51 protein-coding genes (2 of these 51 running past the window's edge) are annotated in these 57,283 nt (G+C 73.1%); 8 read left to right on the top strand and 43 right to left on the bottom strand.

Annotated features, from left to right (window positions below; all coding sequences use genetic code 11):
* A protein-coding gene (locus HW837_RS24190) for a GMC family oxidoreductase (RefSeq protein WP_045555444.1) crosses the window boundary here: on the top strand, positions 1–82 show its 3' portion. Its footprint begins 1,481 nt before the window's first position; only the last 82 of its 1,563 coding nucleotides appear in the window; its start codon lies beyond the left edge, outside the window; the stop codon is at positions 80–82.
* Between the two features lie 5 nt (positions 83–87).
* Here the strand turns inward: HW837_RS24190 and HW837_RS24185 are convergent, their stop codons facing one another.
* The 26 genes from HW837_RS24185 to HW837_RS24060 all read right to left on the bottom strand — a co-directional run bounded on the left by HW837_RS24185 (position 88) and on the right by HW837_RS24060 (position 31,864).
* Entirely contained in the window at positions 88–1,677 is a 1,590-nt protein-coding gene (locus HW837_RS24185) for an FAD-dependent oxidoreductase (RefSeq protein WP_193380259.1), read from the bottom strand.
* Positions 1,674–2,909 carry an NAD(P)/FAD-dependent oxidoreductase gene (locus tag HW837_RS24180; RefSeq protein ID WP_313895563.1) on the bottom strand — a complete coding sequence of 412 codons (1,236 nt, stop codon included), beginning with the start codon at positions 2,907–2,909 and terminating at the stop codon, positions 1,674–1,676. The genes HW837_RS24185 and HW837_RS24180 overlap by 4 nt, the downstream gene beginning before the upstream one ends.
* A gap of 26 nt (positions 2,910–2,935) precedes the next feature.
* A complete protein-coding gene (locus tag HW837_RS24175; RefSeq protein ID WP_045555445.1) occupies positions 2,936–5,086 on the bottom strand; it encodes a molybdopterin oxidoreductase family protein in 2,151 nt (716 codons plus the stop codon).
* Complete coding sequence (gene pabB, locus HW837_RS24170; protein WP_193380258.1) at positions 5,083–7,266, bottom strand: aminodeoxychorismate synthase component I; 2,184 nt, start codon at positions 7,264–7,266, stop codon at positions 5,083–5,085. The genes HW837_RS24175 and pabB overlap by 4 nt, the downstream gene beginning before the upstream one ends.
* A gap of 88 nt (positions 7,267–7,354) precedes the next feature.
* The gene (locus HW837_RS24165; protein WP_193380257.1) at positions 7,355–8,776 is read right to left on the bottom strand and encodes a 3-deoxy-7-phosphoheptulonate synthase class II; all 1,422 of its coding nucleotides are present in this window, start codon (positions 8,774–8,776) and stop codon (positions 7,355–7,357) included.
* A 50-nt stretch (positions 8,777–8,826) separates the two neighbouring features.
* Positions 8,827–9,489, bottom strand: coding sequence for an FMN-dependent NADH-azoreductase (locus HW837_RS24160; RefSeq protein WP_078853258.1), 663 nt, complete (start codon positions 9,487–9,489; stop codon positions 8,827–8,829).
* Entirely contained in the window at positions 9,486–10,955 is a 1,470-nt protein-coding gene (locus HW837_RS24155) for an aldehyde dehydrogenase family protein (RefSeq protein WP_193380256.1), read from the bottom strand. The genes HW837_RS24160 and HW837_RS24155 overlap by 4 nt, the downstream gene beginning before the upstream one ends.
* Positions 10,955–12,049, bottom strand: a complete 1,095-nt coding sequence (locus tag HW837_RS24150) for an AMP-binding protein (RefSeq protein ID WP_093789109.1) — start codon at positions 12,047–12,049, stop codon at positions 10,955–10,957. The genes HW837_RS24155 and HW837_RS24150 overlap by 1 nt, the downstream gene beginning before the upstream one ends.
* A gap of 102 nt (positions 12,050–12,151) precedes the next feature.
* A complete protein-coding gene (locus HW837_RS24145; RefSeq protein ID WP_193380255.1) occupies positions 12,152–13,528 on the bottom strand; it encodes a nitrate/nitrite transporter in 1,377 nt (458 codons plus the stop codon).
* A 187-nt stretch (positions 13,529–13,715) separates the two neighbouring features.
* Positions 13,716–14,405 carry a DsbA family oxidoreductase gene (locus tag HW837_RS24140; protein ID WP_045555450.1) on the bottom strand — a complete coding sequence of 230 codons (690 nt, stop codon included), beginning with the start codon at positions 14,403–14,405 and terminating at the stop codon, positions 13,716–13,718.
* 108 nt (positions 14,406–14,513) lie between these two features.
* Positions 14,514–16,313, bottom strand: coding sequence for a class I adenylate-forming enzyme family protein (locus tag HW837_RS24135; protein ID WP_177261746.1), 1,800 nt, complete (start codon positions 16,311–16,313; stop codon positions 14,514–14,516).
* Positions 16,314–16,459: 146 nt separating this feature from the next.
* Positions 16,460–17,254: an aminotransferase class IV gene (locus HW837_RS24130; RefSeq protein WP_045555451.1), complete on the bottom strand. Its 795-nt coding sequence runs from the start codon at positions 17,252–17,254 to the stop codon at positions 16,460–16,462.
* A 228-nt stretch (positions 17,255–17,482) separates the two neighbouring features.
* A complete protein-coding gene (locus HW837_RS24125; protein ID WP_045555827.1) occupies positions 17,483–18,826 on the bottom strand; it encodes an MFS transporter in 1,344 nt (447 codons plus the stop codon).
* A 239-nt stretch (positions 18,827–19,065) separates the two neighbouring features.
* Positions 19,066–20,088, bottom strand: coding sequence for a 4-hydroxy-2-oxovalerate aldolase (gene dmpG, locus HW837_RS24120; RefSeq protein WP_045555452.1), 1,023 nt, complete (start codon positions 20,086–20,088; stop codon positions 19,066–19,068).
* On the bottom strand, positions 20,085–21,035 hold the full coding sequence (locus HW837_RS24115) for an acetaldehyde dehydrogenase (acetylating) (RefSeq protein WP_093789107.1): 951 nt from the start codon (positions 21,033–21,035) through the stop codon (positions 20,085–20,087). Before HW837_RS24115 ends, dmpG begins: the two co-directional genes overlap by 4 nt.
* Positions 21,032–21,871, bottom strand: a complete 840-nt coding sequence (locus HW837_RS24110) for a 2-keto-4-pentenoate hydratase (RefSeq protein ID WP_193380254.1) — start codon at positions 21,869–21,871, stop codon at positions 21,032–21,034. Before HW837_RS24110 ends, HW837_RS24115 begins: the two co-directional genes overlap by 4 nt.
* Before the next feature lie 5 nt (positions 21,872–21,876).
* A complete protein-coding gene (locus tag HW837_RS24105) occupies positions 21,877–22,815 on the bottom strand; it encodes a 3-carboxyethylcatechol 2,3-dioxygenase (protein WP_045555454.1) in 939 nt (312 codons plus the stop codon).
* Between the two features lie 9 nt (positions 22,816–22,824).
* Complete coding sequence (locus HW837_RS24100; RefSeq protein WP_093789104.1) at positions 22,825–23,826, bottom strand: zinc-binding dehydrogenase; 1,002 nt, start codon at positions 23,824–23,826, stop codon at positions 22,825–22,827.
* Between the two features lie 376 nt (positions 23,827–24,202).
* Complete coding sequence (locus HW837_RS24095) at positions 24,203–24,778, bottom strand: hypothetical protein (protein WP_093789103.1); 576 nt, start codon at positions 24,776–24,778, stop codon at positions 24,203–24,205.
* Between the two features lie 24 nt (positions 24,779–24,802).
* Positions 24,803–26,398: an acyl-CoA synthetase gene (locus tag HW837_RS24090; RefSeq protein ID WP_093789102.1), complete on the bottom strand. Its 1,596-nt coding sequence runs from the start codon at positions 26,396–26,398 to the stop codon at positions 24,803–24,805.
* 49 nt (positions 26,399–26,447) lie between these two features.
* A complete protein-coding gene (locus tag HW837_RS24085) occupies positions 26,448–27,305 on the bottom strand; it encodes an SDR family NAD(P)-dependent oxidoreductase (RefSeq protein ID WP_045555457.1) in 858 nt (285 codons plus the stop codon).
* 3 nt (positions 27,306–27,308) lie between these two features.
* Positions 27,309–28,175 carry an alpha/beta fold hydrolase gene (locus HW837_RS24080; RefSeq protein WP_093789101.1) on the bottom strand — a complete coding sequence of 289 codons (867 nt, stop codon included), beginning with the start codon at positions 28,173–28,175 and terminating at the stop codon, positions 27,309–27,311.
* Between the two features lie 110 nt (positions 28,176–28,285).
* Positions 28,286–28,852: a 3-phenylpropionate/cinnamic acid dioxygenase subunit beta gene (locus HW837_RS24075; RefSeq protein WP_045555459.1), complete on the bottom strand. Its 567-nt coding sequence runs from the start codon at positions 28,850–28,852 to the stop codon at positions 28,286–28,288.
* Between the two features lie 104 nt (positions 28,853–28,956).
* On the bottom strand, positions 28,957–30,183 hold the full coding sequence (locus tag HW837_RS24070; RefSeq protein WP_193380253.1) for an NAD(P)/FAD-dependent oxidoreductase: 1,227 nt from the start codon (positions 30,181–30,183) through the stop codon (positions 28,957–28,959).
* Positions 30,180–30,542 carry a bifunctional 3-phenylpropionate/cinnamic acid dioxygenase ferredoxin subunit gene (locus tag HW837_RS24065; protein ID WP_045555461.1) on the bottom strand — a complete coding sequence of 121 codons (363 nt, stop codon included), beginning with the start codon at positions 30,540–30,542 and terminating at the stop codon, positions 30,180–30,182. Before HW837_RS24065 ends, HW837_RS24070 begins: the two co-directional genes overlap by 4 nt.
* The gene (locus HW837_RS24060; protein WP_045555462.1) at positions 30,542–31,864 is read right to left on the bottom strand and encodes an aromatic ring-hydroxylating dioxygenase subunit alpha; all 1,323 of its coding nucleotides are present in this window, start codon (positions 31,862–31,864) and stop codon (positions 30,542–30,544) included. The genes HW837_RS24065 and HW837_RS24060 overlap by 1 nt, the downstream gene beginning before the upstream one ends.
* Positions 31,865–32,260: 396 nt before the next feature.
* Here HW837_RS24060 and HW837_RS24055 point away from each other — a divergent pair, with 396 nt between their 5' ends.
* Positions 32,261–33,151 (top strand): IclR family transcriptional regulator, encoded by an 891-nt coding sequence (locus HW837_RS24055; protein ID WP_234442403.1) that lies wholly within the window; start codon positions 32,261–32,263, stop codon positions 33,149–33,151.
* Positions 33,152–33,211: 60 nt separating this feature from the next.
* Here HW837_RS24055 and HW837_RS50080 read toward each other — a convergent pair whose 3' ends face one another.
* From HW837_RS50080 to HW837_RS24035, 4 genes are all read right to left on the bottom strand, one after another.
* Positions 33,212–33,823: a helix-turn-helix domain-containing protein gene (locus HW837_RS50080; protein WP_045555463.1), complete on the bottom strand. Its 612-nt coding sequence runs from the start codon at positions 33,821–33,823 to the stop codon at positions 33,212–33,214.
* A gap of 83 nt (positions 33,824–33,906) precedes the next feature.
* Entirely contained in the window at positions 33,907–35,502 is a 1,596-nt protein-coding gene (locus tag HW837_RS24045; RefSeq protein WP_193380252.1) for a sodium/solute symporter, read from the bottom strand.
* Positions 35,499–36,065, bottom strand: a complete 567-nt coding sequence (locus HW837_RS24040; protein WP_234442404.1) for a DUF485 domain-containing protein — start codon at positions 36,063–36,065, stop codon at positions 35,499–35,501. Before HW837_RS24040 ends, HW837_RS24045 begins: the two co-directional genes overlap by 4 nt.
* A gap of 241 nt (positions 36,066–36,306) precedes the next feature.
* On the bottom strand, positions 36,307–37,707 hold the full coding sequence (locus HW837_RS24035; RefSeq protein WP_237270314.1) for a M1 family metallopeptidase: 1,401 nt from the start codon (positions 37,705–37,707) through the stop codon (positions 36,307–36,309).
* A 113-nt stretch (positions 37,708–37,820) separates the two neighbouring features.
* On the opposite strand from HW837_RS24035, the gene HW837_RS24030 reads away from it, so the two are divergent.
* Positions 37,821–39,401, top strand: a complete 1,581-nt coding sequence (locus HW837_RS24030) for a TIGR03086 family metal-binding protein (RefSeq protein ID WP_045555467.1) — start codon at positions 37,821–37,823, stop codon at positions 39,399–39,401.
* Positions 39,402–39,425: 24 nt separating this feature from the next.
* Here HW837_RS24030 and HW837_RS24025 read toward each other — a convergent pair whose 3' ends face one another.
* Positions 39,426–40,325, bottom strand: a complete 900-nt coding sequence (locus tag HW837_RS24025; protein WP_093789096.1) for an aminoglycoside phosphotransferase family protein — start codon at positions 40,323–40,325, stop codon at positions 39,426–39,428.
* 123 nt (positions 40,326–40,448) lie between these two features.
* On the opposite strand from HW837_RS24025, the gene HW837_RS24020 reads away from it, so the two are divergent.
* The 3 genes from HW837_RS24020 to HW837_RS24010 all read left to right on the top strand — a co-directional run bounded on the left by HW837_RS24020 (position 40,449) and on the right by HW837_RS24010 (position 43,918).
* The gene (locus tag HW837_RS24020; RefSeq protein WP_193380251.1) at positions 40,449–41,162 is read left to right on the top strand and encodes a GntR family transcriptional regulator; all 714 of its coding nucleotides are present in this window, start codon (positions 40,449–40,451) and stop codon (positions 41,160–41,162) included.
* A 35-nt stretch (positions 41,163–41,197) separates the two neighbouring features.
* The gene (locus HW837_RS24015; RefSeq protein ID WP_193380250.1) at positions 41,198–42,364 is read left to right on the top strand and encodes an NAD(P)/FAD-dependent oxidoreductase; all 1,167 of its coding nucleotides are present in this window, start codon (positions 41,198–41,200) and stop codon (positions 42,362–42,364) included.
* 111 nt (positions 42,365–42,475) lie between these two features.
* Positions 42,476–43,918 (top strand): FG-GAP and VCBS repeat-containing protein, encoded by a 1,443-nt coding sequence (locus tag HW837_RS24010; RefSeq protein WP_196789154.1) that lies wholly within the window; start codon positions 42,476–42,478, stop codon positions 43,916–43,918.
* Between the two features lie 40 nt (positions 43,919–43,958).
* Here the strand turns inward: HW837_RS24010 and HW837_RS24005 are convergent, their stop codons facing one another.
* The 3 genes from HW837_RS24005 to HW837_RS48820 all read right to left on the bottom strand — a co-directional run bounded on the left by HW837_RS24005 (position 43,959) and on the right by HW837_RS48820 (position 47,377).
* A complete protein-coding gene (locus tag HW837_RS24005; RefSeq protein WP_045555831.1) occupies positions 43,959–44,588 on the bottom strand; it encodes a class I SAM-dependent methyltransferase in 630 nt (209 codons plus the stop codon).
* Between the two features lie 96 nt (positions 44,589–44,684).
* On the bottom strand, positions 44,685–46,124 hold the full coding sequence (locus tag HW837_RS48130) for a tryptophanase (protein ID WP_093789092.1): 1,440 nt from the start codon (positions 46,122–46,124) through the stop codon (positions 44,685–44,687).
* Between the two features lie 50 nt (positions 46,125–46,174).
* Positions 46,175–47,377 (bottom strand): tryptophan dimethylallyltransferase family protein, encoded by a 1,203-nt coding sequence (locus HW837_RS48820; protein ID WP_193380249.1) that lies wholly within the window; start codon positions 47,375–47,377, stop codon positions 46,175–46,177.
* Between the two features lie 380 nt (positions 47,378–47,757).
* Here HW837_RS48820 and HW837_RS23990 point away from each other — a divergent pair, with 380 nt between their 5' ends.
* Entirely contained in the window at positions 47,758–48,201 is a 444-nt protein-coding gene (locus HW837_RS23990; RefSeq protein WP_045555472.1) for a hypothetical protein, read from the top strand.
* A 55-nt stretch (positions 48,202–48,256) separates the two neighbouring features.
* Here the strand turns inward: HW837_RS23990 and HW837_RS23985 are convergent, their stop codons facing one another.
* The 5 genes from HW837_RS23985 to HW837_RS23965 form a co-directional block, all read right to left on the bottom strand.
* Positions 48,257–49,456 (bottom strand): cysteine desulfurase-like protein, encoded by a 1,200-nt coding sequence (locus tag HW837_RS23985; protein WP_045555473.1) that lies wholly within the window; start codon positions 49,454–49,456, stop codon positions 48,257–48,259.
* Positions 49,457–49,561: 105 nt separating this feature from the next.
* Entirely contained in the window at positions 49,562–51,193 is a 1,632-nt protein-coding gene (locus tag HW837_RS23980; RefSeq protein ID WP_193380247.1) for a transposase, read from the bottom strand.
* Between the two features lie 171 nt (positions 51,194–51,364).
* Positions 51,365–52,534 (bottom strand): hypothetical protein, encoded by a 1,170-nt coding sequence (locus HW837_RS23975; RefSeq protein WP_045555475.1) that lies wholly within the window; start codon positions 52,532–52,534, stop codon positions 51,365–51,367.
* Positions 52,531–53,046: a hypothetical protein gene (locus HW837_RS23970; protein WP_045555476.1), complete on the bottom strand. Its 516-nt coding sequence runs from the start codon at positions 53,044–53,046 to the stop codon at positions 52,531–52,533. The genes HW837_RS23975 and HW837_RS23970 overlap by 4 nt, the downstream gene beginning before the upstream one ends.
* Before the next feature lie 68 nt (positions 53,047–53,114).
* On the bottom strand, positions 53,115–53,531 hold the full coding sequence (locus tag HW837_RS23965; protein WP_234442405.1) for a hypothetical protein: 417 nt from the start codon (positions 53,529–53,531) through the stop codon (positions 53,115–53,117).
* Between the two features lie 274 nt (positions 53,532–53,805).
* Here HW837_RS23965 and HW837_RS23960 point away from each other — a divergent pair, with 274 nt between their 5' ends.
* Entirely contained in the window at positions 53,806–54,558 is a 753-nt protein-coding gene (locus tag HW837_RS23960) for a DUF4232 domain-containing protein (RefSeq protein WP_045555477.1), read from the top strand.
* A 31-nt stretch (positions 54,559–54,589) separates the two neighbouring features.
* On the opposite strand, the gene HW837_RS23955 is transcribed toward HW837_RS23960, so the two are convergent.
* The 4 genes from HW837_RS23955 to HW837_RS23940 form a co-directional block, all read right to left on the bottom strand.
* Positions 54,590–55,525 (bottom strand): anti-sigma factor RsbA family regulatory protein, encoded by a 936-nt coding sequence (locus tag HW837_RS23955; RefSeq protein WP_045555478.1) that lies wholly within the window; start codon positions 55,523–55,525, stop codon positions 54,590–54,592.
* Positions 55,522–55,881 carry a metal ABC transporter ATPase gene (locus tag HW837_RS23950; RefSeq protein ID WP_045555479.1) on the bottom strand — a complete coding sequence of 120 codons (360 nt, stop codon included), beginning with the start codon at positions 55,879–55,881 and terminating at the stop codon, positions 55,522–55,524. The genes HW837_RS23955 and HW837_RS23950 overlap by 4 nt, the downstream gene beginning before the upstream one ends.
* A gap of 119 nt (positions 55,882–56,000) precedes the next feature.
* Entirely contained in the window at positions 56,001–56,441 is a 441-nt protein-coding gene (locus HW837_RS48815) for an ATP-binding protein (protein WP_045555835.1), read from the bottom strand.
* Between the two features lie 140 nt (positions 56,442–56,581).
* Positions 56,582–57,283, bottom strand: partial view of a SpoIIE family protein phosphatase gene (locus HW837_RS23940; protein WP_093789088.1) — the 3' portion only. Its footprint extends 1,950 nt past the window's final position; the window shows 702 of its 2,652 coding nt (coding positions 1,951–2,652); its start codon lies beyond the right edge, outside the window; its stop codon occupies positions 56,582–56,584.

The following is a 57,283-nucleotide window of genomic DNA, read 5'->3' as shown; positions in this document are numbered from 1 at the left end:
CCGGGGAAACACCAACGCGGCGACGATCATGATCGCGGAGAAGGCCTCGGACCTGATCCGGGGCCGGGAAGCCGCCGTGTGACTCCCTCATTCCGGTAGTCCCCCCGCGCACTGCGGGGAGGGCGAGCGTGCGGGCCGCGCCGCTGCCCGCTCCCGTACGGGGCTCCCGGTCACCGCCGTCGCGGCCGTGCCGATGCCGGGAGCGCGGAGCCCTTCGACCAGCAGTGCGGCCACGGTCTCCGTGCAACCGCCGCACCCGCTGCCCGCGCGGGTGCGGTGCCGTAGCGCCGCCGGATCGGCGCAGCCGGCCCGGACGGCGGAGCGGATCGTACCCGCCGGGACGTTGTGGCAGTGGCAGACGACCGACTCGTCCGGCAGCGCTCCGACGGGCGTGGGGAGCCCCGGCAACGGGCCGGGGAGGACTAGTTCCTCCACAGGCGCGGGCAGTGGCCGACCGCTGCCCGCGAGCGGCCTCAGCGCCGCGTAGCCGGAGATGTCGCCCACGAACGTCCCGCCGAGCAGCTTCCCCTCGCCGGTCACTCGCAGGCTTCGGTACACCCCGCCGCGGGTGTCGAGATGGGTGGCCTCGAACCCCGCGTGCGCCGCCTGCTCGTCGCCGAAGCAGGCAACGTCCACGCCGAGCAGCTTCAGCCGGGTCGCCGTGTCCCAGCCGGTGAGGGTCCGGCTGCCGCCGGTGAGGCGGTCGGCGACCACCCGGGCCATGGCGTTGCCCGGGGCCAGCATGCCGGGCGCGCTTCCGTCGGGCGTGAGCGCGCAGTCGCCGACGGCGTAGACGCGCTCGTCCTCGGTGCGGCAGGTCTCGTCGACGACGATGCCGCCCCGCTCCCCCACGGCGAGCCCGCAGGCGCGGGCCAGTTCGTCGCGGGGCCGTACCCCCGCCGCGAACACGACCACACCGGCGGGGAGGTGGACGGGTGGCGTTCCGTCGCGCGGCTGGAGCCGGACGCCGGTGGCCCGGTCGCGCGCGTCGGTCTCGACGGCGGTGAGGAGGGTGTCGGTGTGGACGGCGATGTCCAGGTCCTCGATGTGGCGGCGCAGTGTCCGGCCGCCGTACTCGTCCAGTTGACGGGGCATCAGCCAGGGGGCGGACTCGACGACCTGGACCGTCAGTCCGAGGGACCGTAACGCGTCGGCGGCCTCCAGGCCGAGCAGTCCGCCGCCGATCACCGTGCCGTCCCGCGTGTCAGCCGTCTCGCAGTGCGTCCGGAGGGCCCGTACGTCCGCGGCCGTGCGGTAGGTGAAGCAGCCGGTGGCGTCGGCTCCGGGTACGGGCGGGACGAGGGGGCGGGAGCCGGTGGCGAGGACCAGGTGGTCGTAGTCGACGACATGGCCGGCGGCCGTGGTCACCCGGCGGTGCATGCGGTCGACCGCGACGGCCGGGTCGCCGAGGCGGACCCTGATGCCGGCGCGGTCGCCGAGGCCGGGCTCGCCGAGGAGCAGGCCCGTGGGGCCGGCCCGCAGGAACAGGCAGTCCTCCGGGTCGGTCTCCCGGAAGTACCGGGAGAGTCGGATGCGGTCGTAGGCCGGTACGTCCTCCTCGGCGACCACCGTCACCCGGAGGTCCTGTAAGGTGCCGCGGGCGTCCAGCGCGGTCAGCAGGGTGTGGCCGACCATGCCGTGGCCGACCAGGACCAGGCGACGACGGCGGGCGGTCATCCGTCTCCTCCGAGGGTCGAGACCAGGTGGAGGCGTTCCGGTGGCAGGGGTTCGGTCCTCTCGTAGGCCCGGCGCACGGTGTCGACGGTGGACAGATCGCCGAGCAGGATGCCGCCGACGACACGGTCGTCCCGTGTGACGATCTTCTTGTAGACGCGCCGCCGATCGTCCGAGACGGAGAGCACGTCGGTCCTGGGCCCGCCCCGGACGCGGCCCCCGAACGCGGTGGTGGCCTCGCCGAACACCGCCAGGTCGACCTCCTTCGTGATGAGCCGGGTGAGGGTGCGGGCACCCGTGAACCGCGCGTGCGGGTCGTGCCCGGAGAGCCTGGCCGCGAGCACCTCCGCCTGCTGCCAGGCGGGCACGGCCGTGTCGTGCACGATGCCGCGGTGTTCCGCGCAGGCCCCGAGGGCGTACACGTCCGGGTCGCCGGCGCTGGCCAGCGAGTCGTCGACCACCACCCCGGTCCGCACCGGGAGCCCCGCCGCGCGGGCGAGTTCCACGTGCGGGCGCGTACCGCTGGTGACCACGACGAGTTCGGCGCTCACCATGTCCCCGTTCCCGAGGAGCACCCCGGGGCCGCCGGGCCCGTGGGCGGGGCCCGCCGCGGCCGTTCCCGTCCGGACGGTGACGCCCGTCTCCTCCAGGATGCGGCGGAGCAGTGCTCCGGCTCGGGTGTCGAGACGGCGGTGGAGCAGGTGGGGGCCCCGGTGGACGACGGTCACCGGGAGGGCGCGGGCGGCGAGGGCGAGGGCGGTCTCCACGCCGAGCAGGCCGCCGCCGACGACCGCGGCGGTACGGGCGGCGGTGCGGTCGGCGGTCAGGTGCCGACAGTCGGCGAGGGTGTGGAGGTGGTGTCCGCCCGGGGCCGGGCGGGTGTCCGGCCAGGGGTGGTGGGGGCGGCTGCCGGTCGCCAGGACCAGCGCGTCGTAGGGGTGTTCGGCGCCGGTGGAGTCGACGACCGTGCGGGCGGCCCGGTGCACGGCCGTGACGCGGACGCCGGCCCGCAGGTCGATGCCGCGCGGCAGCGGCAGGGCGATGTCCTCGGGACGGTGGTGACCGGCGAGGACTCCGGTCAGGAGCGTGCGGTTGTAGGCGGGGCGGTGTTCGCCGTCGAGGACGGTGATCCGGATGTCGGGGTTCAGGGCCGCCAGCCTGCCGGCGAACCGGGCCCCCGCCATGCCGCAGCCGACCACGAGCACGCGGCGCGCGGCGCCGTCTTCCCTTCCCACGGGTACCTCCGAGAATGGATCGCCGATCACAGGGGTGGTACGGCGGTCGCCGCGGACGGCCGTACCGCGCGGCGGGGACGGAGCGCGGCCACCGGGGCCACGTGGACGGCGCACACCTTGAACTCGGGCATCCGCGAGACCGGGTCGAGCGCGGGGTTGGTGACCGTGTTGGCGCGTCCCGGCCCGGACCAGTGGAAGGGCATGAACACCACGTCGGGCCGGATGTCCGTGCTCAGCCTGGCCGGGGCGACGGCGGTGCCCCGCCTGCTGGTCACCGTCACCGGTTCGCCGTCCGCCACGCCGAGCCGGGCCGCCGTGGCGGGGTGGATCTCGACGTACGGTTCCGGCGCGGCGGCCTGTGAGGCGGCCACGCGTCGGGTCTGCGCCCCGCTCTGGTAGTGGGCCAGCAGCCGCCCGGTGATCAGGTGCAGGGGATACCGCTCGTCGGTGGTCTCGGCCGCCGGCCGGTGGTGGACCGGCACCATGCGGGCCCGGCCGTCGGGCGTCGCGAAGGACTCCAGGAACAGCCGGGGCGTCCCGGGGTGTTCCTCCGTCGGGCACGGCCAGAACACCCCGTTCTCCGCGCTGATCCGTTCGTAGCTGATCCCCGCGTAGTCGGCCCGTCCGCCGGCCGACGCGGCCCGCAGTTCGTCGAAGACGAGACGGGGGTCGGCCGGGAAGCCCTCGGTACGGCCCAGCCGTGCCGCGAGGGCGGAGAGGATCTCCAGATCGGTGCGGACCCGGGCGGGCGGCTCGGCGGCCTTGCGGCGCAGGATCACCCTGCCCTCCAGGTTGGTCAGGGTGCCGGTCTCCTCCGCCCACTGGGCCGACGGCAGCACGACATCGGCGAGTTCGGCCGTCTCGGAGCGTACGACGTCCACCACCACGAGCAGGTCCAGCTCCCGCAGCCGCCGCTCCACGTGGCCGGCGTGCGGCGCGGACACGGCCGGGTTGGAGCCGATGACCAGCAGTGCCCGGACCCCGTCGGGTGTGCCCGCGGTGTCGAGCATCTCGTAGGCCGAGGTGCCGGGGCCGGGCAGTTCGGCGGGGGTGACGCCCCAGACACGGGCGATGTGTTCGCGCGCCGCCGGGTCGTCCAGACCGCGGTAGCCGGGCAGTTGGTCGGCCTTCTGGCCGTGCTCGCGCCCGCCCTGCCCGTTGCCCTGGCCGGTGAGGCAGCCGTATCCGCTGTGGGGGCGGCCCGCCTTGCCGAGGGCGAGACAGAGGTTGATCCAGCCGTGGACGGTGTCGGTGCCCTTGCTGTGCTGCTCGCTGCCCCGGGCCGTGAGCACCATGCCGGTGGGTGCCTGGGCGAACATCGTCACGGCTTCGCGTATGTGGTGGGCGGGCACGCCGGTCAGGGCTTCGACGCGGGCCGGCCAGTACTCCGTCGCCGTGGCGCGTACGGCCTCGAAGCCCGTCGTGCGGGCGGCGACGAAGTCCTCGTCGACATGACCCTCGGCGAGGGCGATGTGCAGCATGCCGAGGGCCAGGGCGAGGTCGGTGCCGGGCAGGGGGCGCAGGTGCAGGTCGGCCCGCGCGGCGGTGCGGGTACGGCGGGGGTCCACCACGATCAACCGGCCGCCTCGGTCGGCGAGTCGGGTGAGGTGGCGCAGGGCGGGCGGCATGGTGTCGGCCGGGTTGGCGCCGACCAGCAGGAGGCAGTCGGTGCCGGCGACGTCGGCGAGCGGGAACGGCAGACCGCGGTCCAGGCCGAAGGCCCGGTTGGCGGCGGCCGCCGCCGACGACATGCAGAAGCGGCCGTTGTAGTCGATCGCCGACGTGCCGAGCGCGACGCGGGCGAACTTGCCCAGCAGATACGCCTTCTCGTTGGTCAGCCCGCCGCCGCCGAACACCCCGACGGCGTCCCGGCCGTACGCGCGCTGCGCCGACCGGATGCCCGAGGTCACCCGCCCGAGCGCCTCGTCCCAGGTGGCGGGCCGTAACGGCGTGCCCCGCCCGTCGCGCACCAGGGGGGTGGTGAGCCGGCCCGCCGGGTCCAGCAGGTCGACGGCGCTCTGCCCCTTCCCGCACAGCGCTCCCTGGCTGACCGGGAACTCCGGCCACCCGGCGACGGCGAGGGGCGCCGCGCCGCCCGGGTCGGGCCGCAGCACCGTCCCGCACTGCAGGGAGCAGTACGGGCAGTGCGTACGGACGCCGTCGGCCCGCTCGCTCATCGGAACCCGCCCTCCGCGGCCCGTGCCGGTACCGCGCGCTCGGTCGCGGGCGCGGTGTCCTGCCCGGACGTGGCCGTGAGCAGCACCCGCAGCGATGTGGCCGCTTTCAGCAGCATCTCCTCGTACTCCTCGACGAGATCGGAGTCGAGCACGATGGCACCGCCGGCGCCGGCGTGCAGACCCTCGTCCGTCAGTACGGCTGTGCGGATCACTATGTTCAGGTCGGCGGTGCCGTTGCAGGACAGGAAGCCGATGGCGCCCGAGTAGACGCCGCGCGCCTCGGTCTCCAGGGAGTCGATGATGTCCAGCGTCCGCAGTTTCGGCGCCCCCGTCATCGAGCCGCCGGGGAAGCAGGCGCGGACGCAGTCCAGGGCGTCCGCGTCGGAGCGCAGCCGGCCGCGGACGGTGGACACCAGCTGGTGCACGGTGGCGTAGGTCTCCGTGCGCATCAGCCGGGGGACGGTGACGCTTCCGACCTCGCACACCCGGCCGAGGTCGTTGCGGAGCAAGTCGACGATCATGAGGTTCTCGGCCCGGACCTTGGCGCTGGTCGTCAGCTCCCGGCGCAGCCTGGAGTCCTCCGCCTCGTCCGCGCCGCGCCGGGCGGTGCCCTTGATGGGCTTGGTCTCCACCATGCCGTCGCGGGTGATGCGCAGGAACCGTTCCGGGGAGGAACAGGCGATCTCCATGCCGTCGAGGCGCAGATAGGCGGCGTACGGGGCCGGGTTGGAGCGTCTGAGCGACCGGTAGAAACGCAGTCCGTCGGCGGGGCGGGGCGCCCGGACGGCGTTGGTCAGGCAGATCTCGTAGCTCTCCCCGGCGAGCAGCTGCTGCCGGCAGGCGGCTATGTCGTCGAGGTACTGGGCGCGGTCGCGGACGAGCGCCGGTTCCAGCAGCGCGTTGTCGACGGCCTGCTGGTCGGGGACGGGGGTGGGCCGGGGGCGGGGCAGCCCGGCGAGCGCGGCGGCGGTGCCCTCCAGCCAGACCGTCGCGTCCCGGTCGGAGCGCGGGCTGCCGTCGCTGAGGGCCAGCAGATAGGTGGCGCCCTGCTGGTGGTCGACCGCGATCAGCCGGTCGGCGAAGATCCAGTACGCGTCCGGGGTGGGCGAGGTGTGCTTCGCGCCGCCGCCGCAGTCGGCCTTGAGTTCGTAGCCGAAGTAGCCGACGTAGCCGCAGGCGAAGTCGACGGGCAGGGCGGGGCTCTCGACACGGCGGGCGCGCAGAGCCGTCTGGAGGTAGTCGAAGACGGTGCCGTCGACGCGTCGGGGCGGCCCGCCCGCCGCCGTGACCTCGACGGCGCCGTCGCCGACGCGGTAGCGGACGATCTCGGAGAGCGGACCGGAGGCGTCGCCGAGGAACGAGAAGCGGGACAGCCGGGGGTCGATCAGGGAACTGTCGAGCCAGAAGGCGTGCGAGGAGTCGGCGAAGAGCCGGGTGAAGGCGGCCTCGGTGTCCACCGCCGACTCCATGATCCGGGAGTGCAGGCGGTAGGGACGGGCCTCGACGGGCCGGGGTGCGGGCCGTGCGCCGGTCCCGACCGGGGCGAGACGGGTCCCGGAACGGGACGGCCCGCTCCGGCGGGCGGAACCGCGGGCGTGGTGCCAACGCTCGGTGAGATCGCGGAAGTTGCCGAGCAGCTCGTACCCGAACTCGGTGGCGACCGACTCCGGGTGGAACTGGACCCCCCACAGCGGGCGGGTACGGTGCCGCAGGCCCATCAGCACCCCGTCCTCGGCCCACGCGGTCGCCTCCAGCTCCGGCGGCAGCGGCTCGCGCACGCACAGCGAGTGGTAGCGCACGGCGGTGAAGTCCTGCGGGAGGCCGTGGAAGAGCTCGCGTCCGTCGTGCCGTACGGCGGTGAGGTGCCCGTGCCTGGCCGCGGGCGCCCGCACGATCTCCGCGCCCGAGCCGGCGGCGATGCCCTGGTGGCCCAGACACACCCCGAGGACGGGCAGCCGGGCGGATTCGATGATCGGCGCGCAGGCGCCGAAGTCCTTGGGCCGGGTGGGATCGCCGGGACCGGGAGAGATCACCACGTTGTCGAAGTCGTTCAGGTCGAGGTCGGCGCAGTCCGGTGAGTCGTTGTGCAGGACCACGGGCTCGGCCCCGTTCACCTGCGCGATCAGCTGGAAGAGGTTGTAGGTGTACGAGTCGTAGTTGTCGACGAGCAGGGTTCGCATGGCGACCTCCCTGGAGTGGCACGGCACGGCCCTCGGCGAGGGCCCGGACGCCGGCGCTGTCGCCGCCGGCGTTGTTGCGAGGTGCGGGTCACACGGCGAGCTTGGCGACCATGTCCGCCATGGTCATGAGCTGTTCGTTGTTGAGCCGGGGGTCGCACAACGACTCGTAGGCGGCGCCCAGATCGGACTCGTGGGCCACCCGGCTACCGCCCACGCACTCGGTCACGTCGGCGGCGGCCGCCTCCAGATGCACCCCGCCGGGCCACTCGCCCATGCCGCGCAGGACGTCGAAGAAGTCCGTGACCTCGTCCAACATGTCCTTGAGGTGGCGGGTCTTGACGCCCGTGGCGGTCGCCGTGGTGTTGCCGTGCATGGGGTCCGTCATCCAGACGACGGGGTGACCGGCCCGGCGCACGGCGGTGACGAGGGCCGGGAGCCGTTCGCGCAGCTCGCGGGCGCCCAGCCGGCAGATCAGGGTGAGCCGGCCGGGCCTGCGATACGGGTCGAGCCGCCGGCACAGCCGCACGATCTCGGCGGGATCGGCGCCGGGGCCGACCTTGACGGCGACCGGATTGGCGATGCCCGCCAGGAACTCCACGTGGGCGTCGCCGACGTGCCGGGTGCGGTCGCCGATCCATGGCAGGTGCGTGGACAGCAGAAACCATTCGCCGGTGACGGGGTCCCGGCGGGTCAGCGGGCTCTCGTAGTCCAGGAGCAGCGCCTCGTGGCTGGTCCACAGCCCGGTGTGGCGCCAGCCGCCGTCCTCGGTCCAGCGGGTCTGTCCGTAGCCCTGGACGAGCGAGCGCAGGGAGCCGTCGGGTACGGCTTCCTCGCGCCGGTTCCACGGCACCTCACGGGCGGCCGCGGGGTCCCAGGCCCGCGGGGCGAACGTACTCGCCGTCCCGTGGGCGAGGGCGGCGAGTTCGCGCAGGACGTCCCGGGCCGTGTAGTAGCCGGACAGCATCCGGTACGGGTCGGGTGTGCGCTCGTCCTCGTGCGGCCCCGGCCCGTTGACCGTGAGCCCCCGGAACACGGGCAACCGCCGGCCGGCCACCTCCTCGACGGCCGCCGAACGGGGCTTGGCGAACTGCCCGGCCAGTCGGCCGACGGTGACCACGGGCAGGTCCAGACCGGTGCTGACGCGTTCCGCCACGGCGCCCAGCACCCGGTGCTTGTCCCGTGCGCCGGTGACGGCCGCCGGGCCGAGCGGCTCGGCGCAGTCGCCGCCCTGGAGGACGAACGCCTCCCGGTTCTGCACCCCGGCCATTGCCGCGAGGACGCTGCGGACGTCGCTGGGCGTGGTCAGGGCCGGGAGCAGGGCGAGTCGGTCGGTGACGGCGGCCACCTCGTCGGGATCGGGCCACTGCGGCTGCTGGCGTATCGGGAGCCCCCGCCAGGCGGGCGGGTGCCAGGACGGCGGGGTGGGACCGGCCTCGGAGTCCGCGCTTCCCCGGGTGTCGGGGGCGCGGTCGGCCGGGCCGACCGGGTCGAGCAGGGGCGGAACGGTCATGCGGCTGCTCCTGTGGTGAAGGCGGTACGGGGAGAGAAGGGCCCTGCGGCTCAGAAGGCCGCGCCGAGTTCCTGTGCCTCGGCATGCGCGTCGCGGCGCCGGCGATCCGCGTCCTCGGCGATCTGATGCGCTCTCAACTGGATCGTGGAGATGTCGGTGACCCCGGCCCACCGCAACCAGCCGTCGAAGGCCGGTGTCTGGTGGTCGTCGCCGAAAGCGGGGGGCATTCCCGGCCCGTAGACCGAGCTGGTGTAGACGACGACCGCCTTCTTTCCCTTGAGCAGACCGGTGTAGCCCGATCTCCGGTCGAAGGAGAAAAGCATGTGCGCCTGGCTGACCACGTCGATGAAATGCTTGAGGACATAGGGAATTCCGAAATTCCACATGGGCACGCTGAACACATATCTGTCGTAGCTGTCGAAATGCTCGAAGGTGCGCCGGACCTCCTTCCAGGCCACGGCGCCCTCGCCGTCGGCCTGTCCCCCGGACGCCTCCGCCCGCTTGGCCTCGACCGCCGCCGCCCCGAACTCGGGGAGCGGTTCCCGCCAGAGGTCGAGGACGTCGGTCGTCGCGCCGGGACGGGCCCGGCGATAGGCGGTGAGGAGGGTCTCGGCGACGGCCCTGGACTGCGAGCGCTCGCCCATGGGCGAGGCGGCGATGTGCAACAGCCGCCGGCCGTCGGCGGAGCCGGACGGCTTCGTGGTCGCGGTCACCTGAAAACCGCCTTGGAACGCATGAGGAACTCCGCCAGATGGCCGTCGTGCGGGACGCCCGGTGCCATCCGGTGCGTGGGGTGGTCTCCGACATGCACATTGCGGATGCCGGGTTCGTCGACCAGTCGCTCGACGAGCTGTTCGTCACCGCCGATCACGGTGAGCACCAGGGTGTTCCGCAGTGGTGCGACGCCGTCCCGCGGCGACCAGGGGGCCACCCAGACGCAGGGGAAGGGCAGTTCGGTGCCGAGCTGGGGCGCGTCCGGCCGGTCCAGCTGGAGCACGGCGGGGCGCAGTACGGCACTGCCGTCGCCCAACTCCTCGACGATCCCTGCGCCGCCCAGCCACGGGGTCGCGCCGTCCGCATGTCCGAGCAGGTACTTCTCCAGCCCGCGCGCCTCCTCGGTGGGCCGCACCGGCAGGACCGCCCTGTCGTCCTCCGGGGGGAGGGCCGGCAGGTCGGCCAGCCGCTCGGCGAGGGCCTCGGCGACCGGTGCCGGGTCGCCGGCCACCAGGACCGCGGTGGCGTTGACGCAGGCGACTCCGGCCTCGTCCCTGATCGAGGAGACCACGGTGTCCAGCGCGGCCGACAGACCGGCCGCCCCGCCCGTGTCCGCGTCGGCCAGCAGGATCTTGGACCGTCCGGGGCCCTGTGTCAGGACGTCGGGACGCGCCCGGTACTTCTCCACCACCGCGTCGCCGCCGTACACCAGGGACAGGTCGGCGCCCCGGACGATGTCGTCGGCCACCTGGTGGTCGGTGGGCAGCAGCAGGAGGCGGTCGTCGCCGATGCCCGCCTCACGCAGCGCCGTCACCAGCCGGTGCGGGGTGAAGGGCTCCCGGGCGGAGGGCCGTACCACGACCCGGTAGCCGAGCATCAGCGCTTCGAGCCAGAGGCTGTGCACACCCGGGTGGTTGCCCGCGGCGTGCACGGCGAAGACGTCACCCCGCCGGGCCCAGACCGCCCCGCCGCCCCGGGTCAGCGGATCCCGCCAGTGGCCGGCCGTGGCCGTGGGGCGGGCGCCTCGTACGGTGCGGTCCACCTCGGCCGCCGCGCGCTCGATGCGGGCGGTGGCGGACCTCACCACGGCGATCGGCACGCCGGAGACCCGGCTCACCAGTCGCCGGTACTCCGAGGCCGACAGGCCGCCCACCGTGCCGTGCGCGAACGCGTGCCCCGCGCGGGCGATGACCTCGGCCGGTTCGCCGGTCCCGGCGGGGCGGGCGACGCGCAGCGCGGCCAGCCCGCGCTGGACGAACAGCCTCGGCACCTGGCTGAGTTCGGCGACCGGCCGCCCGGTGACATCGGCCAGGGTCAGCCGGTTCCGCGCCCGGAAGGCACCGCGTGGCCCCAAGGCGTCCAGCTGGACGGGACGGCCCACGGACGCGGGCGTCCGCGCTGGTGTCGGCGCCGCGATCGGCGCCTCGGTCGGTGGCCGGGTCGTCGCGTGCGGCGGGCCGCCCATCAGTAGACCCCCTCGATGACGACCTCGTCGTCGAAGGTCCGGACGGGGCTGACATCGGCCACGGAGTCGCCGATCTGGCCGGCCACGGGGCGGATCCGGGTGGCGATGTCGCGTTCCAGGTTGTTGGGGAGCAGGGCGCTGCGGCTGAGGTGGTTCATGACGACCTGGCCGCGCGCGCCGTAGGGAACCGGCCGCCCCGTGTCGGGATCGACGACGGAGAAGGAGATGTGGGGCGCGAAGGGGTCGAAGACGCATTCCTCGTCGCTGCCGGCGCGTTCGACGGCTCCGCAGAGAATCATGGTGCTGCCGTAGTTGCCGAACAGTTGGACGTCGGGGAAGACCTCGGTCCGGAACAGGTGCCGGCTGTCGGCGTCCATGTGGGCGCCGCTCCAGATGATCACTCGCACCTTCTCGTTCACGAGCTTGACGAGGTGCTCGTCCTGCGCGAGCCGCTCCAGCAGCGGCGGCGTGATCACCAGGACGCCGATCTCCTGGGTCTCCAGCAGGAACCGGCCCTGCGTCAGGAGGTGTTCGACATAGCGGCCGGCCTCGTCGGCCCGTCCCTCCGCGATGCACTTCTTCACCCAGCGCGGATCGAGGTCGATGGTGGAGGTGAAGCCGCCCCGGCGGCGCGCCTGCCGGGCCACGACCTCTCCCCACAGGTGGGGGCCGCTGGGGATCATGGCCAGCCAGTGGGCGCCGTGCGGGTGACCGCGTTCGTCCATCCGTGCCGTGGACCAGGTCACGTACCGGTCCATCCAGTCGGCGAGGTAGGCGACCCGCTTGGGGGTGCCGGTCGTGCCCCCGCTCTCGTAGACGCCGATCACCTCGGGCGAGGAGCCGTAGCCCCGGGGGACGAGGTCCCGGGCGGGCACGTCCCGCAGTTCGCTGACGATGTTGGGGAACAGCCGGAGGTCGTCGAAGGCGCGTACGTCGCGGCGCGGGTCGAAGTCCAGGGTCCGGGCCCTGCGGAGCCAGTACGGCGAACCCGTCTCGGGGCTGAAGTGCCACCGCATCACGGCCTGGACGAACTCGTCCGGATCGGGGACCTGGTCCGGGGGGAAGGTGAGAACGGGGTCGGAGGCGACTGCCATGGGTGCTCCTTCGAGCCGGGTGCGGATCTGGGCTGCTGACGGAGTTCGGGGACGGAAGCCGGACGGAGTTCGCAGGGTGTTCGACGGGCGTGCGGACCCGGGTCAGACCGAGAGAACGACATCGGGGCGGGACTCGTGGGTGGTCCGTGGGCGGGGACGGTGGCGGAGGTAGACCGCCCAGGTGACCGTGGCGCAGGCGGCGTAGAAGACCAGGAAGCCGGTGAACGCCGGGATCCCGTCGCCCCGGCCGGCGAAGGACGCGCGGAACGCCAGGTTGACGAGGACGCCGCCGAGCGCGCCGAGGGCGCCGGTGACCCCGATGAGCGCACCCGACAGCCGCCGGGCCCGCGCCAGCCTGGCCCGGACGTCGGTGTCGGCCCCGTCGCCCGCGCCGTCCCGGAGCGCCTTCGCCCGGAAGATGGCCGGGATCATCTTGTACGTCGACCCGTTGCCCGCTCCCGCGAGGGCGAGGAGCACGACGAAGTCGGCGACGAACAGACCGAGCGAGCCGGTGCGCGACGCCACCACCGCGCCCCCGGCGCCGAGCATCAGCCCCACGAAGACGGCGAAGGTGACCCGGGCGCCGCCGATCCGGTCGGCCAGCCAGCCGCCGCACGGCCGGGTCAGCGAGCCGAGTAGCGGCCCGAGGAAGGTGAGCGACGCGGCCTGGAGCGGCGTACGGTCGAACTGCGTCTGGAGCACCAGGCCGAACGCGAAGCAGTAGCCGATGAACGAGCCGAACGTGCCCAGGTAGAGCAGCGACATCACCCAGCAGTGGGCGTCCTTCAGGACGTCCCGGAGGGCGTCGGTGTCGTTGCGGTTGCCGGGCAGGTCGTCCATGAGGAGCGCGGCGCACACGGTGGCGACGACGATCGCCGGGACGAAGATCCCGAGCAGCAGCCGGGGTTCGGCCGCGCCCACGGTGCCCAGGACGGCGAGCGCGGCCAGTTGGGTCACGGCGACGCCCAGGTTGCCGCCACCCGCGTTCAGGCCGAGAGCCCAGCCCTTGTGGCGCTGCGGGAAGAAGGCGTTGATGTTCGCCATGGACGAGGCGAAGTTGCCGCCGCCGAGTCCGGCCGCGGCGGACACCAGCAGCAGCGTGCCCAGCGAGGTGCCGGGGCGCAGGTGGATCGCCGCCAACAGGGTGGGCACCAGCAGCACGGCCGCGCTGAGGACGGTCCAGGTGCGTCCGCCGAACCAGCCCACCGCCAACGTGTACGGGATCCGCAGAGCGGCTCCGACCAGCGTCGGCGTGGAGACGAGCAGGAACTTGTCGGCGGGGGACAGTCCGTACTCCGGCCCCAGGAACAGCACCAGCACCGACCACAGGCTCCAGACCGAGAACCCGACGTGCTCGGCGAGGATCGAGAACGCCAGGTTCCGCATCGCGATCCGCCGCCCGGCACGCCGCCAGAACTCGTCGTCCTCCGGATCCCAGTACCGGATGCGGCGCGAACCGCGCTTGGCCACGGCGCTCATCGACAACCTCCTGAAACGGACGGGCGTGCCACGCCGCGCACGGGAGCTGGGCGGGTGGGCGAGTGCGGGACTTCGGCGGGGCGGGGAACGCCGGCGGGCCGGGAGTTCGGGCGGTCGGCGGCGTCCGGGCGTGACGCCCGCGAGGTGACCGCGGGAAGCCGTGGTCGTCGCGGTGCCGCGAGCGGGCTCATCCCGTGAGGGTCTTCGCCGCCCGTGTCAGGATCCGGTGGTAGACCGTGGGGTCGTCGGACTTCAGGACGACGGCGCTGTCGCCCGGTCGGCCCGCCCAGTGGTAGTCGACCCCGGGGTTGGGCCAGGATCCGCCGTCGGCGGTGAACAGGTGCGGGCTCGTCACCACGCCGCCGGGGGCGAAGTCCGCGACGTGGGCGAGCGTGCCGGCCCGCGCGCGCCCGGCGTCCAGGGCCTCGCCCAGGGCTCCGGCGTCCACCTCGGGCACCGACGCCGCGACGTCGAGCACGACATGACGCATCGTGATGCAGGCGCTGTCGGCGAAGAACGCCCTGCGCAGCGCCCGGTCGAGAGCCTCGCTCGCCGCCGGGCCCTGCTCCTTGGCCGCCTGCACCGCCTCCGCCGCGAGCAGTCTGCTGACCGGCCAGCGCCAGTCGGGTTCCGCCCAGGGCCGCCATCCCGCGTCGGGCTCCATCTCCGCCGCGACCGGGATCTCGGCGTCGATGACCGGCTTCGGCAGGGTGCCCCGGTTGACCACCTCCAGCAGGACGGCGCGGTGGTCGAACCGTACGGTCCCGGTCAGCCCCAGTTCGGCGCGGGTCCGCCACAGTCGTCGGACGGCGACGTGCGCCCAGGGGCAGGCGAGGTCCGCGTAGACCGCCACCGTGCCCGGCAGAACGCTGATCATGTGTCAGAAGTCCCTTCTCAGGTGCGGGTGCCCGTCCGCCGGGGCGCCGCCCCGCGGGATGTCCCGGCCGAGGAGTGCCGGGACGCCCGCGGAGGCGGCCGGCGCGGGTCAGGCGGCCTTGGCGGGCCTGCGTCCGGCGGCCGCGGCCGGGCTGCTCGGGGCGGTGCGCGCCGAACGGGTGCGGGCGATGTCGAGGCCGTGGTCGTCGTCGGAGAGGAGCACCTTCTCGTAGGTGGCGCGCACCTCGCGCTTGAGTACCTTGCCGGTGACGCCGAGCGGGATGTCGTTCTCGCCCCGGACCAGGACCACGGCGGAGACCTCGTGCGTCCCGGCCTTGCGCAGGGCCCCGTTGAGCCGCGTCAGCAGCTCCCGGGAGGTCAGGCGGCTCCGCTCGGTCAGCCGCACCACGGCGACCGGTTCGGACAGTTCCTCGTCGTCGGGGCTGATCGCGGCGGCCACGACACAGTCGACGGCCTCGCGGCACGCCTTCAGGACGATCTCCTCCGTGGGCAGACTGTAGACGGGCCCGCGGGCGGTGTGGATGACGTCGGTGGCACGGTCGTACTGGTAGAAGCGCCCCTGCTCGTCGTAGTACCCGATGTCACCGGTCAGCCAGAAGCCGTCGTGCTTCGAACGGTGTGTCAGGTCCGGGTCGTTCCAGTAGCCCAGCGTCTCGGTCGGGGTCTTGACCGCGATGAACCCGATCTCGTTCGGGCCGAGCCGCTTGCCGTGCTCGTCGTAGACGGTGGCCTCCTCGACGATGGGCTCCGGGTGGCCGACGCACCGCTTGTAGGCGTCGGTGTCCGGGCCGTGGATGTTCTGGAACACGGCCATGCCGACCTCGGTGGAGGCCAGTCCGTCGATGTAGCGCGAGCCTTGCCGCCACTTGCCGCCGACGCGGTGCCTGCCGAGCCGTACGAGTTCACGGACATGGGCCTCGTGCGAGGCGTCGGCCGTGCTGAGCCAGGTGGTCACGCGCGCCGCCGCCGACGGTTCCACGCCCTGGGCCGCCAACTCGCCGAACGTGATGGGGAAGGCGATGACCACCGTCGGCCTCCACCAGCGCATGACCTCGGCCACCGCCGGGCCGCGCTGCTCCTCCATCACCAGGGTGGGCACCCCCGTCAGGGTGGCCATCATCATGTAGCTGAGGCCGGAGCCGTGGGACGGCGGGAAGACCAGCAGGTTCTTGTCGTCGAGACCGGAGGGCATGGTGAGGATGCGGGGGCGTTTGCCCGCGAAGAACTGCCGGTGGCCGAGGATCGGCGCCTTGGGCATGCCCGTGGTGCCCGAGGAGTGCGCGATCAGCACCGGGTCGTGGTCGCCGTGCATGTACGGATAGCCGACGGGCAGCGGACCGACGCGGCCGGCCCCCTCCACCTCCTCCTGCGACACCGTGAAACCGAGCCCCTCCGGGCCGTCCGCGGCCGCGAGCAGGGTCTCCAGGCGGTCGGCGTCGGCGACGACGCCGCGCGGTTCCAGCCTCTTCAGATAGCGAGCGGCGGTCTGGGGCGCCATGTTCGGGTTCACCGGGGCGGGAATGGCACCGATGCTGTTCAGAGCCATGAAGTGGACGAAGTTGGCGATGCCGTCGCCGCTGTAGACGCCGACCCGGTCGCCGCGTGCCACACCGGCGGCGTGGAACCAGCGCGCGTACCGCTCGGTCGCGTCCCGCAGATCCGCCAGGGAGTAGGTACGGACGTCCTGTTCACCGCCACCGCGCGGCAGGTGGTGGAGCAGAGGGGCGTCGAGGTCGGCGGCCCGGTCGAGGGTGTGCCAGAGGAAGGTCCCCACACCGAGGGAGCGCTCGGACACCAGTTCAAGCCGCGCGCGCAGCCCGCGGTGCGAGGGGCCCAGCTTCATACGGCGGACGGACGCCAGATGCCGCTGGAGTGATCGGATCTTCATCTCGGGCTCTCCTTGACTCGGATTCGGTGCCGAACTGGCGGAACGCGTGATACGTCGGTGAACGGGGATTCGTCGGTGGACCGGGATGCGTCGGTGGGGCGGGGCCGGGCCTCGGGCCGCCCCCTCCAACGGCGCGGCGGCGGTGCTCATCCGGCGGGCAACGGCTCCAGGAGCGAGTCCAGGTGGGCCTGCCAGAGGCCGCCGGCGGAGAGGTCGTGCGGTGCCGCCGCACCGCCCGGCTCCCAGCCGGTGACGACACGGATGCCGTGGAGAGCGCTGGTGATCCACACCTCGCACGTCGCGAGACGGGCGGGGCTCACCCGTGTGTGCCGCACCGTCACCCCGAGGCGGGCGGCACGGTCGAGCAGCAGTCGCCGGGTGATGCCGGGCAGGATCCGGCCGTCGTCCGGCGCGGTGCACAGGTGGCCGCCGTCCCACCACAGCAGGCTGCTGAAGGCCCCTTCGACGGCGTGGCCGTCCTCGTCGAGCAGGATCGCCTCGTCGGCGCCGTGGAGCCTGGCCCGCTTGCGCAGCCGGCCCTGGACGGCGAAGTCGGGGCCCTTGACCGAGGGACGGGCGCGCGGGTCGACGCGGTCGGCCACCCAGACCCGGGCGGTGTCCCGCAGCCGGGGGGCGGGGCGCAGCCGGAGCGCGAGCCGGGGCTCGCGGCCCGCGAGGAGTTCGACGCGGGGGAACCACGCGCCGGTCCGCGGCAGTCGCGCGGTGACGGCGGCGCGGAACTCCGCGATCTCGGCCCGGCCGACGCCCTGGCGACCGACGGCGTTCGAGAACCGGTCCCAGTGCATTTCGTGCGCCCGGACCCGCCCGTCCCGGACCAGCCAGGAATCGGCTATCACCATTTTCCGGCCGTTCTCCCCGGGGGTGAGGCCGTCATGGGAATTCCATACGAGAAAGGACTCGACACCGATTTCGGTACGCATGACGGTGGGCCTCCTGATTCCGGTGGAGAAATCCGGACGGGAACTCCGGCTGCGAACTCCCGCTGCCATGAAGGTAATGAAGGCGGGAAAGGAGCGACAGAGCCATGTGCGGGCCGAAACGGGGGAGCCAATTCCGCTGTGTACGAAGCGCCGGGGACTACGGCGTGCGCGACCGAGCGCGGTGGCCCCTGTCCGGGGCCACCGCGCTCGGTCGTACGTCTCGGTGCGTCAGGCCGCGAAGTCGCGGTCCCGGGTCTCCGGCAGGGCCAGTACGCACAACAGGCTGATCAGACACAGCCCGCCCGCGTAGACGCCGAGGACGAGCGGCGACTTCCACTGGGAGTTCAGCCAGGTGGCGACCAGTGGGGCGAACCCGCCGCCGAGGGTGTTGGCGAGGATGAAGGTCGCCGAGGCCCCCGTGTAGCGCAGCCGGGCCGGGAACAGCTCCGGCAGGAAGGCCGCGATCGGCGCGAACATCAGGATGAACAGCACCAGGCCCACGGTGAACGCGCCGGTGATGACCAGTCCGTTGCCGGTGCTCAGGGAACCGAACATGGGCAGCGCCCACACCGCGCACCCGATGGCCCCCGCCATGATCACCGGCCGTCGCCCGACCTTGTCGGCCAGCCGGGCCACCGGTATCACCGCGGCGGCCGTGACACCGGCGGCCACGCTCGCGGCGGCCAGCATCGTGTTCTGCGCGATGCCGAGAGCCTTCGGCCCGTAGGACAGGCTGTAGACGATCGTCAGGTAGTAGACGGCCGAGCCGCCGGCCGCCGCGCCGATGCCGAGCAGCAGCTGTCCCGGGTACTCCTTGACCAGGGCGCCCAGCGGGAAACGCGGGGCGGCGGGGCGGTCCGCCTCGGACCGGCCGCTGAACACCGGTGACTCGCTGACCCGGGTGCGCACCCAGAATCCGACGACGATGAGCAGGGTGCTCAGCAGGAACGGCACCCGCCACGCCCCGTCGGCGAAACCGTCCCGGCCCGCGACGGCGATCGTCGGCAGGATCACGGCGCTCGACAGCAGGAAGCCCAGCAGCGCGCCGATCTGCGGAATGGACGCGTACACCGCGCGCCGACCCGGCGGAGCGTGCTCGGCGGCCAGCAGCACGGCACCGCCCCACTCGCCGCCCATGCTCACGCCCTGCAGCAGCCGCAGGGCCACCAGGAGCACGGGGGCGAGGATGCCGACGGTCTCGTACGTGGGGAGGAGGCCGACCCCGACCGTGGCGATGCCCATCAGCACCAGCGAGGTCACCAGGGCCCGCTTGCGGCCGAGGCGGTCGCCGATCGTCCCGAACAGCACGACGCCGACGGGCCGGGCGAGGAACGCGGCGGCGAAGGTGAGGAAGGCCGCGAGGGTGGAGACCGTGGAGCTGCCCGACGGGAAGAAGGCCGGGCCCAGGACGAGCGCGGCGGCCGTGCCGTACACGGCGAAGTCGTAGTACTCGATCGTGGTGCCGACGAGGCTGGCGACGGCGACGCGCGAGACGTTCTCGTCGGCCGCGGGCGGCGGGGCGGGCGGTGTGGCGGTACCGACTGCCGCCGCGTCGCTGCTGGTCTCGGACATGGAGCGGTTCACCTCCGACAGGCCCGGGTCGCGGAGTGACACGGGCCACAGTGGGGACTGGGTGCCGTGGACTGTAGGAGGCCGGTGACCGGTCGGCGCACGACTGTGCCGCCCTGCGGAACAGCCTCCGGCCGCCATGCGGAAGCACGCCGGAGCGCCTGTAATATGCATGTTTTTCCTGGCACTTCGCCCACCTCACCGGAGGGGCGGGTGAGGTGGGCGAGACTCGTCGGCAGGGGTCAGCGGGCGCGGTTCCCGGACGACGCCAGGTCGAGCGCGATGTCGACGATCATGTCCTCCTGACCGCCGACGAGCCCCCGGCGGCCCACCTCCAGGAGCAGTGCGCGGGCGTCGACCCCGTAGCGACCGGCGGCCGCCTCGGCGTGGCGCAGGAACGAGGAGTACGCGCCCGCGTAGCCGAGGGTCAGGGTCTCCCGGTCGACCTGCACCGGACGGTCCCGCAGGGGCCGTACCAGGTCGTCGGCGGCGTCCTGGAGCGCGAACAGATCGCAGCCGTGCTTCCAGTCCTGGAGGTTCGCGACCGCGACGAACGCCTCGATCGGGCAGTTGCCGGCGCCGGCGCCCTGGCCCGCGAGGGACGCGTCGACCCGGGTGACGCCCTCCTCCACGGCGACCACGCTGTTGGCGACGGAGAGGGAGAGGTTCTCGTGAGCGTGGATGCCGATCTCGGTGGCCGGGTCCAGCGTGTCGCGGTAGGCGCGGACGCGTTCGCGCACACCGTTCATGGTGAGCCGCCCGCCGGAGTCGGTGACGTACACGCAGTGCGCCCCGTAGGACTCCATCAGCCGTGCCTGCGCGGCGAGTTCGGCGGCCGGGGCCATATGACTCATCATCAGGAACCCGGCGACGTCCATGCCGAGGTCACGGGCCTTGGCGATGTGCTGTGCGGCGATGTCGGCCTCGGTGCAGTGGGTGGCGACGCGCACCGAGCGGACACCGAGGGCGTGGGCGCGTTCCAGTTCGGCGATGGTGCCGATGCCGGGGAGGAGGAGCGTGGTGAGGACGGCGTCGGTGAGGTGCTCGGCCGCCGCCTCGATCCACTCCCAGTCGGTGTGGCTGCCCGGCCCGTAGTTGACCGAGCCGCCGGCCAGTCCGTCGCCGTGGGCGACCTCGATGGCGTCGACCCCGGCTGCGTCGAGCGCGGCGACGATGCGTCCCACGTCGACGGGGTCGACGCGGTGCCGGACGGCGTGCATCCCGTCCCGCAGGGTGACGTCCTGGATGTACAGCTTCCGCGTCATGGGCGGTCCTCCGGGAGAGCGGCGTCGCGGCGGGCCATCGACTCGGCGACCCGCAGGGCGGCGGACGTCATGATGTCGAGGTTGCCGGCGTAGGCGGGCAGGTAGTGGGCGGCGCCCTCGACCTCGAGGAACACCGACACCCGGGTGCGCACCGGCCCCGCGCCCGGCGGCACCAGGGTGTGCACCGGTTCGGTGCTGTCCACGGGGGTGAACTGCACCTCCTGCTTGAGGCGGTAGCCGGGGACGTACCGGGCGACCCGGTCGATCATGGCCTCGACCGACGCGCGTACGGCGTCGTGGTCGGCGTCCCCGATGAGGCAGAACACCGTGTCCCGCATGATGAGCGGGGGTTCCGCCGGGTTGAGGACGATGATCGCCTTGCCCCGGGCGGCGCCGCCGACGGACTCGATCGCGTGGGACGTGGTCTCGGTGAACTCGTCGATGTTGGCGCGGGTTCCCGGTCCCGCCGACCTGGAGGCGATGGAGGCGACGATCTCCGCGTAGGGGACCGGTGTCACGGCCGAGACCGCCGCGACCACGGGGATGGTGGCCTGGCCGCCGCACGTCACCATGTTCACGTTCATGGCGTCCAGCCGGGCGTCCCCGTTGACCGGCGGCACGACGAACGGGCCGATCGCGGCGGGGGTGAGGTCGATGAGCCGCTTGCCGTACGGTGCCAGCCGAGCGGCGTTGGCGACGTGGGCCTTGGCCGAGGTCGCGTCGAAGACGATGTCGATGTCGTCGAAGCCGGGCAGCGCGATCAGCCCGTCGACTCCCTCGTGGGTGGTGGGTACGTTCAGCCGGGCGGCGCGGGCGAGCCCGTCGGAGGCCGGGTCGATGCCGACCATGGCGCTCATCTCCAGCGTGTCCGACAGCCGCAGGACCTTGATCATCAGGTCGGTGCCGATGTTGCCGGACCCGATGACGGCGACCTTGGTTCGTTTCACGCGTCCTCCTCCTGGGACTCCTCGGGCCGGTGCGGCCCCTCCGGCCGCGCGGAGAACACGGCGGTGACCGTGCCCAGCGAGCTGATCTCGGCGCGCATCCGGGTGCCGGGCGTCACCGGCACCATCGGCCCCAGCGCGCCCGACAGGACGACCTGCCCGGCCCGCAGCGGAAGGCCGTACTCCCTGGCCGTGCGCGCCAGCCAGGCCAGCGCGTTCAACGGGTCGCCGAGACAGGCGGCGCCGGCGCCCTCGGAGACCGGCTCGTCCCCGGCGTACATGCGCATGGTGGTCTCGCGCGGCTCGAACTCCGCCAGCGTGACCCGGCGTTCCCCGAGGACGAACAGGCCGCTGGAGGCGTTGTCCGCGATGGTGTCGGTGAGCCGGATGTCCCAGTCGGCGATGCGGCTGTCGACGATCTCGATCGCCGCGACGGCGTACTCCACAGCGCCTCGGACGCGGGCGTCGTCGAGGTCCCCGTCCGCCAGGTCCTCCCCCAGCACGAAGGCGATCTCGGCCTCGGCCTTCGGCTGCGACAGCCGCTCCGAGGGGACCTCCGACAGGGCCGAGACGTCCATGTCGGCGAAGAGCATCCCGAAGTCGGGCTGGTCGACTCCGAGTTGTCTCTGCACGGCCGGAGAGGTGAGCCCGATCTTGCGGCCGACGACGACCGCGCCCGCGGCCAGTCTGCGCCGCGTCAGCTCCTGCTGCACGGCGTAGGCGACAGCGATGTCACGCTCGCCCAGCAGATCGCGCACCGGGGCGACGGGCCGTCCTTCCGTCACCGCGGCGGTCAGCCGCGCGACGGCGCGCTCCACGGCGTACGTGTCGACGGACATGGCCGTCACCGTCCCTTCGCGGTGGCCACGGCGAAGCCGGCGATCCAGGCGGGGACCGCTTCGTAGAAGCGGGACGTCAGGTCGTAGGGCCCGGTGGCGGCGAGGGAGGCGAAGGCGGCGATCCAGGTGCGGACCTCGTGGGCGGAGTTGCCGCCCTCCGCGGCCATGCCCTCGACGGTCCAGGTGTCGAACTCGGCCAGCTCGCCCTTCTCCACGTGGTCGAGGAAACGGTTGTCCCAGGCGGGGTTGATCGGGATCATCGCGGTCGAGCCGGCGGCGTAGTCGCGACCCGCCCGGACGACCCGCTGCTCGCCCTTGGCGCGCTGCTCGGGCGTGGGCGGACGGCCCTCGATGAGGGCGTCGGCGACCCTGGGCGGCGCACCGTCCAGGACGGGCACCGGCGGGTCGTGGGAGAGACCGCCGGAGGCCAGGAACAGGACCCTGCGGTCGAGTTCGGCGGCGGCACGCCCGATCGCGGTGCCGAGCGCCCGGACCCGGGCGACCGGCCCGAGGGGAGTGGCCACACCGTTGACGAACACCGGCACCACCGGAACCTTGTCGATTCCGCCGAAGAGGACCTCCAGGGGCTGCGCGAAGCCGTGGTCGACGGTCATCCGGGCGGAGACGGTCAGATCGACACCCCGGTCGAGCACGCCCCGGGCCAGCGCCTTCGCCGCGTCGGTGTCGACCGACAGCGGGCCCGCCTGCGTGCCGAAGTCGCCCACCGCGTGCGCCTCGGTGGCCAGGCAGAAGGGCGGCATCTCCTTGTAGAAGAAGCCGTTGTAGTGGTCGGGCGCGTAGAGGACGACCAGGTCCGGATCGTGGGCGCGGATGAACTGCCGGGCGCCCTCGACGGCCCGGTCGACCCGGGCGACGACCTCGGGGTCGGGGTCGTTCTTGCCGATGAGGGGCGAGTGGGACAGCCCGACGGCTGCTGCGGTCATGGTGCTTCCTTACTTCTGCGGGGTGCGGGGGCGGGCCGAGCCCGGCGGGTGGACGACGAGCTTTCCGGTGAGACCACCGTCGATCATGAGCTGGAAGCCCTTGTGGATCTCGGCGAGCGGCAGGGTCCGGTCGATGACCGGCCGGACCCCGGTGGCCTCCATCAGCCGCAGCAGCGCGAGCAGTTCGGCGCGGGTGCCGCCGGTGGAACCGAGGACGCGCTGCTGGAGATAGAAGATCCGCCCGAGGTCGGCGGGCGGGTTCATCCCGCTGGTCGCGCCGGCGATGACGACCGTGCCGCCGGGGCGGAGCGACTTCAGCGAGTGCGACCAGGTCGCCTCGCCGACCGTCTCGATCACCACGTCCACCCGTTCGGGCAGTCGTTCGCCCGGGGCCACGGCGGCGCGGGCGCCCCAGGAGACGGCCTCGGCGCGTTTGTCCGCGCTCCGGCTGGTGGCGTAGACGACGGCACCGGCGGCCAGCGCGAGCCTGATGGCCGCGGAGGCGACACCACCGCCCGCGCCCTGCACGAGCACCCGGTCGCCGGCGGTGATCCGGGCCTGGGTGAACAGCATGCGGTAGGCCGTGGTCCAGGCGACCGGCAGACAGGCGGCCTCGTCGAAGGAGAGCCAGGACGGCTTCGGGACGAGGTTGCGGGCGGGAACGGTCAGATACTCCGCGAACGCCCCGTCGTGCCGCTCGGACAGCAGGGCGCGACCGGGGTCCAGCGTCTCGTCGCCCCGGCCCGCGTCCGGGTCGCCGAGCACGGGGTGGACGATGACCTCGTTGCCGTCGTCGTCGTAGCCGGCCGCGTCGCAGCCGAGGACGATCGGCAGCCGGTCGGGGGGATGCCCCACGCCTCTCAGCGTCCACACGTCGTGCATGTTCAGCGAGGAGGCCACCACGCGGACGCGTGACCATCCGGGGCGCGGGGTCGGCTCGGGGACATCGCGCAGCACCAGCCCCGACAGCGGGTCGGCGGCGCTCTGGGAGATTGCGGTTGCGGCAAGCACGCGGCCACGGTCGCGCCGACCTGCCGTCCTCCCCTAGCCCGTGTGCCGCTGGGCAGCACGGGGTGCGTGTACGCACCAGCGATGTGCGGGCGCACACCACCGCCGCGCCGTGAGCCGGGTGTGTCCCGGCCCGCGACACGGCGGTGGTGTGGAAGCCCGCTCGGTCGGCCCCCGCCTAGGGGGTGTTTCGAAAGTCCCGCACAGCACCCGCGGCGCCCGGCACGCTCCCCCACTCTCGGCTTCGCTCGAGCGGGAGGGGCCCCCACCGCCGCACCGGCCAAAAGCCCAAGTACGTCCAGTACGAGGGCTTTCGTCCGGCACGCCGAGAGCACGCACCGGACGCCGCGGGCACCGCACAGGACTTTCGAAACACCCCCTAGTGCGGCATGTCGTCGAGGGCCGTGGACAGTTCGGTGAGGGCGGGCGGTTCGGCGGCGAACAGGACGACGGAACCGCCGGGCAGATCCGCCTCGGTGACCCTGCGGAAGCCCCCGGCCGACAGGACGCGCTGGGCGTGGACGTCGTGCTCGCCCGGCGCGGCGATGACACGACGGCAGCGCGCGTCGGCGGCGAAGAGCGCGGGGACGAGGGCGCGCAGCAGGTCGGCGCCGGCCGCCTCGGGCACGCGGCCCGCGCGCCCGGCACGGCCGCCGTGCTCGGTTCCGCCGCCGTCCCCGTCGTCGCCGTCGCCGTCGTCGCCGAGGCGTACGACGAAGTCGTGCGCGCCGAAGGGGTAACAGGCCCGGACCGGGTGGTGCCGGACCCGCTGGAGGTGCACGAGGAACTCCTGGGGATCGCCCCGGTCGCCGTGCGCGGCCGCGTAGCGGCGCGCGGCCGACCGGCGGGAGCCGAGGGGCCCTCCGATCGGTTCTCCGGCCGGTTCGTCGAGCGGTCGCAGGGACCAGCCGTCGCCGACGGCGATCCGCGGCGCGGTGTCGGGAAGTGTGACCACGACTCGTGCTCCCTGGACGGTGGGTCAGGACGTCTGTGTGTTCGACGTGTCCGCTGCGCTCCGCCGCGCCGTCACCCACCGGCGCAGCTCGATCTTGTCCAGCTTGCCGCTGGCGTTGCGGGGCAGCCGGTCGATGTGCATGACGTCGGTGGGCAGCTTGTAGCGGGCCAGATACCGGTCCGCGAACGCCCGTACCTCCTCCACCGTGGGCCGCGTACCGGACTCACAGCTCAGGACGGCCAGGACGGTCTCGCCCCACCTCTCGTCCGGTACCCCGACGACGGCGGCCTCCAGGATGCCCGGGTACTCGGCGAGGACACGTTCCACCTCGGCGGGGTACACGTTCTCGCCGCCGCTGATGATCATGTCCTTGAGGCGGTCCACGATGTAGTAGAAGCCGTCCTTGTCCCGGTGGGCGATGTCCCCGGTGTGGAACCAGCCCATGTCGTCGAAGGCGGCCCGGGTGGCGTCGGGGTTGTCCCAGTACCCGGGGGTCACGTTGGGGCCGCGTACGCAGATCTCGCCCTGGGTGTCGGCCTCGTCGATCGCGGCCCCGGTGGCGGGGTGCGTCAACCGGATCTCGGTGTACGGCATCGCGACGCCGGCCGATCCGGTCTTCTCCAGGGTCAGCCGGGCCGGCAGATAGGTGGCGAAGGGGGCCGTCTCGGTCAGCCCCCAGGCCTGCTGGAGCAGCAGGCCCGCCTCGCCGTAGTCCCGGATCAGCTGCGGCGGGACGGGAGCACCCGCGACGATCGCGGACCGCAGGGAGCCGAGGTCGGCGTCCGCGAAGCCGGGCACACGGGCGAGGGCCGCGTACATGGCCGGGACCGCGAAGAAGGTGTTCACGCGGTGCTCGACGAGGTCCCGCAGGCACTGGGCCGGTTCGAAGGCGCGGCGCAGCACGACGGTGCCGCCGCGCACCAGGGTGCGCAGGGTGAGGGCGTTGAGTCCGCCGATGTGGAAGAGCGGGGCGAGGGCCAGGTTCACGTCGTCGCTGCGGGTGTCCACGACGGCGTCGACGTTGACCGCGTTCCACCACAGGTTGCCGTGGGTGAGCATGACCCCCTTGGGGCGGCCGGTGGTGCCGGAGGTGTACATCAGGGCCGCGAGGTCGTCGTCGTACAGCGCCACGGGTTCCCGTACGGGGCGGTGCGGGCCGCGCAGCGTGGACAGCGGGGTCCAGACGGGCGCGGGCGCCTCCGTCGCCGGGCACTCGGGGTCGGTGTCGACCAGCAGACGGCTGCGGGCGGGTATGTCGTGCAGGATCGACTCCGCCAGTTCGCGGTGGCCCTCCTCGACGACGACGGTGTGGGCGCCGCAGTCGTTGAGGATGTGGCGGACCTCGTCGGCGGCGAGGCGGAAGTTGAGGGGGACGAAGACCGCGCCGAGACGGGCCGCGGCGAAGAGCGTCTCCAGGAAGGTGGCGCTGTTGAGACCGAGGTAGGCGACGCGGTCGCCCCGGCGCAGCCCGTGCTCGGTCAGTCCGGCGGCGAACTCCCCGACCGTGTCGTCGAGTTGTGCCGCGGAGATCTCACGGCCCTCGTACACGACGGCGGTCGGCGTGGGGTGCGGTGCCCGGCGGTGCAGCGCGGCGGCGGGACTGATGTCGACGGCGGCCATGACGGCGGCTCCTTCGATGGCTGTCGGGCGAGACGTTCCTCGCTGCGGGTCACAGGCCCGCGCCGCCGGCGGGGGCGCGGAATCCGCGTACGGCGATGCCGCCGTCGGCGGGGATCACGGCACCGGTGACGGTGCCGCTGTCGGTGCGGGAGGCCAGCAGGACATACGGACCGGTGAAGTCCTCCGGTTCAACGCTGGAGTCGTACAGCGGGATCAGTGGTGGCGGCGTCTCGCCGGAGAGGGCCTGGGCCTCCTCGTTCCTGGCGAAGGACGCGGCGAGTGTGCGGTGGTGCAGGCCGAGGCTCTCGGGGCCGCGCAGTTGGGTGCGCATACCGCCGACGGCGACTCCGTTGACGCGGACGCTCGGTGCCAGTTCGAAGGCGAACTGGCGCAGCAGGCCGAGGCAGGCGTGCTTGCTGGCGGTGTAGAGGGAGCCGCCGCCGTCGGTGTGCAGGGAGGCGTTCGACAGGGTCATCACGATGCTGCCGCGCGTGGCGACCAGCTCGCGCCAGGCGGCCTCCACGGCGAGCGCGTATCCCTTGACGTTGATCGCGAAGATCTCGTCGAAGGCCGCGGCGAGTTCCTTGCCCGACAGGCGGGTCACACTGCGGTGGTAGTCCCAGATACCGGCGTTGGGGACGAGGATGTCGAGTTTGCCGAGCCGTTCGACGGTCGTCTCCACCGCCCGGTGCAGGTCGTCCGGGCTGCGTACGTCGCCGGTGAGGGGCAGTACTCGGTCCCCCAGGTCGCCGGCGGCGCGCACCACCTCCTCCAGTTGCGCGGCCGTGCGGCCGAAGACCGCGACGCGGGCGCCCTCGGCGAGGTAGCGCAGGGCGACGGCGCGGCCGATGCCGGAGCCTCCGCCGGTGATCAGGGCGACGTCGTTCTCCAGCCATCCCCTGCCCATGGCTCAGGCCTCCTCGAGGAAGTCGGTGACCAGGCGTTCGAACGCGGCCCGGCGCTCCAGTTGCACCCAGTGGCCGCAGCCGCCGAACACATGCAGCCGGACGTCACGGATCTGCTTGAGCATCAGCTGTGCGCCGTCGAGGGTGATGGTGCGGTCGTCCCGGCCCCAGAGCAGGAGGGTGGGAGCTTCGATGCGGTGGACGCGCTGCCAGAGCGGGTCCATGCCGTGACGTTTGGCGAAGGCCGCGTTGTAGGCGTGGTAGAAGGCGATGTGGGACTCGTCGAGCGAGGCCTCGTAGCGGGCCTGGGCGGTGTCCGCCCAGCGTTTGGGCTCGGCGGTCATCACGCCGATGAAGTCCCGCATCTTCTTCGGTGTCGGGCCCTCACCGTTGTAGTAGCGGAACATCGCCTTCTGCCCCTCGGTCGGGGTCGGGCCGGAGGGCAGCCAGCCGCCGCCGGGTGCCATCAGCACCAACTTCTCGACCCGCTCGGGGACTTCGAGGGCGGTGGCGATGGCCGCGGCGCCGCCGAGGCTGTTGCCGAGCAGGTGGAAGCGGTCGATGCCGAGGGTGTCGAGGGTCTGCAGCAGCGCGTCGACGGTGATCTCGGTGATGCTGCGGGCGTCGAGGTCCGCCTCGGTGGGCCGGTAACTGCCGCCGAAGCCGGGCTGGTCGGGGAGGACCACGCGGAAGCGGGGGGCGAGGGCGGGCAGGTTCTGGTGGTAGTTGGCGACCGCGCTCGCACCGGGACCGCCGCCGTGCAGCATCACCAGCGTCGGCCCCTCGCCGGTCTCGCTGACCGCGACGGGCCCGAGCGTGGTCCGCACGGTGTGCTCGACGAGCTTCGGCTCTTCGGTCTGGTCTGTGGTCACGACAGGTCTCCCGGTTGTTCGTTCATCCGGTTGTTCGTTCGTCCGGCTGTGCGGCTTTCGGCGAGGCGGCTTCGGCTTCGGCTTCGGCTTCGGGCCAGTCAGTCAGTCAGTCAGAGGAACGTGCTGATGTTCTTGGCGAGCAGGACGTTCTGGTCGAGCAGGATCGTGCGGCGGGCGATCAGCAGCCGTCCGTGGTGCGGGTCGCGGCGCAGCAGGTCGGTGCGTCCGCCGGCGTAGAGGTCGACCTCGCGCTCCAGGCGGTTGCGGTAGCAGAGGAAGGCCGATTCGGCGACGTACTCCCCCGGCTCCTCGGCGGCACGGACCATGACGTTGGTGATCAGGTGCCGGGACCTGGACGGCGGGTCCTCGGCCCAGGCCATGCCCGAGTCGAAGCGGCGGATCCGCCAGGCGAGGCTCGCCCTGGTCTCGTCGAAGATCGCCACCTCGCCGGGCGTCCCGTCGGCCAGCGCCTGCTGGCGCCGCAGCCGGTTGGTGCGCACCGGCGCCCAGTAGTGCAGATCCTCCGTGAAGAGTTCCAGCCAGTCCGCGTAGCGGTGCTGGTCGAGCAGTCGCGCCTCGTGGGCGTACAGCCGCTGCACCTCGAAGTGCAGCCGGACGTCGGCGTCGACGGCCGCTTCCGTCCCGGCGACGGCGGGCTCCGGTGCGTGCGTGGTCATCGGTGGTTCCTCCTGCGGACCTCACTGCGTGTGGGCATTCCAGCGCGGGGCGCGGGGCTCGGGGAGCGTGTGTGCCGGGGGACGGCACAGCTCTGCGGGCGGGGTCATCGCCTGAGCAGGGCTCGTAGGTCGGTGTGCTCGTCGGCCAGCTCCGCGGCGGACAGCGGGACCCCGCGGTCGATGAGGCGCCGGGCGGCCTTGATGTCCCGGGCGCGGTCGACGGCGGCGGCCGCGACCAGGCGGTCTCCGCGCAGGCCGAAGGCGGTGAAGGCACCGCTGTCGGGGTCGCCGCGCAGGACGTGCCGCCCGGCGTCAGCCATGGTGCCGACCGCCTCCAGGCGCGAGCCGTGCCGGTCGGACCAGAACCAGGGCGCGCCCGGGTCCGGCGCCGGGCGGCCGAGGATGCCCAGGGCGGCGGCTTCGCCGTCCCGTTGGGCGGCCTCCCAGTGCTCGTGGCGTACGCGGTGGCCGTCGGGGCGGGCCACGTCGCCGACGGCGAAGACGTTCGGGTGGGACGTGCGCTGCCCGGGGTGGACGACGACGCCGTTGTCGACGCGCAGCCCGGCCGCCTCGGCCGCCTCCGTGGCCGGGCGGATGCCGATGCCGGCCACCAGCAGGTCGGCGGTCAGGGGGCCCTCGTGGCCGGTGAGCTGTACCCGGAGCCCTCGGGGGCCACGATCGACGCTCGTGACCCCGGCGGTGACCACCTCGATGCCCTCGGTGGCGTGCCTGCGGTGCAGCGCGCCCGCGATGTCGCCGCCGACGACCGCGGCCAGCGGCACCGGCACGGGGTCGACGAGGGTGACCCGGCAGCCCAGGGCCACGGCGACGGCGGCGGTCTCGGCGCCGATCAGGCCCGCCCCGACGACGGTCACCCTGGCGCCGGGCAGCAGCCGTTCCCGGAGACGTTCGGCGTCCTCCCAGGTGCGCAGCGTGTGGACGGCCGGGTCGTCGCCGCCGGGCACCGGCAGCGGGCGTGGCGTGCCTCCCGTGGCCAGCACGATCCGGTCGGCCCCGGCGACCGTGCCGTCGGCCAGTTCGACCCCGCCCGAGTGGGGGCGGATCGCGCGGACCCGGGCGCCCTCACGCACCTGGACGCGCTGCTCCTCGTACCACCGTTCGGGCCGCAGCAGGACGTCCGCGCGCCGGGCCTTGCCGAGCAGGACGTCCTTGCTGAGCGGGGGCCTGTCGTACGGCAGGCCTGGCTCGGCGGAGTGCAGGAGCAACTCTCCGTCGTACCCCTGGGCACGCAGCGCGTCGCAGGTGGAGACGGCGGCGGGGCCCGCGCCGACGACGGCGATCCGCCGGAGCCGGGCGGGCGGCGGGCTCATTCGCCGGTCCGCTCGTGGGGCCGGCCGGGGTGGAGCCAGATGCCGTCGTCGCGGACCTCGACGTGGTGGGTGCGCACGGCGACGGTGGCGGGCATGCACTGCGGTTCGCCCGATGTCAGACAGAAGCGGGCGCTGTGCAGCGGGCACTCGACCTCGCCGTCCTCGATCCAGCCCTCGGACAGGGACGCCTGGCCGTGCGAGCAGGTGTCGTCGAGGGCGTAGTAGGCGCCGCCGTCGTGGAAGACGGCGATCGCCTCGCCGTGCCCGCTGGTGTCGGCGGGCACCCTCAGGGCTTCGCCGTCCTCGATGTCGCCGACGGTGGCGACGCGTACGGCGGTGCCGCTCGTGTGGGTGCTCATCAGGTGTCCTTCTCGTGCCAGGCGGGTGTGTTCATCAGGTCGCGCCAGCGCGCGTACAGGCCGCGGGCGGCGCCGTCGGTGTAGAGGCGGCCGGTGGTGCCCGGATGGACGCCGTCCTCGGTCTCCAGGCCCAGGCCCATCTGGTAGTTGAGGGTCATCGAGCCGGAGACGAACCCGTGGGCGGTGGCCTGGCACTCGCTCCAGTTCTCGCCGTCGTCCTGTTCGAAGATGCCGGTGGGCCCGAACGTGCGCAGGTTGTAGAGCCGTTGGGCGTCCTTCACCTCGTCCGGCATCGACCTGTCGACCAGCGTCCAGGCCCAGACCTCCATCCGGTCCGGGCCCTTGGGGTGCCAGACCCGTACGGAGCCGTTGACCGGAAGGTAGGAGAAGTTGGGGAAGACGGTGGCGTGGCCGGTGGTCATCGGCCCTTCCACCCGGGCGTCGCCGAGCCGTTCGCGCAGTGCCTCGTAGTCGTAGTGGGCGTGCACGATCCGGTCGTCGAAGCGGCTCTTGGGGTGGGTCGGGAAGCCGTGTCCGTGCCCGAGCGGGTCGGTGTACTGCCGTCCGGGGGTCTGCACGATCTCCGCCTTGGGCCCCTTGCCGGTCGGCGACATGACCATCAGCGCGGAGGCGTGCGAGATGTTGACGTGGTACCAGTCGGAGGCGAACTGCTCGGCCGCCAGCTTCCAGTTGCCCTCCAGCACCCACTTGTGCACGCCGCCGACGGCCTCGGTGCCCTCCGGGTCGCGGTCGAGCATCGCGTCCATGTACCAGGTCATCCCACCCAGCGCCTCGACGAGCGGCGGCGCGTCGGGGTTCCAGGTGGCGAAGACGAGGCCCTTGTACGAGTCGAGTTGGGCGACCTCGACCAGCCCCCACCGGTCCTGTGCGAAGTGGTCCGGGTAGTCGCCCTGGTTGGGTACGTTGACGAGCTTGCCCGAGGTGTCGTACGACCAGCCGTGGTAGCTGCAGGTGAACGCCTTGGTGGCGCCCGCGTCGGCCCGGCAGAGCCGCATCCCGCGGTGCCGGCAGGCATTGAGGAAGGCCCGCAGCCGCCGGTCCCGCCCCATCGCGACGATGACCGGGTCCTCGCCCATGTAGGTGGTGAAGAAGTCACCGGGCTTGCGGAACTGGCTCTCGTGGGCGAGGAACAGCCAACTCGGGGCGAAGACCCGGCGCAGCTCCTGCTGGTACAGCGCCGGGTCGCTGAAGATCGTGCGGTCGATCAGCCCGTGGTCGGGGTCGACGTAGGCGCTGACGTCCACGGACGGGCGCGGCACCCCGGCGAGCCGGTCCCGGGGCCGTACGGGCGGGGAAGTCATCGCCGGGCCTCCTCGGCACGGGTCGGGACCGGGGCGGAGCGGTCGGGCGCTACGGGTACGGGTGGGCGCGGGGGTGCGGGTGCCGGTGCGTGGACCGGTCGCGCGGACCCGCGGCGCGGGACCGCCGGACCACCCGACTCCCCAGGTCGCGCGGCGCCTGCGTGCCGGGGCGCAGGGGCCGCTGAGCGGAGCGTCGGCGCCGCGGTGTCGAGTCGGTGCATGGGCTCAGCAGACTCCAGGCGTGAAGGCTCGGCCCAGCCGCCGTGCCGTGATGCGGCACGCCGACGCGGTGCGGTCGACGGAACGTCCCCGCCCGTTTACAACCCGCAAAGGGCCCTCTACATTGGACGCGCGTCCATTTTGATGGCTGCATCCGCACAGTTCCGGGAGCCCGCCATGTCAGTTCACTCCCCCACGCCCGACCTCGTCGAGAGTGCCCTCACCGACGCCTCGCTCGCAGATCCCTCCCTCGCCCAGGGTCCGCTCGCGGACGGTCCGCGCGCCCAGGCGCCGACGGCCCCGTCCGATCAGCGGACCGCGGTCGACAAGGCGCTCGTCCTGCTGAAGTCGCTGGCCGAGGAGGACCGGGAGATCGGCGTGAGCGAGTTGGCCCGCCGTACCCGTCTCACCAAGTCGACCGCCTTCCGGCTGTTGGGCATCCTCCAGCGCAACGACCTGGTCGAGCGGGTCGGCAGCGACTACCGGCTGGGCGCCCAGCTCTTCGACATCGGCACCCGGGTCTACGGCCCGACCTCCCTGCTGCTGCGCGAACGACTGCTGCCCCATCTCGCGGACCTGTATGTGCTGACTCAGGAGACCGTTCACCTCGCGGTGCTGCACGACACCGACATCGTGTACGTCAACAAGATCCACGGGCACCGCGCCACCCGCTCCCCCTCGCGCATCGGCGCCCGGCTGCCCGCGTACTGCACCGCCGTCGGCAAGGCCCTGCTGGCCTTCGACCACGATGCCATGGAGGCGGCGGTCGCGGCGGGGCTGCCGAAGCTCACCGACTACACGATCACCGACCCCACCGCCTTCCGCGCCGAGTTGCAGCGCATCCGCCGGGACGGCATCGCGTACGACCGCCAGGAGGCCACCCTCGGCCTCACCTGTGTCGCCGTCCCCGTCATGGGGCCCGCGGGTCGGCCGGTCGCGGCGCTCTCCGTCGCCGGCGCGGACCACCGTTTCGACCGGGCCCGCTTCGCCCCCGCCCTGCGTCGCGTGGCCTACGAGGCGGCGCGTGCGATCAACGCCGCCGCCCGGGCCCAGCGGCAGACACCGTAGGGCGCCGGGGGCACGGCCGCCCGGGGGCGACCCCGTCCTCCGGCCCGGCGGACGAGCGGCTCAGTGCCCGGCGTCGCCGTGGGTCCGCCTCGTGTTCGTGCCCCCGGTGCCGGGCTGCACACGCGGCACGCTCACCACGATGTGCACCAGGCTCTCCTCCTCCAGCGACTCGTACACATGCGGCCGGTCGCCCGGGTAGCGCACGAAGTCACCGGTGCACAGCTCCACCGGGCTGTCCGCCGGGCCGACCCGCACCCGGCCGCTGATCACGTACAGGTGCTCCAACGTGCCCACCGGGTGCGGCTCGGCCGGCCTCCGCGTGCCGTCCCGGTCGGGGGCGACGCGGACGACGTAGTTCTCGATGACACCCGAGCCGTACACATGGTCGAGGGCCCGGGTGGCGAACCCCTCGTGCTCCTTCCAGACGACGTCGGCGCCCCGCTGAACGGTCATCACCTGCTCGCGCTCGGCGACCAGCCGGGTGACCGGCACCCCCAACGCGGTGGCGATCGAGAACAATGTGTCCACGGTGGGGTTGCCGGTGCCCTGTTCCAGGTTCGACAGCGTCTGTTTGGCGAGGCCCGCCTCCCGGGCCAACCCGGCCAGGGACAGGCCCCGCTGCTCTCTGAGACGGCGCACATTGCGCGCGACGACGGCGTTTCCTGAGGACACCCCACCACTGTAAGCGGGGTGCGGCCCTGCTCAGCGTCCGGTGGTGGACCGTTGACCACGCCGTGACATGTGTCCGACGCCGCTCACGCGCGAGGGCGGACCTCGCTGCCCGCGGCGGCCCCGCGTTCCTCCGCGTCCGTGGGCGGACGGACGACGGCATCGGGACGCCCCGCCGGTCCGGGGAGTACGGAGCCCAGCCAGCCGAGGAGGAATCCGGCCGGGATCGCGACGAGCCCCGGATTGCGCAACGGGAACACCGCGAAGTCGAGGTGCGGCAGCAGCGCGGTGGCGCTGCCCGAGACCTGGGGCGAGAGCACCACCAGGGTCACGGAGGTCAGCAGCCCGCCGTAGATGCTCCACGTCGCGCCCCGGGTGGTGAACTTCCTCCAGTACATGCCGTACAGCAGGGCGGGGACGATCGCCGAGGCGGCCACCGCGAACGCCAGGCCGATGAGGAACGAGACGTTGAGGCTGCGCGCGAACACGGCCAGCACTGTGGCGACCGTGCCGACCACCACGGCCGCCGCGCGTGCGACGAACAGTTCGCGCTCCCCCGTCGCCGTGCCCCGGGTGAGGAAGGCGCCGTAGATGTCGTGGGCCAGGGAGGTCGCGGCGGCGAGCGTGACGCCCGCCACGACGGCGAGGACGGTGGCGAAGGCCAGACAGGCGACCACGGTGAGCAGGAGAGAACCACCGATGTCCGCCGCGAGGAGGAGCACCGCCGTGTTGCCGGAGGGATTGTCCGCCGCGATCGTCTGGGTGCCGACGAGCGCCGCCGCCCCGAAGCCGAGCACGAGCGCGGCCAGATAGAACACGACGGTCAGCAGGGCGGCGTACTGGACCGACCGGCGTGCGCCGCTCGGCGTGGGGACGGTGCTGATCCGCATCAGCAGGTGCGGCAGGCCGCCGGCTCCGATCAACAGGGCCAACTGCTCGCTCAGGGAGTCCAGTCGGGTCGATCCGCCGCCCCCGAAACGGAGCCCCGGGCTCAGGAAGTCGTCCCCGTGCCCGCTGCCCTGGGCGGCCGAGCTCAGCAGCGCGCCCGGGTCGAAGTCGAACCTGGCGAGGATCAGCACGGCCAGGCCGACACCGCCGCCGACGAGGAGGACCGCCTTGACCGTCTGGACCAGCGTGGCCGCCCGCATCCCGCCGAGGACGACGTAGAGGACCATCATCGCGCCGAGACCGGCGGACACCGCCCCTTCCATGCCCCGTCCGGCCGAGCCGAGGATCCCCACCGTGAGCGCACTGGCTCCGACGAGTTGGGCGATCAGGTACAGGAGGCAGACGACGAGGGTCGCGACACCCGCCGCGAGGTGCACCGGACGGGACCGCAGCCGCCGCGCGAGGCGGTCGCCGACGGTGAACTCGGTGGTGCTGTGGTACCGCTCCGCCACCAGGAGGAGGATGACGATCCACGAGACGGCCGGGCCGAGCACGGAGAGCGTGCCGTCGTATCCGGTGAGCGCGATCAGGCCGGGGCTGCCCAGGAGCGCCGCCGCGGACATGACGTCGCCGAACAGGGCGACCCCGTTGTGCCCGGGCTTGAGGAGGCCGTCGCTGACGTAGAACTCTGTCACCGTTCCCCGCTGCGGTCCGGCCCACATCACGAGGAACAGGGCGCACACGAGGAAGACGAAGAAGACCGGCAGATCGACGGTGACGCCGGTACCTGTCACGGGTGGTGCTCCCGTCGCTCGCCGGAGGTGAGCGGGCTCTCGACGAGCGGATCGACGGAGGTTCCGCAGTACCGGCCGTACCACTGGACCCATGCCGCGACGGCGAGGAGCTGGACCAGTCCGAGCAGGAGGCCCACGTTCAACGGACCCAGCACCGACACGGTCATGACGCTCTCGGCCGCTCCGCCCAGACAACTGATCGCCAGGTACAGGCCGATGACGGGGGCGGCGACGAGGAAGGCGCGCCGGCGGGCGTCGCGGACCGTGCGGTCCACGCCCACCGACCGGAGGGCCTCGGCCAGGGTGACGCCCGAACACCAGGGCAGGGCGCGGTCGTAGGGGTGGCGGTCGGCCAGGTCCGCGGCGATCCGCAGGGCCCATTCCCGCCGCTCCCGGACGACGGCCGCGGCGTGCGCGGCCTGACCGGCGCTCAACGACTGTCCGTACCAGGTGTACAGGTCGACTGCGCTGCCGTACGACCGGTGGCAGTCGTGGATCGCGCGGCTCAACTCGTCCTCGGAATACAGGCGTTCGTGGTCGAGATGGCTCAGGTAGAGGAGCACGGCGACGAACGGGTCCTGTAAGGAGTCCTGGGCCCGCGGGTACTGCGGTGGCCGAGACGTCGGTCGTGGTCGAGAGGCTGGTCGTGGTCCCGCCGGATCCTGGGGACCTGACTTCTTCCGGGGATTCATGAGCGGCTCTTCGTGTGTCGGATACGTGGATGTCGGGCGCCGGACATCCCACAGCACGCACCCCGAACCTCCTAGCCCGCGTGCCGCCCCCCGGCACGGGAACTTGCCGCACTCACCGGATGCGGTGGGCCTCCCAGAACGGGCCGAGATCCTCGTCCGTGGCCGCCTGTGCGGCCTTCTTGAAGGCGGCCGTGGTGGAGACGCCGTACCAGTGGTCCCGGACGTACCCCTTGAGGAACCGGGCCATGGTGTCGGCGCCGAGCGCGCGTTCCAGGTCGGCCAGGGCGCAGGGGCCCGCCGTGTAGACGAGGTGGTACTCGTCGCGGTGCTCCGACCAGTAGGCCATCGAGTTGGTCAGCGCGGCGCTGTCGCTCGGCCACTGGACGTCCGACCAGCAGTCGCGGGTCTCCCACCCGTAGAAGCGGGCGTTGGCGTACTGGGCGAAGCTCTCGTCCAGCCATGGTGAGGCGTACTCGTCGTTGCCGACGATGCCGTACCACCACTGGTGCGCCAGTTCGTGGACGACGGCGCCGCCCTCCTCGGTCGTGCCGACCAGGACCAGGCCCGGGTACTCCATGCCGCCGCCGAACCCGCCGGTCATCACGAGGTCGATCTCGCCGTACGGGTAGCGGCCGAACTCCGCGCCGAAGCGGTCGATCGCGGCGACGGCGTCCGCGCGGTTGAGGCGCACCCCCTCGGCGGGTGTGTCGCTCGCCCAGTACGACTTCACGCGCACCCCTCCGGGCGTGGTCTCCGTCGCCGTACGGAACGGGCCCGCCGCCCACGCGAAGTCCCGCACCCGGTGCGCGACGCTCAGCGTGACCGTACGGCCGCTGCCGCCGGGGAGGGCGCGGGTGCGACCGGTCGCGGGCACCTTCAGGGCCGACGGGTGGTCGAGACGGACCCGGAAGTCGCTCGCGAGCGCGTGGAAACTCTCGCCGAGTGACACGTACGGGTCGAGGTGCCGGCCCTGGGCGTCGTGCACGGCGAGCACCGGGAGGGCGTTGCCGAGGAAGCGGTGGGCGCCCTCGCGGCCGAAGCGGGCGTTGCGGTCGGGCACGGTGAGGGAGACGTCGAAGGAGAGCGAGGTCCGCTGTCCGTACCCGAGCGGCGTGGTCAGGGCGACGCGCAGGGCCGTGCACCCCACGGTGAGCCGGTCCGGTGTGCCGCCCTCGACGTGCGACACGGTGACGGGCGGAGGCGTGCCGGGCGTGCCGCACCCGTCCTCGCCGTTGCCCCACAGACGCAGGTACACCTCGTGCAGCGGCTGCCGCGAGGCGTTGCGGAACGACACCCGCTGCCGTCCGGTCCAGTGATCGCCGTCGCCGTCGGAGCGCAGGGACACGTCGTGGCGGGCGAGATCGGGTGTCGCGACCCCCTCGGTCCCCCGCCCGGCCGCCGCGCCGGCGTCCCACGCCGCCGGACCGACCACGAGGAGGTGCACCAGCAGGACGAGCAGCACGCTCATCGGACGACGACCGGACTCGGGCGACCACGTGATCGACGGCGACATGCCATCGCATCCTGCCACAACTCGGCCTGGACTGCGCCTACTTGAGACGCGGCTCCGGTGGCGTGCCGCGGCTGCTTGACTCTCCCACCGAGGGAGAGTCGAGAGTGGGGCACATGCACAGGGACGACGTGGCGTCGGCCGCGTGGAGCATCGGGGCCGTGGCGCGGCAGGTCGGGCTGCCGGTGAAGGTGGTTCGGCACTGGTCGGACGTGGGGGTCGTGACGCCGGTCGGCCGGACCTCCGGCGGTTACCGCCGCTATGACGCCGCCGGTGTGGCCAGGCTGCGCCTGGCCCGCACACTGCGGGACCTGGGGATGGGGCTCGGGGAGATCCGGGCCGCCCTGGACCGCGAGGACGGGCTCACGGAGGTGGCGGCCGCGCACGTCGAGGCACTGGAGGCGCAGATCCGTCGTCTGCGGACCCACCAGGCCGTCCTGCGCACCGTCACCCGCCGTACCACCCACGAGGGGCTCGCTCTGATGACCCGCACCGCCCACCTGTCTCCCGACGAACGCCGCGAGCTGGTCCACGACTTCCTCACCGACGCCCTGGGCGATCTGGAGGTGCCCCACTTCCGCGAGGGGCTCCTCGCGGCCGGCTCCGACCTGCCGGACGATCCCACCGACGAGCAGGTCGAGGCCTGGCTGGAGCTGGGCGAACTGGTCGCCGACGGGGACCTGCGTCCCGCCGTGCGGCGCCTCGCGGAGTACGGCGCCCGTCAGGGTCCGGGGGCTCAGGACGCCTCCGCCGCACAGGAGATGCGCGCGCTCACCGACGTCTGGACCGCACGCGTCCGCGAGGCGACGCGGGCCGGTGTAGCGGCGGACTCCCCCGCCGCCGACCGGGCCGTCGCCGACGTCGTCGCCGCCTGGCTGCCCAGCCGCGCGAACACCGACCCCGCCGTGCGCGTGGACGGCACCGGGGCACGTGCGCTGCTGCGCGAGCAGCTCACCGCCGCGGCCGAACCCGCCGTCGAGCGCTTCTGGCAGCTGCTGTGCGTCCTCGGTGGCCGGCCCGCGCCCGCCGGGATCGCGGCGGAAGGGCGGTGGCTGGTCACCGCGTTGCACGCCAACCCCGCGCCGGGTGCGCGCGCCGCCGCGCTCGAAGCACTCTACGCGGACGACACCGACGCCTGGCCCGGCGGTGTCCTGGACGCCTTCGCCCGCGTCCAGGACAGCGTGCGCGCCCTCGTGCGCGCGGCCACGCCGGACCGGTTCGGCCTGCCGACCCCCTGCGAGGGGTGGACCGTACGGGACCTGCTCGACCATCTGGTGTGGGAGAACATCATCTGGGGCGGCCTGGCCCAGGGCACGCCTCCCACCGCCGGCCACGCCGACGACCACCTCGGCGACGACCACGTGGCCGCCTTCGAGACCGCCGCCGCCGCGGCCCGCGCCGCCTTCCGGCAGCCTGGCCTGCTGGAGCGCTCCGTCGGTCCGGCTCCCGGCCGTCGCGTGGTCGAGCAGCTCCTGGTCGAACTGCTGGTGCACGGCTGGGACCTCGCGACCGCCCTCGGCCGCGACCGCGATCCGCACCCCGACATCGCGCGCGCCGCCCTCCCGGTGGTCCGGGAGATCTACGGCGAACTGCCCCGCACCGCCGGTGGATCGATCGCCCCGGAGCGTCCCGTGCCGGAGGACGCCCCGGCGCTCGACCGGGTGGCCGCGTTCCTCGGCCGCCGCATCCCGGCGTAGCGGCACGCTCTCAGGGCAATACAGCTAGTGCCGGTCGGCGGTGACCCGTTCGAGTCCTGCCCGGCCCGCGGGCCCCCAGGCCGGCTTGCCGCCGGGCAGGCCCCGGTCGCCGTTCTGGCCCATGAGCATCAGGAACAGGCACTTCATGGCGGCGAGCCCGCGGGCGCGGCGGACGGTGGCCTCGTCCGCGCGCGCGTACGCGTCGAAGAAGCGTGCCGCGGCGCCTGCGGGAAGGAGGACCCAGGCGGCGGCGAGATCCCATGCCGGATCGCCGGCGAACATGTCGCCGAAGTCGACCACGCCCGTCAGCGTCCCGTCCGAGACGACCACGTTCGCGGGGTGCAGGTCACCGTGGACCCACACCCGCGGGCCCTCCCACTCGGGGGCGGCCACGGCGTCGTCCCAGACGGCCCGGACGTCGGCGGCGAGGTCGCCGGGGTCGACGGCGCGGAAGAACCTCTCGAAGCCGTCCCCGCACTCCTTGGGGTGACCGCCGCGGTCCGAACCCGCCGGCGCGTCGGCGGGCGCCTCCACATGGAGTGCCCTGAGGAAGCCCGCCAGCGTGTCGGCCGCGTGATCACCGCGGCTGATCGAGCCGTGGTCCAACGGCTCGCCCGGCACCCAGGTCATCACGGTCCAGTGCTTGGGAAAGCGCGCGGACGGCTCACCGGCGCGCACCGGGGTCGGCACCGGGAGCGGCAGGCGCGGGGCCAGGAGGGGCAGCCATCGGCGCTCCTTGAGCTGGTGTTCCGGGGTGGGGTCCATGCGCTGCATGCGTACGGCCAACTCGTCCCCGAGCCGCCACATCTGGTTGCCCCAGCCGCCCGCCACCTCGCGGACGGCCAGCCCCGCGAGGTCCGGATGCTGCTCCCGCACCAGCTCGCGGACGAGGTCCGCGGTGATCTCGATCTCGCCTTCGGTCATGCGGCGTCACAGTACGAGATCCTTCAACTCTCTCAATTGACCGGTCAATTGACGTCTTGTACGGTCTTAGGGACGAGGAAACGGTAACCGCCGGTCGGCGGACGCACAGAACGGACTGGTCGGTTGGCCGCGCCGCTGTACGTACGGATCAGACGACAGATCGAGGCGAGGATCCGGACCGGGGAACTGCCTCCCGGCACCCGGTTGCCGACGGAGAAGGATCTCTCCGTCGAGCACGGCGTCAGTCGTGCCACGGCGCAGCGCGTCCTCAACGACCTGGCGCAGGCGGGCCTGGCGATCCGCCGGCGGCGTCACGGCACGTTCGTCGCGGATGTGACGCGGCAGATCGATCTGCTCACCTTCGTCACCCCCGCGACGGCCGCCAAGGGCACACCGGGCCGGCACGAGGTCGTCTCCGCGCGGATCGTCAGGGCCGTCGACGCGGTCCTGGCCCTCCCCGGCGCCGGCGCCGACACGGCCGTGGTGGAACTGGTCCGGCGCAAGCTGAACGTGCGCGAGGAGCCGCAGTCGATCGAGCGGCACGTCGTGCTGTTCGCGGCCGCCCCCGACCTGCTGGACCAGAACCTGGAGGACCTCGTCACCCTCCCGTACCTGCGGAGCAGGGGCGTACCCGTCGACACGATCCGGCTCTACCTCGACCCGGTGGTCCTCGGCGAGGAGGACGCCGCCCTGCTGCACAGCGAGGCCGGGACCCCGGCGCTGATGAGGCGCAGGGAGTTGCGTACCGAGGACGCGAGCACCGTCGAGGTCGTCACGACCCTCGTCCGGCCGGGGACCGCCGAGTTCTTCCTGGAGCTGCCGGTCCCGGCCGTGTGAGCACCAGTCGCCTCCGGAAAGGGGATGCGTGAACCATGAAGGTCATCATCATCGGTGCCGGTGTACTGGGCGTGAGCGTGGCGAGGCACCTCGCCGTGGCCGGCCAGGACGTGCTGCTCCTCGACCGGCGGGGAGCGGGCACCGGCACGAGCGCGACCACCTTCGCCTGGACCAACTCCAGCCGGAAGCCCGACCCGGCCTACCACCGGCTGAACCTCGCCGGCATGGACGAGCACGCCAGGCTCGCCGAGCGGTTGCCCGGTGCGCGGTCCTACTTCCCGAGCGGGGCACTGCACTGGGCGGACGCGGCGAACGAGCAGCGGCTCGCCGACAACGTGGCACGCCTGCGGTCCCTCGGCTACCCCGTGCACTGGGTCACGGCCTCCGAGGCCACGCGGACGGCGGGCGAGCTGCGCGTCCCGGCGACCGTCACGTCCATCGCACACTTCCCGAGCGAGGGGTACGTGCTGCCGGAGCTCTTCGTGCGGAACCTGCTCGCCGACGCCCTCCGGCACGGGGCCACGTACCGGATCGGCGAGGTCGAGGCCGTCGACGACGGGCCGGACGGAGTCGCCGTCACCCTCGTCGGGGGCCAGGTCCATACGGGGGATCGTGTGGTCCTGGCGGCCGGCCGCTGGAGTCAGCGGCTCGCCGTGCGGGCCGGGATCGACGTTCCCATGGTGACCGACACCGGTCGTGGAGCGCAGACCGTCGGCCTCCTCGGCTACGCCTCGTCCCCCGCCCTCGACCTGCGCTGCGTGGTCCACAGCCCGGGCCTCAACCTCCGCCCCGGCGCCGACGGGCATACGGTCCTCCAGGCCCTCGACCTGAACGCCGACGTCGATCCGGCGGACCCTCCGGCCGTCGACGGGGACATCGCGCGCACGCTCACCCGGCGGTTCTCCGCACTGCTGCCCGGCCCCCGCGGGGAACCGGAGATCGAGCTGCGGGTCGGGATCCGGTCGCTGCCCGCGGACGGCCACACCGTCGCCGGCTACGCCTCCGCGCGGTCCCGCGTCTACTGCCTCGTCACGCACAGCGGCGTCACCCTGGCACCGATCCTGGGGCGCCTGGTCGCGGCCGAGCTCACCACCGGTCAGGAACAGAGCCTTCTCGGCTCCTTCCGCCCCACCCGGTTCAGGGACCTGCCTCGCTCGGAGTTCGAGGTGGACCAACGGGCCGTGGGGCTGGGCGAGCAGTAGCCGGCCGCGCCGGGCAGCCGATCCCCGTTCACCCCGCCTTCCCTCCGCGTACAACCCTTTGTGCACGCGGAGGGTCGTACGGGCGTCGGATCATCAGACAGGAGCATCGCGTTGCGCGCACGTACCTTGCCGGTGGCCACGGCCGCCGCCCTCGCCCTGGCCGTCACCGGGCTCGGCGCCCCCTCGGCCGGCGCGGCGCCCTCCGGTCTCGCGGACGACTTCAACGGCGACGGCTACCGCGATCTCGCCATCGGCACCCCCAAGGCGAGCGGGGGCACGGTCACCGTCCTCTTCGGCTCCGCCTCCGGCGTCAGCCGGACCCGCTTCGTGAACGTCACCCAGAACACCCCCGGCGTGCCCGGCACCGCGGAGAGCGTGGACAAGTTCGGGGAGAACATCACCAGCGGCGACGTCGACCACGACGGCTACGCCGACCTGATCGTCGGCGCGCCCGGCGAGGAGGTCACCGGTAAGCCGCGCGGGTCGGTGACGATCGTGTGGGGCGGCGCCAAGCCGTTCACCTCCGGCGGGATCGCCCTCACCGCCCCGAGCGCCGAGGCGGCCGGCTTCGGCGAGGGCGCGGCCTTCGCCGACCTCGACGGGGACGGCACCGCGCAGCTCGCCGTCGTCGGCGTCGACACCTTCTGGTGGTACGGCGACGGCGGGCCCACACAGGACGGCGCGATCGCCCCCGAGGTCGACTTCCTGCCGGACGGTGTCCGCCTCGACGGCATCGTGGCCGGCCACTTCTCCTCCAAGGACGGCGGCAACGGCTTCGAGTACGTCCTGCACGGGAGCCGGACCGAGCCCGACGGCACCCCGGCCCCCGGCTACATCGGTGTGCTGCGCGGCGGTCCCGGCGACATCGGCTCCGGGCACACGGTCCTGAGCGACGACGGCACGACCGGCTCGGCGGCATGGTGGTCGTCGGCGGTCGCGACGGGCGACATCGACGGCGACGGCTACGAGGACCTGGTCGTCGCCGACTCCGCGGGCGGCAAGGGCGGTGCGTTCACGGTGCGGTACGGGTCGGCGTCCGGTCTGCCGCTCAAGGGCCGCACGTACCAGCAGGACAGTCCCGGGGTTCCCGGCACCGACGAGGCCTACGACGCGTTCGGTTCCGCGCTCGCCCTGGGCGACGTGACCGGGGACGGCCGCGCCGACCTCGCGATCGGCGCCCCCGGTGAGGGCGTCGACGGCAAGCGCACCGTGGGCGACGTCGTGCTGCTCAAGGGCGGTTCGGGCGGCCTGACCACCACCGGCGCCCAGTCCTTCCACCAGGCCACGGCGGGCGTGCCCGGTGCCGCGGAGGTCGGCGACCACTTCGGCTCCTCCCTGCGCCTGCGCGACATCAACGGCAACGGCAAGGCCGACCTCGCGATCGGCGCGTACGGCGAGGACGTCGTGCCGAACGGCTACGACGACGGCGCGGGATGGGTGCTGCGGGGCTCGGCCTCCGGCCTGACGACCACATCGGCGACGTCCTTCAACGCGACGGACTTCGGATACCCGGTGGTGGCGGGCCGGAAGTTCGCGAGCGTCTTCGCCCGCTGAGGCTGCCCCGCACCCCGTGCCGGCGCCCCGCCCCGGCCGCTCAGGCGGCGGGGCGGGCGTGCACGCTGACGGCGTAGCCACAACCGTCCTCGTAGGGGTCGCCGCTCCAGGTGGAGTAGCGCTGACGCAGCGTCAGTCCGGCCTGGCCGCACCAGTGGTCGAACTCCGTGAGGGTCACCGTCGGTTCCGGCAGCGGCAGATGGGCCGCGTCCAGGCCCATGCCGGTGACCAGGAGCCCGCCGGGGCGCAGTACGGCGGCCAGCTGCCGGACGACCGCCGCCTCGGTGCCGGGGGCGAGCAGCGGGATGACGTTCCCGGCGGCGATCGTCAGGTCGTAGCCCGGTTCGAGGCCGAGGGTGTCCAGCCGGGCCAGGTCGCCGAGGAGCCACTCCTGCGCGGGGGCCTCCCGGCGGGCGACGGCGAGCATCGAGGGGTCGATGTCCACTCCGGTGCAGGAGTGCCCCAGTTCGGCGAGCCGGATCGCGATCCGGCCGGTGCCGCAGCCGGCGTCGAGCACACGGGCGGCGGGCCGCGCGAGCAGCGCCGCGCAGAAGTGGGCCTCGCCGTGGACGTCCTGGCCCGACGCGGCGAGTCGCGCGAACCGCCGGGCGTACTCCTCCCCGGCCTGCCCGCCGGTCAGCTCGGCCCAGCGGTCCCGATCTCCGGTCATGTTCAGCACACCCTCCGGTCAGCCCACCCTGCGGACACGGCCCCGGTGCCGCTCCCGAGCCGACTGGATCTTAACGGTGGAGGCCCCGGTGGAACCTCAACCCCCTTGGCTCCTCGCCGCGTCGACGCCGCGGCGGGGAAGGCCGACGACCTCGCCGTCACCCGGTCCGGCAACACGGACCGGCGCGAGTTTGGAGCGGAACTGGCGCAGGAAGGCGGGCTGTTCGGTGATGCGGAGGCCGGGGACGAGGTGGGCGCCCTGGACCGTGCGGGCCAGCGTCCGGCCGATGTGGTCGAAGTGGCCGCGGGTGTAGGTCCTGCGGGGGACGGCCAGCCGCAGCAGTTCGTACGGGGCGCTGGTGAGGGGGGTGCCGTCCTCGTTCTCGGTGCCCAGGTACAGGGAGCCGAGTTCCACGGACCGGATCCCGCCCTCCAGGTACAGCTGGCAGGCCAGCGCCTGGCCGGGGAACCGGTGCGGCGGGATGTGCGGCAGCAGACGGCCGGCGTTGAGGTAGAGCGCGTGCAGCCCGGGCGGCTCGACGATGTCGACGCCGGCCGACCGCACGGCGTCCGCCAGATAGGCGGTGTCCTCGGCCCGGGCGCGGAGATACCCCGGATCGGTGACCTCGCGCAGCCCCTGGGCGACCATGTCCAGGTCGCGGCCCGCCAGTCCGCCGTAGGTCGGGAATCCCTCGGTGGCGATGAGCAGCAACTCGCAGCGCCGGGCCAGTTCGCTGTCGTGGAGGCCCAGGAAGCCGCCGATGTGGGCGATGCCGTCCTTCTTCGCGCTCATCGTGCAGCCGTCGGCGAGCCGGAAGGCCTCCTCGGCGACCTGGCGGGGGCTGCGGTCGCGGTGGCCGGGCTCGCGCCGCGTGACCAGCCAGGCGTTCTCCGCGAAGCGCGCCGCGTCCAGGATCAGGGGCACGCCGTGCTCACGGCAGAGCGCGGAGGTCAGGCTCAGGTTGGCCATGGACACCGGCTGGCCCCCGCCGCCGTTGTTGGTGAGCGTCATGATCACCGCGGCGACGCGGCCACCGTCGGGTCCTTCCAGGACGGCCTTGAGGCGGGTGGTGTCGATGTTTCCCTTGAACGGCTCGGGGCTGTCCAGGTCCGCGGCCTCGGGGCAGGGCAGGTCCCACGCCTCTCCCCCGGCCAGCGCGACGTTGGCCCTCAGGGTGTCGAAGTGCGTGTTGCTCAGGAAGATTTTGCCGGGCCCGAGGAGCGTGGAGGTCAGGAGACGTTCGGCCGCGCGGCCCTGGTGCACCGGCAGGATGTGCGGGTATCCGGTGAGTTCCCGGACGGTGTCGTGGAAGCGGTGGAAGGAGCGGGAGCCCGCGTAGGACTCGTCGCCGTCCATGGCTGCGGAGAGCTGGGCGGCGGACAGGGCGCCGGTGCCCGAGTCGGTGAGCAGGTCGACGGTCACCTCGTCGGCCCGCAGGTCGAAGAGGTTGTAGTGGACGCGGACGAGGGCGGCCTGACGCTGTGCGCGGGTGGTGACGGGGATCGGCTCGACGACCTTGATTCGGTACGGTTCCACGGTCGGTCTTCCCTTCGGATGTGCGCCGGAACGGATGGGTGGGTCGGTGCTCAGCCGCTCCGCGGTGCGGTGTCCTGCCGTGGGGGGAGGACGCGGTAGGCCTCGGAGGAGAAGTAGGTGGTGATCCGGGGTGCCTGCCGACCGGCCTGGACCAGGCTCAGATAGGAGATGAGGCCGACGCCGGCGGTCAGGGGGCGGGCGGTGAGCGCGGCGAGGGCCCGGTCGAGCGGCTCGGCTCCCACGCCGTACTGCCGCAGGAGCCGTACGGCACGGTCGCGGGCCACCCGGTCGTCGCGGACGTAGGCCCGGACGGGGACGTGCAGGGCGTGGCCGGTCGGGTGGTGGGTGTCCGCGCCGGTGAACGAGTAGCAGGAGACGAGCGGGAGCCGGTCGTAGGGGCCCTCCCCGGCGACGAGGCGGCACAGGTCCGCGACCCGTTCCGGGCAGGCTCCGGGCACCGGACGGACGGCGTCGGCCGCGTCGGCGGCCGTGGCGCCGGGGTGGACGACGTAGACCTTCACGCGCGGCTCGGTCCACGGGCCCACGTCCAGGGCGAAGAACATGAACCCGGCCCGCTCCGGCGAGCGGGCGGCCACGTGGCGCCGGACGGGTTCGAAGGCCCGGGCGTGGCCGAGCCTCGACATGGCCTCGGTGACGGTCTCCATGCCGCGCTCGGCGCCCCGGGCGCCCGGGTTCAGGTACAGCTTGACGCCCGGGGGTGCGGCCGGGCGGAGTTCGAGGGCGCACCACAGGGTCAGCGGCCCGTGGGGCGCCGGTGGGAGGAAGAGGTCGCTCAGGCGGGCCAGTTCGTCCGGCCCGAACCCCTCTTGGGCCGCCAGTCGTCCCACCGCCGCCCATGACGTGCGGGCGTTGTCCCGCAGCGACCGGGCGGCGGAGCCCGGGTCGACCAGCACCCGCAGGACGGGGGCGGCGCCGGCCGGGAAGGTCAGGGAGAACTCCACCGGCGAGTGGTCGTCCGAGACGAAGGAGGGCGACGGCGGCGGGCCGCCCATGGGCAGCGCGGCGGCCGGGCCCAGCAGTTCGGACAGCACCCGCTGGTGCGTGGTCCGCTGCCGCGCGTCGATGCCGACGACCTCGCACAGCCGTCCCAGCTGACCGGCGACGTAGTGCCCCAGGAGGTCCGGGGCGTGGCGGTGCTCGGTCCTCTCGGACGGGTCGGGGGCCGCGAGCGGGGGCGGGGTCGCCGCGCTTCCGCCCGGCCCGGGGGCGCGGTGCCGTGTGTAGGCGTTCATGTGTCCTCCTGGAGCTGGAGCGGTGGTGTGGTGGCGAGCCGCTCCGCGGGCTGGACCGGGCTTCTCGGTACGGGGCCGGTGCGGGAGCCGACGCACCGTTTGTAGCCGTCCCGCGTTGTTCACGGTCGGCGGGCCGGCGCTGAACAAACGCATGGTGAACAATCCCGAACGGCGCAGGGGGAGATGCGTCTCAGGTGCCACTGGGGGAAGGCCTCGCACGCCGGATCCTGGCCGGCTCGCCGCATCCGGCCGGCGAACTCCTCGTCGTCGTCGACCAGTTCGAGACTACGTAGGCGGATTGCCGTAGTTTCACGGACGCGCCCGGTGCGCGCGCCGAACAGACTGGACCCGCCATCGCCTCGACGAACCAGGGAGACCACATGCGTGCGGGTGCCCGTGTCCTCACGATCACCGGCCTGTCCGCCGCGGCGGTGCTGCTCACCGGGTGCGGCTCGACCTCGGAGGATCCCGCGGAGTGGTGGGGCGCCGGCGGCGAGACCCGGATACAGAACCTCGTCGACGACGTGTCCGACGTCAACCGGGCGAGGATGTCGCCGAGCGTGGTCCTGGGGGAGGCCTGCGAGAGCCTGCGGAAGCATGTCGCCGAGGCCGAGGAGTTCGAGTCCATCCCGGACGACGACATCCAGGAGACCTGGGCGGACGCCCTCGCGAGTTTCAAGCGCGGCATCCCGGACTGCGTCGCGGGGGTGGACGCGCAGGACGACGCCCTGGCCTCACAGGGCGTCATGGAGATCACGGGCGACGGTCTGCGGCACCTGAGGAGCACGGCGTCCATGCTCAGGACGAGCGTGGACGCCCAGTGACACGGGCTCGTCCCCTCGCGGGCGGCGCGCCGGGCGGTCGGCCCGGATCGCGCGGTCAGAGGAAGGCGGCGAGCCCGCTCAGGAAGCGGTCCACGTCGTCGGTGGTGTTGTAGGGGGCGAGGCCCGCGCGCAGGGCGGGGGCGTCGAGTCCGAGCGCGGTGAAGGGCTCGTAGGCGTAGAACGATCCGGCCGGTGCCACCACGCCGCGCGCGGCCAGATGCGCCTGGGCCTCGCGGGCGTCGCGTCCTTCGAGGGTCATCAGGAGGGTCGCCGTGCGGTCGGGGGCCTTCGAGTGCAGGGTGACGGCGTCGCCCAGATCCTCCAGCCCTGCCAGCATCCGTGCGCGCAGCGTCAGTTCGTGCGCGTGCAGGGAGTCCAGGGAACGGGTGAGGCGCTCCCGGCGTGAGCTGCCCGTGCCCGGGTCCAGCGCTGCGAGGAAGTCGACGGCGGCGGTGGCGCCCGCCAGGATCTCGTACGGCAGGGTGCCGAACTCGAAGCGCTCCGGCACCGTGTCGGGGGACGGCAGGAGCTTGTCCGGTCGCAGGGTTTCGAGCAGCTCGGGTGCCGCCGCGAGGACCGCGCAGTGCGGCCCGAGGAACTTGTACGGCGAGCATACGAACAGGTCGGCCCCGAGGGCGGGGACGTCCACGAGGTGGTGCGCGGCGTAGTGGACACCGTCCACGTACAGCAGGGCGCCGACGTCGTGCGCGCGGTCGGCGATGTGCCGGACGGGCGGCTTGGTGCCCAGCACGTTCGAGGCCGCCGTGACCGCGACGAGCCGGGTCCGGGGCGTCAGGGCCCGCTCGTAGGAGTCGAGGTCGAGCTCCGTGGTCCTCGGGTCGATCCCGATCCAGCGGACCGTGACCCCGGCCCGTTCGGCGGCCTGGATCCAGGGGCGGACGTTGGCGTCGTGGTCGAGGCGGCTGAGGACGATCTCGTCGCCCGGGTGCCAGCTCTTGGCCAGGTGGCGGGAGAAGTCGTACGTCAACTGCGTGGCGCTGCGCCCGTGGACGACGCCCTCGGCGGGCACGTGCAGGAGGTCGGCGTAGGCGGAGCGGAACTCCGCGACGGCGCGCTCGGCGTTGGCCTCGGAGGGGCTGACGGTCCCCCGGTTCGACAGGGGGCCGGTCAGGGTCGCGGCGACGGCGTCGGCGACCGGGCGGGGTGTCTGGGTCCCGCCCGGACCGTCGAAGAAGGCGAGCCCGGTGTCGAGGGACGGGAAGTGGGCCCGCAGGGCGGTCAGGTCGATGGCCATGGCCTCGGCTTTCTCTCGGTAGAGGGTGCCCGGCTCTCTCGGTGCGGGCGCCTGGCGCCTTCGGTGGGGGCTGGACCGCCCGGTGTCGCGGTGCCTCTACCGTTCCTACAGACTGAGCGGGAGTGAGTCCTGTTGCCAGAACCCATGCTCAGTCGAACGCCCCGGACGGTGTTGGGCGTTCTGGTTGCCCGCGTTCGCTCCACGTCCGGGCGGCACGGATCGTGTCCGTGGTCCGGGAATGCGGGGGCGGGTTTCCTCACGCCCGGCAACGCATGGTCGGGCCTGGACGGTCCGATGCCCCGCACGATCACTCCGGTCGTGTGGGGGCGGTGCCGTCCGTCGCCGGACCGGGTGCTGCTGGGCGCGCCTTCCGATCGCCACGGCGGCAGCCTCGTGGCGAGTCGTCTTACGGGTTGTCGTGGTGAGGGGCTTCTGCCAGTGCTGGGCACCCCAGCGGCTGGTGTAGGCCGGGTCGACCGCGATGACGGCGATCCCCGTGGCGTCGGCCATCGAGGCCAGCCGGGCGCGAAGCCGGCCGGTGGGCATGCCGGAGATCAGCCGGCGGAAGCGTGTGCGGCGGCCGTGTTTCTCCCGGGTCTTCTCGGCGGTGAAGTCCAGGTCCTCGACCGCGATCGCCGTCACGCCACAGGTGCGGGCCCAGTGCAGGAGACGGGTGAGGGCGTGGCGGACCTGCGCGTCACGATGCTGGGCGGTGCCGGTCAGGTCGTAGGAGAAGCGGCGCGGGCTGCCGGTGGGGTTGCCGTGGGTGTCCAGGTGCCAGGCGGCGAGGTGGTCGGCGTTCATGTCGACGCCGATCACCCCGTGCGCGAGCGCCGCCTCGATCGGAACGGTCGGAGTGGGCGGGATCTGCCAGGACGCGGTCACATACCAGCGGCCCCGGCCCGTATCCAGATGGATGCGGTAGGCGATCGCCCGGTCGGCTTCGACGCGGTCCGCCCAGTCACCGCCCCGGTGCGCGAACGCGATCTGGCCGGTGAGGACGTACCGTCCGTGCGGGGCGTTCGCCAGATACACGAGCGGCGTGGGCAGTTTGATGCTCACCTCGCCGTCGGGGCTGACGCGGATGGTCTCGTTGCCGTGGCGCTTGCCGGACTCCCCGTCGGCCTGGCAGAACCAGCGCTCCGCCTCCCACCGCACACGCCACGCGGACTCCGTCAGCCCGGCCGCCTCCAGGTGGTGACGGGCACGGGCCAGCCGCTTACCACCGCGCACCACGTGCACGATCCCGGCCTCGCGGTCGGCCCGCGCGGCGATCAGCCGGTCCTGCAGCACCCGCAGTCGCCGCGCCTTCGCGTGCCACTCCCGCCGCGACCGGTAACCTCCCGGCGCCTTCCGCGTCCCCTTCTGCCCGACCGGCAGGGACAGCCGGGTTTCGATGGTGCGGATGCCGGCTTCCAGGTTCTGGATGTGCGCCGACTGGCAGCGGCGGGCCAGTGCCCACTGGTCGTGCGTGGCCTTGGTGATGCTGCCCGCCCAGCGTGATGACGAGGCGGGTGTCAGCTCCCGCTTGCGGACCGCCCACGCCTTCCCGGAGTGCTCCAGGCCGTCCCGGCAGCGCGCCTTGAGGTCCTTCGAAGCCAGCGACCCCAGATGCCCGCCCACCAGACGCAGCACCTTCTCATCGCCCGGCGTCAACTGCTTGAGGCGGGTCCGCACGGCCACACCGGACGGGCCGGACGTGACGAACGGCGCCGCGATGCTCCGCACCTCACCCACCCCGCCACCCCCGCCCGACTCGACTCGACTCCAATAACCCGTCGCCCTGAGAAACGAGCACCACCCATGAAGGTCACGCATTCGATGAGAGAACGTCAGTTCGTCGCCGAAAACCGGCATCACAAGCCAGGAGCGCGGCCCGACACCCAGGTCATCCACACTCACCCCCGCTCACCAGAACACTCTTGAACGCACTCCAACGCCAGCAGTTCCAAACCCCGCGGCGCGCCGCCATGCACGTCCGCCGTCGTCGGAGATCCACAGCCCCTCGTCCCGCACCAGGTCGTACGTCGCCGTCGTCGCGTCCACGATGCCGTAGAGGGTGGTGCCCCCGACGGTGAACGACGTGAACGTCGCCGGGGTCGTCAGTTCGTGGAAGGCGCTGTTGGCGGGGTCGTCCGCGAGCCAGTAACGGCCGCCCTCCTCGCCGACGAGCAGCCGTCCGTCCGCGAGTACCTCCAGGACGAACAGTCCCGTCAGCTCTTTCCAGGGGATGCCGCCCGCGAGGACGGTGCGCCAGTGCGCGCCGCCGTCCGACGTGACCAGCAGGCCGCGCACGCCCTCGTCCAGGTCCAGGGCGACGGCCGCGGTGTCGCCCCGCGCGGCGAGGTCGGCGGCTCCGTACGCCTTCGGCACGGGCTCGGAGCCGAGGGTGCGGCCGTCACGCTGCCACACGACGCGGTACGGCTCCCCGGACAGCGCCTGTTCCACGCTCCAGACCGTGCCCCGCTCGTCCACGGCGAAGTCGACGGCCTCCTCCGGCAGTCCGGCCGGAGGTGCCGCGGTGCGTGTGGCAGGGCGGTAGACGAGGGCCGGCTCCCGCTCGGAGAGCAGGACGTCGCCGGAGCGGGGCCGCGACGGCGTGTCGGTGACGGTGACGTCGTGCCGCTCGCCCCGGACGTCGAGGAGGAACGCCCCCCGGTCCCCCGGCACCTGTACGAAGCCGCCGCTCACCCCCCGGAACGCGGGTCGCACGTCCTCGGCGTCGGCGTGTTCCGCGTGCTCGGCGACCGTGCGGCCGTCGGGTCCGACGATGCGCCAGGCGGTCGCGGCCGGGCCCTCGTCGTCCTCGACGTTGGTGGCGTCGTACGTCAGCAGCAGCGAGCCGTCGTCCGCGCCCACCACGCCGGAAGGAGCCCCGGCCGCCTCGATCACGTCGGCGGGGCTCGGGTGGGGATCCTCGATGACGCGCCTGTACCGCGCCTCACGGTCGCCGGAGGCACTGTCGTCGCCGCCCTCCGCGCCGCAGCCGCTCAGCATCGCGGCCGCGACGGCCAGGGCGACCGGACCGACCGCCGCCCGCCACGCGCGGCCCTTGCGCCGCGCCGGGACGCCGGTCACCGGAGGCTGCCCGTCAGGGTGTCGTCCTGCCAGGCGTTCAGCCGGTCGGCGAGCGGCGCGGTGCCGTCGAGAACGTGCCGGGAGAAGGCATCCCGTTCGTGGGCGATGACGGCGGCCTCCCAGACGCAGGGGGCGAGACCCGCGCGTCCCGGGCGGAGCCGGTCGGGCCGCCCGGCCGGACCGACGTAGACCGCCAGGTCGGACATGTGGCCCTCGATCCAGGTGTGGACCAGGACGTAGTCGCCGTCGCCGCCCGCGTGCACGATCAGGGCGGCGAGCCCCAGCGACCCGCGGACACGGCCGAGTTCGAGGTGCGCCGCCGCGATCCGCAGGGCCTCGGCGGTGTCCTGTTCCGTGACTCCGCGGCCCGGCGCCTCCAGCACGTACACCTTGACCAGATGACCGCCGGCCTCCCTCGTGCCCAGGGGCCGTACGGTGCGTCCGTGATGGTCCCGGGACAGCGCGAGCAGCGCCGCCGGGTCCACCGCCGCGGGGAGTTCGTGATCGTCCATGTGCCCATCATGCGGTGTCGAAGCCGCAACAGGAGCACGGGGACGGGGAGATGGAGCTCTCCGGCCCGCTATTCCGGCTGGGTCACCGTCAGTGCCCAGCGGATCGTCTCCGACGAGGCGTCGACCCCGACGGTGAAGGAGCCCATCCGCACCACACCGGCGTCCATGGTCACGGAGCCGATCCCGGCGGTGCCCGCCGGACAGTCGACGGAGAACGCGGCGACCTCCGTCTCCTGCGAGCGCATCGTCACCCGCACCTCTCCGCCGCCCTCGCAGGCCACCGTGAGGACGGTGGGCAGCCTGTCCCAGGCACCGCCCGACGCCACACCGCCGTCACCGGTCTGCTCCTCCACCCACACCAGGCCCTCGGGGCCGGGGTGGGGCAGCAGGGGATCGCCGGCCGCGGCGGCGGGCCCCATGCCCGAGCCCGCCAGCACACACGCCGTCAGCGCTGTCACGGCCAGGGCTTCTCTCGTTCGGTTCACGCGTACTCCCCCTGTCGACTGTCCTGAACGGCCACAGTCTGCCGGTGTGATCGTCACCGGACCTGAGTACGCGTACTCAGAAAGGATCAGGCCGGCCAAAACCCGTCACGCCGGGGGCCGGGTCGACACCGCCGTGCACGGGTCGGGACCGACGATGTCCACGTCACAGTGTCACAGTGCTGTCCGTGGACGGTTCCCTCTCGGTGCGAGCGGGTGGTGAAACCGCTCCCATGAGGCACGATCACCGGACATTCACACTTTCGGGGGGTTCCTCATGGCTCACACAGCTCGTTCGCGCCGTATCACCGCCGCACTCGCCGCCTGTTCGCTCGGCATCGTGGCCCTGACCGCGTGCGAGGGGGGCTCGGACAAGGCCGCGGCTGCCCCGAGCACGTCGGCGAGCGCGCCCGGCAAGGGTGCGGACAAGGGGTCGGGGTCGGACAAGGGCGCGGACGCGACGGCCTCCCCGGAGGACGACGGTGGCACGGGCGGTGGCAGTGGCGGCTCCTCCGGCGGTGGCGGCGGCACCCCGCCGTCGAAGGCCGGGTCGGGCGGGTCCGGGTCGGACAAGTCCGGGACCGACAAGTCCGGGTCGAAGGAGTCCGGGGCCGACGACGACCAGGACGGTGGCGTGGGCATGTGCGAGACCACCGACCTGACCTACAACGTCACCGTCGCGTCGAGCCCCGCCAGCCACGCCCTGCTGACCGCGACCAACAACACCGGCGACCCCTGCCTGCTGTCGGCGAACGACCTGGTGATCACGATTCCGGACCTGGACGGCGCCGCGGAGCACCGCGGACCCACCGTCGACGACTGGCTCCTGAACCCCGGCGAGAGAGCGTACGCGGGGATCCTGTTCGCGGGCCCCGGCACCGAGGGCGGCAAGACCGCCGGCCAGGTCGAAATCGCGCTCACGGCCGCCGAGAGCCCGACGACGGTGACGATCACCAACGGCCCAGTCACGGTCAACGACGGCACGGTCACCAGCTTCCTCGGAACGGCCGAGGACGCGCTGTCCTACTGACCTCGCCCGGGGCGCCGTCCCGGCGGCGCGGTCAGAGGTCCAGATAGAAGCGGATGGTGGTGCCGGCCTCGGTGGTGTGTACGCGCACCAGGTCGGCGACGTAGTGGACGAGCATCAGACCGCGCCCGCCCAGCTGGTCGCGCGCCGGGGGCCGGCGGCCGGCCAGGGGGTCGGTCAGCCGGCCCCGGTCGTGGACCTCGCAGACGACCTGCGGGCCCTCGGCCCAGACGCGCAGGGTGCCCGATCCGCCGCCGTGCACCACGCTGTTGGTGGTCAGCTCCGCCACCGCCAGCGTCAGATCCTGCGACCGGGCCCCGGTCAGGCCCAGTTGCCGCGCTTCCTCGACCGCGAAGGAGCGGGCCGACGGGAGCGCGTCCGCGTCGAACGTGAGGGAAGCGGCACCGGGCGGATGGCTGAGCGGCTGGTTGTAGCGGGCGACCACGCGCTCGGGATCGTAGCTGTCGCTGGCCAGTTCGACCCCCGCGTCGATGACGACGGGATGGGTGGCGTAGGCGTCGTCGAGCGTCTCCGGGGCGAGGGCGTCGGCGTCGTACGGGCACAGGATCGTCACGTCCCGGCCCTGGAAGGCCGCGTTGATCAGGGCCTCGTGCTGGACGCACGCCGGGTACTCCACGGCCGAGCGGTCGGCCCAGATCGGTTCGCCGATGATCCTCACCCGGCCACCGGGGTGGGCGTCGGCGAAGGCCCGCAGCACCCCGGGGATGATCCGCCCGGGGTTGCGGCCGACCCTGGTCATGTCGAGGAACTCGACCTCGTCTGCGCTCGCTCCGAGCGCGTCCCTGATCAGCTCCAGGTTGGGGCCGGGGACGGCGACCGCGATCGCCTCGCCGGCGGACAGTCCCGCCCGGAGGAACGGCACGGTGCCCGCGGTGTACTGCTCGCTCCCCCGGTAGAACAGCGCGGGGTGCACGAAGGGTTCGTGTTCACTGCTCGTGGCCGTACTCATCGGCCCGCCACCTCGATCGTCGTCAGGCCGGGCCAGAACATGTCCAGGATCCGCTCCAGCTCCGGCGGAGGACGGTCCACGACGATCCGGCCCGTCCCCAGTCGCTGCGCCGTGACCGCCAGCGCCGTGGCGCCGCCCACGTCGATGGACATCAGATCGGCCAGCTCCACGAAGGAGACGTCCGTGTGGGCGTTCGCCAGATCCTCCAGTGCGTGTTCCCAGAAGGAGCGGGTGATCACGTTGATCTCTCCAGCGGCTCGGATTCCCGGGCGGCCCGGCAGAGAGCGGATCTCCAGCGCGGTGTCCCCGTGCGACCGTGCCGACCTCGGCCCGTGCACGTCGTGGGAGGTGTCCATGTTCGCTCCCCCTGCCCCCATGTGCCGCTGTACGACGCGTCCCCGACCCCCGGCTCCCCGTCCGTACGGGACGGCGGGCAACGGACACGTCATCGTATAACTCGCCGGCGCGGAACGGCTCAACCGTCGTCCGGCCGGGCGCCGCCCGGTGACTGAGAGCCCGGGGACTGAGAGCCCGTCGGACGGAAACAGGCCGAGACCGTCTTGCCGTGCCGCTGGCACCTCATCTCCACGGTGTCGGCGAGCATCCGTACGATCCCCACGCCGCGACCGGAGGTCTCCCCCGCCTGAGGGGTGCGCAGGCGCGGCAGGGTCGGGTCCTCGTCGTGGACGTTCACGTGCAGGCAGTCGCCGTCCCAGGTGAGGATCAGCCGCGCGTCGCTGTGCGCGTGGATGTGCGCGTTGGTGAGCAGTTCGGAGACGGCCAGGATGACGGCGTCCACCGTCTCGGGCTCGTCCGCCGTCCATGGGAGTGACTCCAACTGCCTGCGTGTCCACCGCCGTCCGGCGTGCACGCCTCCCGACACGGGAAACGAGTGCGCCCATCCCTTCGCCCTGATGCCCGTCGCTCCGGTACCCGTCCTCTTGTTCGTCACCGACTTCCCCGTTCTCCCGTCCGACGTGGTCTCGTACACACCGTGTGCCCGCCAACCGCTCCCGCAGACGTTCCCTCCTACGGTGGTCGTGCCGGACGCGGTGATCAGTCCGGTACGGCCTGCGCCACCCGGACGCCCACGAGACAGGTGTCGTCGTCGGTGTCGGACCTGCTGTAGGTGAGGAGACGGTCCAACTGCTGGTCGAGCGTGGGGGGCACGGTGCGGGCGGCGGTGAGCAGCTGCGCCAGGGATTCCTCCACGGAACGGTCACGGCGTTCGATCAGGCCGTCGGTGTACATCAGCAGGGTGTCGTCGACGGCCAGTTGCAGTTCGTGTTCCTCGTACGTCGCCTCGGGCAGGGCGCCGAGCAGCAGGCCCTTGACCAGGGGCAGCGGCGTCGCCTCGGCCGCGCGGACGAGGACGGGCGGGAGATGGCCCGCCCTGGCCCAGCGCAGGGTGTGGCGGTGGGGGTCGTAGAGGCCGCAGACGGCCGTGGCGGTGACGGATCCGGTCAGGTGGTGGGCCACCATGTTGAGCCAGGCCAGCAACTGGCCCGGTCCGGCACCGGTCACGGCGAGACCGCGCAGCGCGTTGCGCAGGACGACCATGCTGGTGGCCGCCTCTATGCCGTGCCCGGCGACGTCCCCCACGCACAGCAGCACCAGCCCAGAGGGCAGCACGACGGCGTCGTACCAGTCGCCGCCCACCAGGTGCTGGGTCTCGGCGGGCCGGTAGCGGACGGCCACGCGCAGTCCGGGGGCCTCCAGCGGGGCCTGGGCCGGGGGCATGATCGCGTGCTGGAGCTG

This window comes from Streptomyces caniscabiei, from assembly GCF_014930365.1.
Classification (GTDB): domain Bacteria; phylum Actinomycetota; class Actinomycetes; order Streptomycetales; family Streptomycetaceae; genus Streptomyces; species Streptomyces caniscabiei.
The sequence above is the reverse complement of the archived record's forward strand: the minus strand, read 5'-3'. Positions and strand labels throughout refer to the sequence as shown.

Bases quoted from the DNA above. Each gene is read 5' to 3' on its own strand.
- HW837_RS24185 (WP_193380259.1), bottom strand. From the start codon at position 1,677: ATGACCGCCCGCCGTCGTCGCCTGGTCCTGGTCGGCCACGGCATGGTC.
- HW837_RS24175 (WP_045555445.1), bottom strand. From the start codon at position 5,086: ATGAGCGAGCGGGCCGACGGCGTCCGTACGCACTGCCCGTACTGCTCC.
- pabB (WP_193380258.1), bottom strand. From the start codon at position 7,266: ATGCGAACCCTGCTCGTCGACAACTACGACTCGTACACCTACAACCTC.
- HW837_RS24165 (WP_193380257.1), bottom strand. From the start codon at position 8,776: ATGACCGTTCCGCCCCTGCTCGACCCGGTCGGCCCGGCCGACCGCGCC.
- HW837_RS24155 (WP_193380256.1), bottom strand. From the start codon at position 10,955: ATGGGCGGCCCGCCGCACGCGACGACCCGGCCACCGACCGAGGCGCCG.
- HW837_RS24150 (WP_093789109.1), bottom strand. From the start codon at position 12,049: ATGGCAGTCGCCTCCGACCCCGTTCTCACCTTCCCCCCGGACCAGGTC.
- HW837_RS24145 (WP_193380255.1), bottom strand. From the start codon at position 13,528: ATGAGCGCCGTGGCCAAGCGCGGTTCGCGCCGCATCCGGTACTGGGAT.
- HW837_RS24140 (WP_045555450.1), bottom strand. From the start codon at position 14,405: ATGATCAGCGTTCTGCCGGGCACGGTGGCGGTCTACGCGGACCTCGCC.
- HW837_RS24135 (WP_177261746.1), bottom strand. From the start codon at position 16,313: ATGAAGATCCGATCACTCCAGCGGCATCTGGCGTCCGTCCGCCGTATG.
- HW837_RS24130 (WP_045555451.1), bottom strand. From the start codon at position 17,254: ATGCGTACCGAAATCGGTGTCGAGTCCTTTCTCGTATGGAATTCCCAT.
- HW837_RS24125 (WP_045555827.1), bottom strand. From the start codon at position 18,826: ATGTCCGAGACCAGCAGCGACGCGGCGGCAGTCGGTACCGCCACACCG.
- dmpG (WP_045555452.1), bottom strand. From the start codon at position 20,088: ATGACGCGGAAGCTGTACATCCAGGACGTCACCCTGCGGGACGGGATG.
- HW837_RS24110 (WP_193380254.1), bottom strand. From the start codon at position 21,871: ATGTCCGTCGACACGTACGCCGTGGAGCGCGCCGTCGCGCGGCTGACC.
- HW837_RS24105 (WP_045555454.1), bottom strand. From the start codon at position 22,815: ATGACCGCAGCAGCCGTCGGGCTGTCCCACTCGCCCCTCATCGGCAAG.
- HW837_RS24090 (WP_093789102.1), bottom strand. From the start codon at position 26,398: ATGGCCGCCGTCGACATCAGTCCCGCCGCCGCGCTGCACCGCCGGGCA.
- HW837_RS24085 (WP_045555457.1), bottom strand. From the start codon at position 27,305: ATGGGCAGGGGATGGCTGGAGAACGACGTCGCCCTGATCACCGGCGGA.
- HW837_RS24075 (WP_045555459.1), bottom strand. From the start codon at position 28,852: ATGACCACGCACGCACCGGAGCCCGCCGTCGCCGGGACGGAAGCGGCC.
- HW837_RS24070 (WP_193380253.1), bottom strand. From the start codon at position 30,183: ATGAGCCCGCCGCCCGCCCGGCTCCGGCGGATCGCCGTCGTCGGCGCG.
- HW837_RS24065 (WP_045555461.1), bottom strand. From the start codon at position 30,542: ATGAGCACCCACACGAGCGGCACCGCCGTACGCGTCGCCACCGTCGGC.
- HW837_RS24060 (WP_045555462.1), bottom strand. From the start codon at position 31,864: ATGACTTCCCCGCCCGTACGGCCCCGGGACCGGCTCGCCGGGGTGCCG.
- HW837_RS24055 (WP_234442403.1), top strand. From the start codon at position 32,261: ATGTCAGTTCACTCCCCCACGCCCGACCTCGTCGAGAGTGCCCTCACC.
- HW837_RS24035 (WP_237270314.1), bottom strand. From the start codon at position 37,707: ATGTCGCCGTCGATCACGTGGTCGCCCGAGTCCGGTCGTCGTCCGATG.
- HW837_RS24030 (WP_045555467.1), top strand. From the start codon at position 37,821: ATGCACAGGGACGACGTGGCGTCGGCCGCGTGGAGCATCGGGGCCGTG.
- HW837_RS24025 (WP_093789096.1), bottom strand. From the start codon at position 40,325: ATGACCGAAGGCGAGATCGAGATCACCGCGGACCTCGTCCGCGAGCTG.
- HW837_RS24015 (WP_193380250.1), top strand. From the start codon at position 41,198: ATGAAGGTCATCATCATCGGTGCCGGTGTACTGGGCGTGAGCGTGGCG.
- HW837_RS24005 (WP_045555831.1), bottom strand. From the start codon at position 44,588: ATGACCGGAGATCGGGACCGCTGGGCCGAGCTGACCGGCGGGCAGGCC.
- HW837_RS48820 (WP_193380249.1), bottom strand. From the start codon at position 47,377: ATGAACGCCTACACACGGCACCGCGCCCCCGGGCCGGGCGGAAGCGCG.
- HW837_RS23990 (WP_045555472.1), top strand. From the start codon at position 47,758: ATGCGTGCGGGTGCCCGTGTCCTCACGATCACCGGCCTGTCCGCCGCG.
- HW837_RS23985 (WP_045555473.1), bottom strand. From the start codon at position 49,456: ATGGCCATCGACCTGACCGCCCTGCGGGCCCACTTCCCGTCCCTCGAC.
- HW837_RS23970 (WP_045555476.1), bottom strand. From the start codon at position 53,046: ATGGACGATCACGAACTCCCCGCGGCGGTGGACCCGGCGGCGCTGCTC.
- HW837_RS23960 (WP_045555477.1), top strand. From the start codon at position 53,806: ATGGCTCACACAGCTCGTTCGCGCCGTATCACCGCCGCACTCGCCGCC.
- HW837_RS23955 (WP_045555478.1), bottom strand. From the start codon at position 55,525: ATGAGTACGGCCACGAGCAGTGAACACGAACCCTTCGTGCACCCCGCG.
- HW837_RS23950 (WP_045555479.1), bottom strand. From the start codon at position 55,881: ATGGACACCTCCCACGACGTGCACGGGCCGAGGTCGGCACGGTCGCAC.